Annotated in this window: 62 protein-coding genes and 2 pseudogenes (1 of these 64 running past the window's edge); 21 read left to right on the top strand and 43 right to left on the bottom strand. The window is 56.7% G+C overall.

Annotated features, from left to right (window positions below; genetic code table 11):
* Positions 1–606 (top strand): Crp/Fnr family transcriptional regulator (locus N7578_RS00490; RefSeq protein ID WP_311108370.1); only part of this gene is annotated, 606 nt, incomplete at its 5' end.
* A gap of 90 nt (positions 607–696) precedes the next feature.
* On the opposite strand, the gene N7578_RS00495 is transcribed toward N7578_RS00490, so the two are convergent.
* The gene (locus N7578_RS00495; protein WP_311108371.1) at positions 697–1,278 is read right to left on the bottom strand and encodes a TetR/AcrR family transcriptional regulator; all 582 of its coding nucleotides are present in this window, start codon (positions 1,276–1,278) and stop codon (positions 697–699) included.
* A gap of 140 nt (positions 1,279–1,418) precedes the next feature.
* On the opposite strand from N7578_RS00495, the gene N7578_RS00500 reads away from it, so the two are divergent.
* From N7578_RS00500 to N7578_RS00520, 5 genes are all read left to right on the top strand, one after another.
* The gene (locus N7578_RS00500; protein WP_311108372.1) at positions 1,419–2,180 is read left to right on the top strand and encodes an SDR family oxidoreductase; all 762 of its coding nucleotides are present in this window, start codon (positions 1,419–1,421) and stop codon (positions 2,178–2,180) included.
* A gap of 202 nt (positions 2,181–2,382) precedes the next feature.
* The gene (locus N7578_RS00505) at positions 2,383–2,538 is read left to right on the top strand and encodes a hypothetical protein (protein ID WP_311108373.1); all 156 of its coding nucleotides are present in this window, start codon (positions 2,383–2,385) and stop codon (positions 2,536–2,538) included.
* 459 nt (positions 2,539–2,997) lie between these two features.
* Positions 2,998–3,792, top strand: coding sequence for a helix-turn-helix domain-containing protein (locus tag N7578_RS00510; protein ID WP_311108374.1), 795 nt, complete (start codon positions 2,998–3,000; stop codon positions 3,790–3,792).
* The gene (locus N7578_RS00515) at positions 3,767–5,302 is read left to right on the top strand and encodes a GNAT family N-acetyltransferase (protein WP_311108375.1); all 1,536 of its coding nucleotides are present in this window, start codon (positions 3,767–3,769) and stop codon (positions 5,300–5,302) included. The genes N7578_RS00510 and N7578_RS00515 overlap by 26 nt, the downstream gene beginning before the upstream one ends.
* Entirely contained in the window at positions 5,299–5,844 is a 546-nt protein-coding gene (locus tag N7578_RS00520; RefSeq protein WP_311108376.1) for an AAA family ATPase, read from the top strand. Before N7578_RS00515 ends, N7578_RS00520 begins: the two co-directional genes overlap by 4 nt.
* A 27-nt stretch (positions 5,845–5,871) precedes the next feature.
* On the opposite strand, the gene N7578_RS00525 is transcribed toward N7578_RS00520, so the two are convergent.
* The 5 genes and pseudogenes from N7578_RS00525 to N7578_RS00540 form a co-directional block, all read right to left on the bottom strand.
* On the bottom strand, positions 5,872–6,321 hold the full coding sequence (locus N7578_RS00525) for a hypothetical protein (RefSeq protein ID WP_311108377.1): 450 nt from the start codon (positions 6,319–6,321) through the stop codon (positions 5,872–5,874).
* A 204-nt stretch (positions 6,322–6,525) separates the two neighbouring features.
* Positions 6,526–6,672, bottom strand: a pseudogene (locus N7578_RS23730) (HNH endonuclease); the annotation flags it as partial.
* A gap of 59 nt (positions 6,673–6,731) precedes the next feature.
* Positions 6,732–7,064, bottom strand: a complete 333-nt coding sequence (locus N7578_RS00530; RefSeq protein WP_311108378.1) for a hypothetical protein — start codon at positions 7,062–7,064, stop codon at positions 6,732–6,734.
* A gap of 116 nt (positions 7,065–7,180) precedes the next feature.
* The gene (locus N7578_RS00535; protein WP_311108379.1) at positions 7,181–8,059 is read right to left on the bottom strand and encodes a hypothetical protein; all 879 of its coding nucleotides are present in this window, start codon (positions 8,057–8,059) and stop codon (positions 7,181–7,183) included.
* Between the two features lie 503 nt (positions 8,060–8,562).
* Positions 8,563–9,477, bottom strand: a complete 915-nt coding sequence (locus N7578_RS00540; protein WP_311108380.1) for a LysR family transcriptional regulator — start codon at positions 9,475–9,477, stop codon at positions 8,563–8,565.
* Between the two features lie 100 nt (positions 9,478–9,577).
* Between N7578_RS00540 and N7578_RS00545 the strand changes: the two genes are divergently transcribed.
* The 5 genes from N7578_RS00545 (at position 9,578) to N7578_RS00565 (ending at position 13,257) form a co-directional block, all read left to right on the top strand.
* Positions 9,578–10,474: a pirin family protein gene (locus N7578_RS00545; RefSeq protein ID WP_311108381.1), complete on the top strand. Its 897-nt coding sequence runs from the start codon at positions 9,578–9,580 to the stop codon at positions 10,472–10,474.
* Positions 10,475–10,501: 27 nt separating this feature from the next.
* Positions 10,502–11,098 (top strand): NADPH-dependent F420 reductase, encoded by a 597-nt coding sequence (locus N7578_RS00550; protein WP_311108382.1) that lies wholly within the window; start codon positions 10,502–10,504, stop codon positions 11,096–11,098.
* A gap of 425 nt (positions 11,099–11,523) precedes the next feature.
* The gene (locus N7578_RS00555) at positions 11,524–12,423 is read left to right on the top strand and encodes an AraC family transcriptional regulator (protein WP_311108383.1); all 900 of its coding nucleotides are present in this window, start codon (positions 11,524–11,526) and stop codon (positions 12,421–12,423) included.
* 158 nt (positions 12,424–12,581) lie between these two features.
* Entirely contained in the window at positions 12,582–12,896 is a 315-nt protein-coding gene (locus N7578_RS00560) for a putative quinol monooxygenase (protein ID WP_311108384.1), read from the top strand.
* 103 nt (positions 12,897–12,999) lie between these two features.
* A complete protein-coding gene (locus N7578_RS00565; RefSeq protein ID WP_311108385.1) occupies positions 13,000–13,257 on the top strand; it encodes an Atu4866 domain-containing protein in 258 nt (85 codons plus the stop codon).
* A 42-nt stretch (positions 13,258–13,299) separates the two neighbouring features.
* Here the strand turns inward: N7578_RS00565 and N7578_RS00570 are convergent, their stop codons facing one another.
* Positions 13,300–14,037 (bottom strand): alpha/beta hydrolase, encoded by a 738-nt coding sequence (locus N7578_RS00570; protein WP_311108386.1) that lies wholly within the window; start codon positions 14,035–14,037, stop codon positions 13,300–13,302.
* 108 nt (positions 14,038–14,145) lie between these two features.
* Between N7578_RS00570 and N7578_RS00575 the strand changes: the two genes are divergently transcribed.
* Positions 14,146–15,072, top strand: a complete 927-nt coding sequence (locus N7578_RS00575; protein ID WP_311108387.1) for a LysR family transcriptional regulator — start codon at positions 14,146–14,148, stop codon at positions 15,070–15,072.
* Here the strand turns inward: N7578_RS00575 and N7578_RS00580 are convergent.
* The 8 genes from N7578_RS00580 to N7578_RS00615 all read right to left on the bottom strand — a co-directional run bounded on the left by N7578_RS00580 (position 15,042) and on the right by N7578_RS00615 (position 24,861).
* A complete protein-coding gene (locus N7578_RS00580) occupies positions 15,042–15,941 on the bottom strand; it encodes an AraC family transcriptional regulator (protein WP_311108388.1) in 900 nt (299 codons plus the stop codon). The genes N7578_RS00575 and N7578_RS00580 overlap by 31 nt on opposite strands.
* Before the next feature lie 54 nt (positions 15,942–15,995).
* Complete coding sequence (locus N7578_RS00585; RefSeq protein ID WP_311108389.1) at positions 15,996–16,832, bottom strand: oxidoreductase; 837 nt, start codon at positions 16,830–16,832, stop codon at positions 15,996–15,998.
* A gap of 291 nt (positions 16,833–17,123) precedes the next feature.
* Complete coding sequence (locus N7578_RS00590; RefSeq protein WP_311108390.1) at positions 17,124–18,173, bottom strand: LLM class flavin-dependent oxidoreductase; 1,050 nt, start codon at positions 18,171–18,173, stop codon at positions 17,124–17,126.
* 242 nt (positions 18,174–18,415) lie between these two features.
* Positions 18,416–19,441 (bottom strand): histone deacetylase family protein, encoded by a 1,026-nt coding sequence (locus N7578_RS00595; protein WP_311108391.1) that lies wholly within the window; start codon positions 19,439–19,441, stop codon positions 18,416–18,418.
* Between the two features lies 1 nt (position 19,442).
* On the bottom strand, positions 19,443–20,924 hold the full coding sequence (locus N7578_RS00600; protein ID WP_311108392.1) for an NAD-dependent succinate-semialdehyde dehydrogenase: 1,482 nt from the start codon (positions 20,922–20,924) through the stop codon (positions 19,443–19,445).
* A gap of 18 nt (positions 20,925–20,942) precedes the next feature.
* Positions 20,943–22,025, bottom strand: a complete 1,083-nt coding sequence (locus N7578_RS00605; protein WP_311110014.1) for an ABC transporter ATP-binding protein — start codon at positions 22,023–22,025, stop codon at positions 20,943–20,945.
* Positions 22,026–22,050: 25 nt separating this feature from the next.
* Positions 22,051–23,487: an amidase gene (locus N7578_RS00610; RefSeq protein ID WP_311108393.1), complete on the bottom strand. Its 1,437-nt coding sequence runs from the start codon at positions 23,485–23,487 to the stop codon at positions 22,051–22,053.
* Positions 23,488–23,496: 9 nt separating this feature from the next.
* Positions 23,497–24,861, bottom strand: a complete 1,365-nt coding sequence (locus N7578_RS00615) for an aminotransferase (RefSeq protein ID WP_311108394.1) — start codon at positions 24,859–24,861, stop codon at positions 23,497–23,499.
* Positions 24,862–25,045: 184 nt separating this feature from the next.
* Between N7578_RS00615 and N7578_RS00620 the strand changes: the two genes are divergently transcribed.
* Positions 25,046–25,723: a GntR family transcriptional regulator gene (locus N7578_RS00620; protein WP_311108395.1), complete on the top strand. Its 678-nt coding sequence runs from the start codon at positions 25,046–25,048 to the stop codon at positions 25,721–25,723.
* An 18-nt stretch (positions 25,724–25,741) separates the two neighbouring features.
* On the opposite strand, the gene N7578_RS00625 is transcribed toward N7578_RS00620, so the two are convergent.
* From N7578_RS00625 to N7578_RS00660, 8 genes are read right to left on the bottom strand one after another with little or no spacing between them, the layout of a single operon-like run.
* Positions 25,742–26,491, bottom strand: a complete 750-nt coding sequence (locus N7578_RS00625) for an SDR family oxidoreductase (protein ID WP_311108396.1) — start codon at positions 26,489–26,491, stop codon at positions 25,742–25,744.
* Between the two features lie 7 nt (positions 26,492–26,498).
* Positions 26,499–27,308, bottom strand: coding sequence for an ABC transporter permease (locus tag N7578_RS00630; protein WP_311108397.1), 810 nt, complete (start codon positions 27,306–27,308; stop codon positions 26,499–26,501).
* A 3-nt stretch (positions 27,309–27,311) separates the two neighbouring features.
* Positions 27,312–28,586, bottom strand: a complete 1,275-nt coding sequence (locus N7578_RS00635) for an ABC transporter permease (RefSeq protein ID WP_311108398.1) — start codon at positions 28,584–28,586, stop codon at positions 27,312–27,314.
* Positions 28,583–29,629 carry an ABC transporter substrate-binding protein gene (locus tag N7578_RS00640; protein ID WP_311108399.1) on the bottom strand — a complete coding sequence of 349 codons (1,047 nt, stop codon included), beginning with the start codon at positions 29,627–29,629 and terminating at the stop codon, positions 28,583–28,585. The genes N7578_RS00635 and N7578_RS00640 overlap by 4 nt, the downstream gene beginning before the upstream one ends.
* Before the next feature lie 14 nt (positions 29,630–29,643).
* Complete coding sequence (locus N7578_RS00645) at positions 29,644–30,675, bottom strand: ABC transporter substrate-binding protein (RefSeq protein ID WP_311108400.1); 1,032 nt, start codon at positions 30,673–30,675, stop codon at positions 29,644–29,646.
* A 32-nt stretch (positions 30,676–30,707) separates the two neighbouring features.
* Positions 30,708–32,009, bottom strand: a complete 1,302-nt coding sequence (locus tag N7578_RS00650; RefSeq protein ID WP_311108401.1) for an aspartate aminotransferase family protein — start codon at positions 32,007–32,009, stop codon at positions 30,708–30,710.
* Positions 32,009–32,995 carry a transketolase C-terminal domain-containing protein gene (locus tag N7578_RS00655; protein WP_311108402.1) on the bottom strand — a complete coding sequence of 329 codons (987 nt, stop codon included), beginning with the start codon at positions 32,993–32,995 and terminating at the stop codon, positions 32,009–32,011. The genes N7578_RS00650 and N7578_RS00655 overlap by 1 nt, the downstream gene beginning before the upstream one ends.
* Complete coding sequence (locus N7578_RS00660; RefSeq protein ID WP_311110015.1) at positions 32,995–33,855, bottom strand: transketolase; 861 nt, start codon at positions 33,853–33,855, stop codon at positions 32,995–32,997. The genes N7578_RS00655 and N7578_RS00660 overlap by 1 nt, the downstream gene beginning before the upstream one ends.
* Before the next feature lie 231 nt (positions 33,856–34,086).
* On the opposite strand from N7578_RS00660, the gene wrbA reads away from it, so the two are divergent.
* From wrbA to N7578_RS00685, 5 genes are all read left to right on the top strand, one after another.
* Positions 34,087–34,695: an NAD(P)H:quinone oxidoreductase gene (wrbA, locus tag N7578_RS00665; RefSeq protein ID WP_112682974.1), complete on the top strand. Its 609-nt coding sequence runs from the start codon at positions 34,087–34,089 to the stop codon at positions 34,693–34,695.
* Positions 34,696–34,768: 73 nt separating this feature from the next.
* Positions 34,769–35,542 (top strand): SDR family NAD(P)-dependent oxidoreductase, encoded by a 774-nt coding sequence (locus tag N7578_RS00670; protein WP_311108403.1) that lies wholly within the window; start codon positions 34,769–34,771, stop codon positions 35,540–35,542.
* A 25-nt stretch (positions 35,543–35,567) separates the two neighbouring features.
* The gene (locus N7578_RS00675) at positions 35,568–36,014 is read left to right on the top strand and encodes an ester cyclase (RefSeq protein WP_311108404.1); all 447 of its coding nucleotides are present in this window, start codon (positions 35,568–35,570) and stop codon (positions 36,012–36,014) included.
* A gap of 11 nt (positions 36,015–36,025) precedes the next feature.
* Positions 36,026–36,802 (top strand): SDR family oxidoreductase, encoded by a 777-nt coding sequence (locus N7578_RS00680; protein WP_311108405.1) that lies wholly within the window; start codon positions 36,026–36,028, stop codon positions 36,800–36,802.
* Between the two features lie 182 nt (positions 36,803–36,984).
* Positions 36,985–37,419, top strand: a complete 435-nt coding sequence (locus tag N7578_RS00685) for a DoxX family protein (protein ID WP_311108406.1) — start codon at positions 36,985–36,987, stop codon at positions 37,417–37,419.
* A gap of 55 nt (positions 37,420–37,474) precedes the next feature.
* Here the strand turns inward: N7578_RS00685 and N7578_RS00690 are convergent, their stop codons facing one another.
* From N7578_RS00690 to N7578_RS00740, 11 genes are all read right to left on the bottom strand, one after another.
* Positions 37,475–38,245 (bottom strand): SDR family oxidoreductase, encoded by a 771-nt coding sequence (locus tag N7578_RS00690; protein ID WP_311108407.1) that lies wholly within the window; start codon positions 38,243–38,245, stop codon positions 37,475–37,477.
* A gap of 73 nt (positions 38,246–38,318) precedes the next feature.
* Entirely contained in the window at positions 38,319–39,158 is an 840-nt protein-coding gene (locus N7578_RS00695) for an oxidoreductase (RefSeq protein ID WP_311108408.1), read from the bottom strand.
* A gap of 20 nt (positions 39,159–39,178) precedes the next feature.
* The gene (locus tag N7578_RS00700) at positions 39,179–39,481 is read right to left on the bottom strand and encodes a putative quinol monooxygenase (protein WP_311108409.1); all 303 of its coding nucleotides are present in this window, start codon (positions 39,479–39,481) and stop codon (positions 39,179–39,181) included.
* 100 nt (positions 39,482–39,581) lie between these two features.
* The gene (locus N7578_RS00705) at positions 39,582–39,866 is read right to left on the bottom strand and encodes a DUF1330 domain-containing protein (RefSeq protein ID WP_311108410.1); all 285 of its coding nucleotides are present in this window, start codon (positions 39,864–39,866) and stop codon (positions 39,582–39,584) included.
* Between the two features lie 50 nt (positions 39,867–39,916).
* Positions 39,917–40,465 (bottom strand): flavin reductase family protein, encoded by a 549-nt coding sequence (locus N7578_RS00710; protein ID WP_311108411.1) that lies wholly within the window; start codon positions 40,463–40,465, stop codon positions 39,917–39,919.
* Positions 40,466–40,522: 57 nt separating this feature from the next.
* The gene (locus tag N7578_RS00715; protein ID WP_311108412.1) at positions 40,523–41,272 is read right to left on the bottom strand and encodes an SDR family oxidoreductase; all 750 of its coding nucleotides are present in this window, start codon (positions 41,270–41,272) and stop codon (positions 40,523–40,525) included.
* 404 nt (positions 41,273–41,676) lie between these two features.
* Entirely contained in the window at positions 41,677–42,897 is a 1,221-nt protein-coding gene (locus tag N7578_RS00720) for an adenylate/guanylate cyclase domain-containing protein (RefSeq protein ID WP_311108413.1), read from the bottom strand.
* Between the two features lie 188 nt (positions 42,898–43,085).
* A complete protein-coding gene (locus N7578_RS00725; RefSeq protein ID WP_311108414.1) occupies positions 43,086–44,090 on the bottom strand; it encodes an AraC family transcriptional regulator in 1,005 nt (334 codons plus the stop codon).
* A gap of 592 nt (positions 44,091–44,682) precedes the next feature.
* Entirely contained in the window at positions 44,683–45,009 is a 327-nt protein-coding gene (locus N7578_RS00730; protein ID WP_311108415.1) for a carboxymuconolactone decarboxylase family protein, read from the bottom strand.
* Between the two features lie 102 nt (positions 45,010–45,111).
* Entirely contained in the window at positions 45,112–45,363 is a 252-nt protein-coding gene (locus N7578_RS00735) for an Atu4866 domain-containing protein (RefSeq protein WP_220335996.1), read from the bottom strand.
* Positions 45,360–45,926, bottom strand: coding sequence for a hypothetical protein (locus tag N7578_RS00740; protein ID WP_311108416.1), 567 nt, complete (start codon positions 45,924–45,926; stop codon positions 45,360–45,362). Before N7578_RS00740 ends, N7578_RS00735 begins: the two co-directional genes overlap by 4 nt.
* A gap of 142 nt (positions 45,927–46,068) precedes the next feature.
* On the opposite strand from N7578_RS00740, the gene N7578_RS00745 reads away from it, so the two are divergent.
* On the top strand, positions 46,069–46,968 hold the full coding sequence (locus tag N7578_RS00745; RefSeq protein ID WP_311108417.1) for a LysR family transcriptional regulator: 900 nt from the start codon (positions 46,069–46,071) through the stop codon (positions 46,966–46,968).
* Between the two features lie 197 nt (positions 46,969–47,165).
* On the opposite strand, the gene N7578_RS00750 is transcribed toward N7578_RS00745, so the two are convergent.
* Positions 47,166–48,125, bottom strand: coding sequence for an MBL fold metallo-hydrolase (locus tag N7578_RS00750; RefSeq protein ID WP_311108418.1), 960 nt, complete (start codon positions 48,123–48,125; stop codon positions 47,166–47,168).
* 93 nt (positions 48,126–48,218) lie between these two features.
* Here N7578_RS00750 and N7578_RS00755 point away from each other — a divergent pair, with 93 nt between their 5' ends.
* Entirely contained in the window at positions 48,219–49,172 is a 954-nt protein-coding gene (locus N7578_RS00755; RefSeq protein WP_311108419.1) for a LysR family transcriptional regulator, read from the top strand.
* A gap of 265 nt (positions 49,173–49,437) precedes the next feature.
* On the opposite strand, the gene N7578_RS00760 is transcribed toward N7578_RS00755, so the two are convergent.
* From N7578_RS00760 to N7578_RS00795, 8 genes and pseudogenes are all read right to left on the bottom strand, one after another.
* Positions 49,438–50,235 carry a hypothetical protein gene (locus N7578_RS00760; RefSeq protein WP_311108420.1) on the bottom strand — a complete coding sequence of 266 codons (798 nt, stop codon included), beginning with the start codon at positions 50,233–50,235 and terminating at the stop codon, positions 49,438–49,440.
* Positions 50,236–50,289: 54 nt separating this feature from the next.
* Positions 50,290–51,198, bottom strand: a complete 909-nt coding sequence (locus tag N7578_RS00765) for an ATP-binding protein (RefSeq protein ID WP_311108421.1) — start codon at positions 51,196–51,198, stop codon at positions 50,290–50,292.
* 598 nt (positions 51,199–51,796) lie between these two features.
* The gene (locus tag N7578_RS00770; protein ID WP_311108422.1) at positions 51,797–52,003 is read right to left on the bottom strand and encodes a CsbD family protein; all 207 of its coding nucleotides are present in this window, start codon (positions 52,001–52,003) and stop codon (positions 51,797–51,799) included.
* A gap of 368 nt (positions 52,004–52,371) precedes the next feature.
* Entirely contained in the window at positions 52,372–52,905 is a 534-nt protein-coding gene (locus N7578_RS00775; protein ID WP_311108423.1) for an exopolysaccharide biosynthesis protein, read from the bottom strand.
* 2 nt (positions 52,906–52,907) lie between these two features.
* The gene (locus N7578_RS00780; protein WP_311108424.1) at positions 52,908–53,219 is read right to left on the bottom strand and encodes a hypothetical protein; all 312 of its coding nucleotides are present in this window, start codon (positions 53,217–53,219) and stop codon (positions 52,908–52,910) included.
* A 185-nt stretch (positions 53,220–53,404) separates the two neighbouring features.
* A pseudogene (locus N7578_RS00785) lies at positions 53,405–53,979 on the bottom strand (exodeoxyribonuclease III); the annotation flags it as partial.
* A gap of 92 nt (positions 53,980–54,071) precedes the next feature.
* On the bottom strand, positions 54,072–54,455 hold the full coding sequence (locus tag N7578_RS00790) for a hypothetical protein (protein WP_311108425.1): 384 nt from the start codon (positions 54,453–54,455) through the stop codon (positions 54,072–54,074).
* 73 nt (positions 54,456–54,528) lie between these two features.
* Positions 54,529–54,696 carry a hypothetical protein gene (locus N7578_RS00795; protein WP_311108426.1) on the bottom strand — a complete coding sequence of 56 codons (168 nt, stop codon included), beginning with the start codon at positions 54,694–54,696 and terminating at the stop codon, positions 54,529–54,531.
* A 583-nt stretch (positions 54,697–55,279) separates the two neighbouring features.
* On the opposite strand from N7578_RS00795, the gene N7578_RS00800 reads away from it, so the two are divergent.
* Positions 55,280–55,671, top strand: the 5' end (the start) of a protein-coding gene (locus N7578_RS00800; RefSeq protein ID WP_311108427.1) for a PAS domain S-box protein. Its footprint extends 1,423 nt past the window's final position; 392 of the gene's 1,815 nt are visible here — the first part of the coding sequence; the start codon lies at positions 55,280–55,282; its stop codon lies off the right edge, out of view.

A 55,671-nucleotide genomic window follows, 5' to 3' on the forward strand; every position in this document is an offset into this window, starting at 1 on the left:
CATCTCTGTTTCATCGAGAGCGGTCTCGCGTCCACGGTCATTCATGACGATAGCGGCAAAAGCATCGAAACCGCACTCGTCGGCCGGGAGAGTATTACCGGCTGGCCCGCTCTTTTGGGTGCGGAAACCGCACCGGATGAAACCATCATGTGTGTTGGCGGGCGTGGCTTTCTGATCCCCGCCGTCGAACTGCGACACGAAATGGAGAACGATGCGCGGCTGCGGGCGCTCCTACTGGGCTACGTCAATATTTGCCTGCTTCAGATCGGCCAGCTTGCTCTGGCAAACGGCCAGTACAGCCTGCGCGAACGGCTCGCGCGCTGGCTGCTGATGTGCCATGATCGGCTCGATACCGATGATCTGCCGATCACCCATGAGTTTCTTTCCACCGTTCTTGGTGTGCGCCGCCCTGGCATCACCAACGAACTTCACATTCTTGAAGGAATCCATGCAATCCGAGCCAGCCGCGGAAACGTCCGGATCGTCAATCGCAGCATATTGCAAGACCTCGCCGACACAACGTACGGCATCCCGGAAAATGAATATGAAAAACTGGTCGCCCGCATCCGGAAGGATGTTGCAACGCCATCAGTCACGTCCATCTAGCGTGTCGGGGAAGCGGTAAACTCTCAGTGCTTCTTCATGTCTGTTCCTGAGATGATGCCAGGATGTCGTGCCCTTGCAGGATTGCCTCAGTTATCTCGGCCATCCCGCCAGGGCCTGCTGTACGACCTTGCGAAGTAACTCCGGATCCGCTCCCGCCTTCGCCTGAACGGCAATCCCATGGGCAATGGTGAGGACGAATGTTGCAAGCGCGTCAGGGTCAGCCGTTTTTGGCAAGTCTCCCTCCGATCTGGCACGTTCGAACCGCTCGCGAAAACGCCTCTGCCCTTCGGCGCGGAATTCAATCAATGCTCTGCGGACTGGCTCCGCATCTTCCGATCCGGCCAAAACGCCGTTGACCCCCAGGCAGCCTGTGTGTTCGGAATAGCGGGTGTTGAGATCTACCGTTTCGTGCAGGAAATGCACAGCCGCTTCGCGGGCAGTGGGAAGGCCAAGCGCAACAGGGATATGGCCCATATATCGTTGTGAATAGAGTTCCAGGGCCTTTCGAAACATGCTCTCCTTGTTTCCAAAGGCTGAATAGAGTGCTGGACGCTCAACGCCCGCAGCTTCAACGAGGTCGGAGTATGATGCGCCCTCATAGCCCTTGCGCCAGAAGACACAAAGTACTCCCTCCAGCACTTTGTCGATATCGAATTCCCGATGGCGGCCCAACAATCATCTCCTTTTGAATTCTAACGGGATTATTAAATCACTTGACAGTAGCGGTCCACAATCAATAACGATCATTATCGTAATGATCGTTATTGATTGTGCCCGCCAGTAGCGGAATAAGCCAGACAAGGAAACACTTGATGTCGAAAGCACTGATTGGAAGAGTAGCGCTTGTAACAGGAGGATCACGCGGGTTGGGGGCAGCGACTGCTGAGGCCTTGGCGGACAACGGCGCAGACGTTGCCATCACCTACCTAGCATCTGCCGATAAGGCACACGCAGTCGTGGAGAGACTTCATGCCAAGGGTGTGAGGGCCATCGCGATCCAGAGCGATCAGGCAGATATGTCCGCAGCACAACCGCTGATCGACAAGGTCGTCGGGCACTTCGGAAAGTTGGATATCCTCGTCAACAATGCAGCTGTCGTCGCCAAGGGTCAAAAGGTTGACGATCCCCAACTCGACGCAGCCGCGCTGGATCGCCAGTGGCAGATCAACGTTATGGGTACGGTAGCAACCACCCGAGCCGCGGCCCGGCAGCTTTCTGATGGCGGCCGGATCATCTTCATAGGTTCGCTCAATGGCACCATCGCATTGATACCCGGCGTCGCTGACTATTCTGGAACCAAGGCTGCGATCAACGGCTACGCCCGGGGCGTAGCTCGAGATCTCGGTTCGCGCAACATCACCGTGAATGTCATCCAACCGGGCGCAATGCCGACCGATATGATGGTAGAAGCGTTGGGAAGCACGACTGCACCCGACGCTTTCCTCGACATGCACGCGATCCGGCGAATTGCCACGCTGGAAGAAGTATCCGAGATGGTTTGCTTTCTTGCCGGTCCTCATGCCGGTTACATCACGGGCAGTATGATCGACATGGCGGGCGGACTTTCTAGCTGAGGTATGGGCAATACGGCGTCGTTCCAAAGCCTGCGGCCGCTCTGGGACGGTTGCTGTAGAGAAGGCCGGCCGCGTCTGCCCGCCTACGACGACATGCTCGATCAACTCGAGGAGCGCCGAGCCGGGCTCGAGAGCCGTCTGAAGCAAGCACCAAAGGAGGAGAATTTCGGGGAGAAGACGAGGAAGCTGAAGGCAAAAGGTCGTGATCGGCAAGCCGCCGGGGCACCAGCTGGCATGCCTCGGGGTCCCCGGCCGGATCGCCTCGATCCTGGCTGCGATGCAAGCGGCAACGATCCTGGAGAAACAGTTCGAGGCGCTGAAGCAGCACGACTACCTGGAGCGGCTTCGCGCCGGTTAACTTGACACTGCGCAGGAACGCCAAAAGCTCCTCGACGCGTATGCGGAGGAGCTTTCAGTTAAAGTCTTGATGGTCTTGATCTGGTTGCGGGGGCCTGACTGCACGGAGACTTGTAAATTCTCCGCCTCAATCCGGCTTTACTGCAACAAATTCCGCTTGGCGTCAGAAGCCTCTCTTGCCTACTCATTTTTGGAGTATCTCGTTTGGGGCCGATTGCGGACCGGTAGCTTTGTGCCGAAACCATTGGAAAGCAGCCATGCCTAGCCTCCTCGCGGAAGCTGTGAATAGCATTCAGACATCAAAATAAACGGGTGGCTGTTCTCCAAACTGGCCACTCGACTGACGCTATCTAGCGGGGAATCCGTTCGCGACTTCAGCAGTTGTACGGGACATCCGAGCGGTGCTATTCCTTAAAAGGAATATCTAGGAATATGATTCGGAGAGCAATGGTGTCGAAGAATGCCGGTTAAGCGCGAATTTGTTGACGCCGTCCGGGTTGGCGATGGCGATGCGGGACGCGTAGTGGGTCAATCTCTCAGGGCGTTGAGGCAGGCTGCGGGCTTTACCCAACTTGAGATGGCCAAGCGTTTGGGCGTCGGCCAAGCGGCGATCTCAAAGATCGAACAACGAGGCGATGTCCAGATCTCCTCGTTGCAGCGCTATGTCGAGGCTCTCGGTGCCGGCTTGCGCATCGATGCAGCATTTCCAGTTTATTCGGAGTTCGGAGTGCGGATCCAGGCCGAGTTTGGCGGAGCCGTTGCCGACGACGATCAGTATGTCCTTCCGATTTTTGGCGATCGCGACGATGCCCGCCCTGCAAAACGGGACATCGTTATCAGCATAAAGCCGAACTATTCGGGCAAGATATTTGATGGCGTTAAGACCATCGAGCTGAGAAGGCGTTTCCCGCTGTCGGTAGCTCCCGGCGCTACTGCCTATATTTATTCTACGTCGCCAGAGATGGCTTTGGTGGGCGCTATTAAAATTGAGAATGTTGAACGCCTTGAACTCTCTGTCCTTTGGAAAAAGCACGGCCGATCTGCATCGATCAAGAAAGCCGATTTTGACGAATACTTTAGTGGCCTGGAGGAAGGCTTTGCACTAAAACTGTCGACGCCGCGCCGATTTGCGAGGCCGTTGACCTTGCATGAATTGAAGGAGCGATTTGGATTTAAGGCTCCGCAGTCTTTCCTTTACGCGAAGCCCGACCTTCAAAAGGCGCTCCTGAATGAGCACACAAACATACCTGATTGATACAAATGTAATTATTCATCTGGAAGACAATAAAACCGTAGAGCCGGCCTTTTCCGCACTTACAAGCCTCGCCGCCAAGCACAAGGTCGATATTTTCGTGCACGAGGCGGCGCGCGATGATGTTGGCCGCGACAAGGATACCGCGCGCCGAGCGATATCTCTGAGTAAACTCGGCAAATTTCAAACCCTGTCAAAAGTCCGCGGCTTGACCGCCGCAGAGCTTTCGAAAGCGTTCGGGCCTCTTCCGAAACACAACGACATAGTCGACGCGACCCTACTGCATGCTCTTCACATCGGTGCCGTGGACTTTCTTGTCAGCCAGGACAGAGGCCTCCACGAGCGGGCCAGGCGCCATTCTCCAGAACTCGGTCGCCGGGTGCTCTATGTAGCAGACGCTGTTCAGCTCCTTCGAACGACCTTTGAGCCGATCGAAGCGCCGGTGCGTTTCATCGATGAGGTCGTCGCTCACGCGATACCTCTGACGGATACTATCTTTGACAGTCTCCGCGAGGACTATCCCGGTTTCGATAAATGGTGGACGGAAAAATGCGTAAAGCAGCGGCGCCTCTGCTGGATCATCGAAGACGACGGAATTGCCGGCCTTCTCGTCAGAAAGGATGAGACAGGCTCGGACACCGACGCCACGGAAAAAGCCAACAAGATACTGAAGATTTGCACGTTCAAGGTTCGGCCGGAAAGACGCGGTCTTAAGCTCGGGGAGCTGCTTTTGAAGAAGGTCTTCTGGTTCGCCCAAAAGAACAAATATGACCTAGTCTATGTAACCACATATGAGGGACAGACCTCCCTCATTGATCTTCTTGAGTATTTCGGGTTCACCCATACTGCGACAAAAGAGGACGATGAGAGGATCTATGAAAAACGTATGGGCACGCGTGCACCCACGCCAACAAAAGGCGACAATCACTTTGATGTCCATCGGTTGAATTATCCGCGCTTCGCCATCGTGCCGGACACCGCAGCGTTCGGTATCCCGATCAAAGAGGGCTATCACGATATCCTCTATCCGGATCTCAAGCAGCAGAACCAGTTGGATCTCTTCGGAGCGCTTGGGTTGGGAGGAGGTCCGCGGCGACCGGGCAACACAATTCGAAAGGTGTATCTGTGCCGGGCACCATCCAATTTGGGCCCGCCCGGTTCAATCCTGTTCTTCTACAAGGGCAAATCGTCGTCTTCACCGTCGCAGGCTATGTCGGCAATCGGAATACTCGAGGACGTTCGTTTTGCGCGATCCACTCGGGAGTTGCTCCAGATGACAGGTGGACGATCAGTATATAGTGAAAAAGACCTTGAGGGCTGGCAGGCATCTGCCGAATCGCCCGTCAAAGTCATCAACTATCTGCTTGCCGCCTATATTGATCCGGCTATCGGGCTGAAGCAGCTTCAAGCGAGCAAGGTTATTGCGGAGCATCCGCCTCAATCGATCTTTCGCATACCACGTCCTCGTCTGGATAATCTGCTCTCGCAAATCGACCTTGGATTTCAAGCATGAGCATGCGGAAGGTTATTGCCTTGGCGGGTTTGTCAGGCGTCGGGAAGTCGACACTTCTCGACAATGCGCGACGAACGCTTGTTTTCGAGCACTTGCAGGCCAGCGATCTCATTAAGGCGGAGAGGCAGGAGCGCCAAGGTAAGCCTGTCGCCCACGATCTTCTGCGCGAGGGAAATATCGACGACAACCAAGCCCTTCTGATATCCGGCTTCATGAGACGCGCGCCGGAAGAAGGATTGATCGTTCTCGACGGTCACACCATCATAGACACCCCTGATGGCCTGGTGGAAATTTTGCCTTCGGTTTTTTCGGCGATTGATGTTTCCCGCTTCGTTGTCCTGGTCGATGACGTTGAAAAGATCGCGTTGCGACGTTTATCGGATACTCGGAGAACGAGACCCGTCCGATCACACGAGGAGCTCGCTGAACATCAGGAACGGTCGGTACTTGCGGCCTATCGTGCGGCGCTCGCCCTCAGTGTCCCTCTGTTCGTTGTCCCCTTGAACGAACATCCGGATATCGCAAGGTTTCTCGATCGGTAGTTCGGTCCACCAACGGAGGTGGCGTTGCTATTTGGGCATCGTTGCAACGCCGCCATGCCTGTCGGTGTACAGTGGACTAAGGCCACCGGTTTGCTCAAGCCAACGCCGATAGCCGGAAATTTCGGGTCCTCCCAGGTTGATCGCGAACTCCACCCCGAATATCGCGAGGACAAAGAACCACTCGCTTTGATCAGTCACAAGAAAATCGAACTCGTGGACGATCTGCTCTGCATTGCCCGCAGGCCCGAACGTCTTTCCGTCTTGATGGTAAATAGTCCTGATGTGAACAGGCCAAGGGCTGACATAACCCTTCCTGGCATGATCGCGTAGGACGTCAAGCTGCGCCTCGTCACAGAGATAGGCAACACCTTCGGGGAACTCGACAAGACGCAAGGCCATCGCTTCCAGCGCGATCTTCGCTAGGAATCGCGAGACAATTGGCGTATCGGGGAGTTCTCCGGCCAGCGGAAACAGCATCGTTCCTTCCTTAGCCTGGAGAATCCTCGCGAGATCTGGCTCGGACACTTGGACTGACGTGAGATCATACTTCGGATATCGTGTAAGCAGCGCCGGTATGTCCGGTGTTATCAATCCGGTTATCGATGGGATATTGCCGCGCTTGCTTTCAAGATCCTGCTGGAAACGCAACTGCCGAACGGCTGGCAGATCCAGAAACGGCTTTTCGACCTTCCTGGAGAAGTAGTTGTTGCATCCGTCGCAAACGATCCCTCTGGGAAGAACATGTCGTTTGTTCCCCAATGATTCAGGAACAATGTGCTCCACGCTCCTTGAGGACGACGACGGGTTCTTGCAGAATATACAACGCAACTGACCCTCAATTTAATAGTTTTGCTACTTCAGGTGGAGAATGGACGCCCGGGGCATTATTACTCTAAGGCGAGGACGACGGCCAAGCAGTGTTCCATCTCCGCCAGAAGCATCCTTATCTCGTAGTCGCTCGCAGGAAACGCCCCGGCTTCGTGCATGTACCGGTTCCGCGACGCGACGATGGAAGCCTGAAAGCGCTGCCGCATGGCAAAGGCGGAACCCAAGACAGTGGGTGCGGACCGTTCGATGTATCTTAGCGATTTTCCTAGGCTGGTGCTGGGCGAATGGTGCAAACCCAGCACAGCCACAAACGTTTTCAAGGCCACGTCGAGAGCTCTGGTGGCGTGCAGCACGGCCAGCAGGTGACGGCGCCGAACGAGACCAACATGCATGAGGGACTTAACCTCTTCGAGTTCGTCCGATATCGCCGCGAAACTGTGATGGGCGGAGAGGGATGGAGAGCCTGCGATGATCGCACGAATTGTGTCTACCCGAGCTCGATGAAAACTCACGATACCGACCGCCTTTGCTGAAGAGACCAAAGCCGTTCGCGTGTCCTGTCAAACTCGCGCTCCGAGGTCATTATGTAGTGCTCCAGATCGCCGGCAACGGGCGAATCTTTTAGTAGCCAACCCGCGAATGCCGCCGCCCTTAGGGGTTTACCGGGATCCAAGCCGCGCCTCATGTCCGAATCGTGAATGGCCACGTCCAGAGCGTGGCGTTTCAATTCTGGGACGCCGTCCATGAGATCGTAGTTTTCAACGAACGCTTTTCGGACAAAGGTCTGCAGTGATGCAAGCACGGAGCTACGGGACCTACCGCCCAATTCACCTACGCGCGACTCCCCAAACTTGATGGGCGAACGGGAGTGTCGGCCCGTGCGCTTAGAGTCTTGGCTCATGGGAACTGCATCCGCTTCCCACCGGGATGCCTGCATACGGTGTACGTGCAGGATGGCACTGTAGTTGACCATCGCTTGCTGCCTAATCTTTAACAGCCTTGGTGCGCGGGCGAGTGTCCGGCTGGTCCCGTGCATCAACATTTTCGTGCTATCGGCTTCGCGGGGGCTATAAACCTCGTCGAAGCTCCCTTCCGTCAGATCATCCGGCAATGAACCCGCTTCGCCCGACACCAGAATGCACTTCGCATGCGCCGGAAGGGCGAGCCGGACGGCGGTCAATCGAGATAGAAGCGACTTCCACGAAGCGAACTCCCTTGCCTTAGGGAAGAAAGCGGCGACCAAGTTGCCCTCAGAACCGGCGATGATGTCGGGCCCGGCGAATAGCAACGGATGGTCCGGTTGTTCCGCGACGACGGCGGAAGAAGGCAAATCATAGCGCAACGAGCGCGCCAGTTGGCCAATTAATTGATCGCGGTCAGATGCCATGCTCTCGATGTTTCGCCGTCAATATCGTGGGAGAAACTAACGATAACGAGGCAAAGAAAGCAAGTGCAACTTCCAGTTTTGGCGCCGCCTTCGCTGCTAAGTTCAATGGTAGCGAGGGCAGCTAAGGCCGCGTTCAGCAATGGCGGGTCGTAGGAAGTCATTTGGATGACACAAACGTCCGAAACGAAGGCGCGAAGCTGCCATTCGCATCGCCGAGAACTAAGGCTCCGTTGGGCGGTATGCGGAAATAATTTCCGATACCGCGCAATGGTCCCGGGTGCAGGTCTCGGGCCTGAGTCCACAGAGGCCTGTAAAATCCTTGCTCTCGAACGGATGCGAACCTTCGGCCCATGAGACAGATCAACTAAGCGCCTGACAACATACGATAGCCGAGCGGACACGCCACCTCGTGACGGCAACATTTGCATTGCCTTAGGGGTACGGAGTGGTGATCTGTACTGCATCAACACACCAAAACTTGCCGCTCGCGTATTTCCCAAAGTCTAACCAGCCGCTATCGGTTCATCGATATCTTGGCTTTGGAAATGGTCTATCAAAAAGCGGGCGGCCGGTCCTGGAGGCGTGTCCGTTCGGTAAACAGCCTGAAGGCGGTAAGGGCCGCCCTTGCAGTCAGGAAGATCAAGCTGCACCAGACGCCCTGCCTCAATATCGTCTCTTACCATAGGTTCAGGCATGTTGCCCCAGCCAATGCCTTCTTTTAGCAGCATGTGCTTGGCGCCAAGGTCAGCGAGGCGCCACGTATGGTTCCCGACGACAGCAAACTCATGCCCTTGAGTGAGAGGCGATCTGTCGGTCAGGACCAGTTGGATATGTCCTCGCGCCGCGCCCGGTGGATGAGATCCGCCAGCTAACGGATGATCCGGTGAAGCGACGGGGATTAGCTTGACGAAACCAACACCGATACGTTCCAACCCAGCAATCTCCACATCAAGAGGGCCGCTGACGCCTACGGATGCGGTTCGGTTGAGCACGAGCTGCGTCACCGCCCCCAACGCCTCGACATAAAGCCGAAGCGAGACGCTCGGAAATTCGTTCCGAAATGCTTTTAGAGCATCCATCACGCGGGCCGCCGGCAGCATGACGTCGAGCGCAAGGTGTATTTCGGGCTCTACCCCGCGGAGCATGCTTTTGACCTTGGCCCGAAGATTATCGATACCGTGAGCGACGCTTTTTGCCTCGGCAAGCACGGTCCTGCCCTCTAGCGTCAGCTGCGGCTTCTTTGTCGAGAGCCGATCGAAGAGCGTGACGCCCAGCTGCGCCTCGAGATTGGCAATCGTATAGCTGATGACCGATGTCGCTCGATTGAGCTTTCGAGAGGCCGCTGCGAAACTGCCCGTTTCGACCACAGTAATGAACACTTTGAGCTGATCCAGCGTCGGCTGGCCGGGATCTGACATTTCGAATTCCTCGATCGTTTCAGCCGAAATTATCTGAGTTTTCCGAAACGTCCAGTGGGAATAGCTTCTTCTCAACGAACTTCAACAGCCGGAGCTGACAATGTCCTATTTGTCTAACGCTGACATCGAACAGGTTATCCTGCCCTCGACCCGTGATCTTGGAGGCTTTTCCGTCCGACGAGCCCTGCCCGCGGACATGCGCCAGATGGTCGGGCCGTTCATATTCCTCGACAGTTTCGGACCCGTGCGGTTTGGTGCTGGGGAAGGGATTGATACCCGCCCTCACCCACATATCGGCCTTTCAACACTCACTTACCTTCTCGAAGGTGAGCTGCTGCATCGCGACAGCGAAAGCTACGTCCAGTCGATCAGCCCCGGGGAAGTCAATCTGATGGTCGCGGGCTCTGGCATTGTCCATTCTGAGCGGACGCCCGACCATATTCGCAAAGAAGGAGGAAAACTCACAGGGCTGCAGAGCTGGATCGCTCTCCCCAAACAATACGAAGAGACTGCACCGCTCTTTCAGCACCTTGGCGCTCATGAGCTGCCGACGATCAATGGCGAGGGCATCGATATGAAGCTTCTCGCCGGCACCCTGCACGGACGGCGCTCACCTACCAGGACCTTCTCTGACCTCTTCTCTGCAGAGATCCAGCTTGAGGCTGGGGCACGCTACAGAATCGACGGTGAGCATATCGAGCGATCAATCTTCGTCGTCACCGGTACAATCGAGATCATTGGGCAAGACGGTACATATGGCCCAGATCGTCTTATCGTGTTTAAGCCCGGCGCAGAGATCGTGGTGAGGGCGAATGAGCCAGCACGGTTTCTCGCCTTCGGAGGCGAGCCGCTTCCTGAAAAACGTTTTATCCGCTGGAATTTCGTGGCCACGGACCAAGAGCGCATTCGCCATGCGGCCAACCTGTGGCGCGAACGGCAATTTCCCGGCGTGCCCGGCGACGACGAGTTTACTCCCCTGCCCGACAACTTCAATTGAAACCCCATCTAATCAAGGAGAACTACCATGACGACCTATGCAATCATCGGTTCTGGCGCGATCGGCTCTGCACTTGCTGAACGTTTTCATGCCGCAGGCGTGGATGCCGTTATCGCCAACACCCGCGGTCCGGCGTCGCTTCAGGCAATCACCCACACGTTTGGCGCTAAAGTGAAGGCGGTCGAGCTCGATCAGGCTCTTCAGTCGGACGTTCTCATCTTGGCCGTTCCTTATGACGCCGTGCCGGAAGTCGCCAGCAAAAAGGCAGCCTGGGATGGCCGCACTATCGTCGATGCGACAAATGCCATCGACTTTCCTGCTTTTAAGCCGCGTGATCTTGGGGGCCGGCTGTCTTCGGAAATCGTCTCCGATCTCTTTCCAGGCGCTCAACTTGTGAAAGCGTTCAACACCCTCCCGGCCGCTGTCTTGGCTGCCGATCCAGTGAAAGCAAGCGGAAAGCGCGTTCTCTTTCTATCAGGGAACTTTCCGGAGGCCAGCAATAAGGTGGCAGACCTGATCGCTCGTCTGGGCTTTGCGCCGTCCGACCTTGGTAGTTTCAAAGCCTCCGGCTCGCTTCAGCATTTCGGGCAGCCGCTGGTGGCGCTCAATCTGCTGAAGGACTGAATCTCCGCATAGATCGAACTACCTTTCAGGTTTGTAGGATCGTGCAATTCCTTTAGGCCATCTTGATACCGCATCTCCCAAAGCTTGTGAGATTACTGAACCATCGAACGACCCTAGTGGAGAGAGAGAGATGGAATTCTTTGCCAACCTGATCCGGACCTGTCGCATGAACAGGATGAAGAAGGAGCTTGACCGCCTCCCCGAGGAGCACCTGGCGGATCTAGGCGTTTCGCGCCTGGGCCCGCTCCCCGGGGATCCGCGATTGGGAACCGAAGTGCCGCATCGGGCTAAGAGTCCACCGGCTCGCAGAACAGGCGGTAACAGGCGCTCATCCTGGGAAATCAAATTAGGATGAAACTGATTGATAGCCGCGAGGTTCGCGGCTATTTTTTGTGTGACATTATCAAACGATTTTAGGAACATAGATGATCGAACGCCTCGCGCGCATTCTTGCTGGCAACAGCCGAAACGACGGTGTCACTGAGACAGATGTTCCGCGGGTCCATATTTTACGTTCAGTCACGCCGACAGAGGCGGTTCCAATCTTGCACAAGCCGGCAGTTTGTTTCGTTGCGCAAGGCCGCAAGCAGACAACGCTGGCCGATCAGGCTTATCTATATGAGCCAATGAAATTTCTCATCGTCAGTGTCGATCTTCCGATCGCGGGTCAGATCCTTGAGGCCTCGCCTGAAACCCCGTACCTCTGCTTGCGGCTCGATCTTGAGCCTGCCGCGATTGCAGATGTCATCATGGCAGCCGTGCCCGGCGCTCTTCGCAACGAGGAGCCACAGCGCGGTATCGCGGTGAGTGACGTACCAACGCAATTGCTTGACGCGGTCGTCAGACTTGCGGAGCTGCTAGAAAGCGGACGTGAAAGCGACCGGGCCGTTCTGGCGCCGCTTGCAGAGCGCGAGATTCTTTACAGGCTGCTCCTTGGCGAGCAGGGCGACCGTCTCCGCCAGATCGCAATGGCCGAGAGCAAGCTTAATCAGATCAACAGGGCCATCACGATCATAAAGAACCAGTATGACAGGGCTCTGAAGATCGAGGACGTCGCCGCTCAGGTTCACATGAGCGTATCGTCTTTCCATCAGCACTTCAAAACCGTTACGGCGATGAGCCCCCTTCAGTATCAGAAGCAGGTCCGACTGCAGGAGGCTCGTCGACTGATGATCGCACAGGCGCTGGATGCGGCATCTGCCGGCTTTTCTGTCGGATATGAAAGCCCTTCTCAGTTCTCGCGCGAATACGCCCGAATGTTCGGTCTCCCGCCGAAGAAGGATGTGGAGAAAATGAAGTCGATGCCACCTACGAGTTGGCAATAGGTTCTCTCACTCCAAAGCCGCCGTCGGGCGGCTTTTTCTATTCGTAGAATCTTGCAAGCGGCGCAGAGAAGCTTTCTACCGTCGTCATGCCGAAACCGAGCATGTTCAGGTCACGGACAGCCGGTTGGCTGCCTCTCAAAATCGACGAGGAGAGACCCATGACAAAACTCACGAACATTGCTTTCATGCGAGCAAAGCAGGGCATGGTCGATGAGCTCGGTGGTTGGCTCAACCGACTAGCCGAGCTAAGCCGCAGCGAGCCAAGATGCATCAATTATGATGTCCATCGTTCGCTCGACGAGCCTGACGTCTGGTGCGTCTACGAGAACTGGCGCAGCAAGCAGGATCTGGACACACATTTCGAAACGCCTCACATGAGAGAGTTCGTGGATGCTGTCCCCACGATGATCCACGGCGTGCTTGATCTCCATTATCTGGCAATGACCACAGAGCAAGCTTATGCGCCGCGATGAACGACGCGCAATGATCGCTGCGTCGATCCTCCTTGGTGCGATCCTGGTCCTCGCAAGTCACCCTGCATTTTCGAACGAAGTTTCAACGTCGGAAAATCAACACATGGAGAACACCGTGAGCAGGAACGAACATCCATACGTCGGCATGTGGGTCACTGAAGACGGTTACATCCACCATGAGCTGCTACCGAATGGCAGATATGATGAAGCGCGTGGAATGAGGAAAAGCGCCTACCAGGGAAGCTACCGCATTTCCGGAAACCACATCGACTATGTCGACGATACGGGTTTCACCGCAGACGGTGATTTCATCGATGACGTTCTCTACCACGCGGGAATGGTATTGAGACGCGAACATTGAAGGCAGAACAGGCGGCCCATCCGGGCCGCCTAGTCTTTCCTGTTAGTTGACGGCTCGCACCGCGTCCATGATCACGTCCGCGACCTGTTTGGGTTGAGACATTTGGACCATATGGCTGGCTTTTACCTCAACCGCCTTTGTGTTGGAGCGAGAGTACATCCAGCGCAACAAGTCCGGGGATAGAGTACGATCTTCAGTGGTTATGATGCCAAATGTCGGCTTGTCCTTCCATGGCGTGTTGTGGAAGCGAACCTTGTAAGGCTCGAACGTCATGGGTTTTGACGAGGCGGAGAGAAAATCGGCCGTTGCTTTCGGTAAATCCGCTCCGATGTCCTCACGATAATGCTGCGGATCCGGAACGAAACTTCTATCGTCCAACATCTTGACGTGGAACTTCATCGGATATCTTGAGGCAAGATCGTTGATGGTCTCGCCCTGATCAGGCTGGAACGCCGCAACGTATACGAGAGCGCCGACATTATCACTGTTGCCCGCTTCCGTAATTACCCCGCCTGCGTAACTATGCCCAACCAGCACGGTTGGTCCGGTTTGCTGCTTCAGAATAAGGCGCGTTGCATCCACATCGTCAGCGAGGCTGGTATGCGGAAGTTGCACGATACTCACATTCAGACCGTACTTGGTTAGCAGCTCGTACACGTCGTGCCACGTTGAGCCATCCATCGTGGCACCGTGGACCAGCACGACGTTGCGGGCGTCTGCAAGCGCGGGCCCGCTCATCTGAGCAATTATGGTGGCCGCAGCTAAGATTTCCCTGATCATATGATGCTCCTGTCCTTCGTTGATATCAGCACTGAAACGAAGGTAGCGAAATAGCTTTGGTTCGATTAGAGCAGGTAATTCGAATAGCGTTATAGAGGCAGCTTATAAATGGATAGAACTGTCCTACGGGATCTGGCCGTGTTCGAAGTCGTAGCCCGCCGACAGAGTTTCACCAAAGCGGCCGCAGAGCTCGGGATATCTCAGGCCGCTTTAAGCTATGCGATTACGCAGCTTGAGCGACGCCTCGGTGTCGCGCTTCTTGCAAGGACAACGCGGAATGTGTCACCCACGGAGGCGGGCACACGGCTTCTGACAGCTCTGCAACCAGCATTGCGCGGCATCGAAGCCGAACTCCAAGGTCTGCAGGATATGCGTTCTCATGTGGCCGGGACAGTCCGGCTGACGACCGTGCAGGTCGCCTATGACATGCTCATACGCCCGAGGCTATCCGGGTTCGTCGCCAGGTATCCCCACGTAAGCATAGAGATCTCCGTCAACGACGGCCTGACCGATGTCATCTCGGCGAGTTTCGACGGCGGCATCCGTTTTGGTTCGCTGGTCGAAAAAGACATGGTAGCGGTTAGCCTGTCTTCAACGTCACCAGCTGCAATTGTATGTAGCCCGGGGTATCTTGCGCGCTTTGAGAGCCTGCCGTTGACGCCAGCAGACCTGCAATCTCATCGCTGCATCAACTACCGGTTTGCCTCCGGCAGACTCTTTCGATGGCCTCTTGAAAAGAACGATACCCGATTTGAGTTTCGAGGAGACGGGCCGCTTGTGCTGGACAGCGGCGAAGCGATCCGTGCAGCGGCTCTGGACGGCCTCGGTCTCGCCTTTTTGTTTGAGTCTCAGGTGGCTGGTGACCTTGCGGCAGGAACCTTGGTTAAAGTGCTGCCAGATTGGGTTCGCCCCCTGCCCGGGTTTAGCCTGTTCTACCCAAGCCGCCAGCAGGTCTCGCCGGCCTTCAGAGCTTGGATCGACTACATGAAGGACAGCAAGTCCGATCACTCTTCTCCGGCGGGTCTTGAGGAGTGACGCCAATGCTCGGCATCTGTAACGGGCGTCGAATGGAACGTTGCGGTGTAGTCCTGTAGAAAGGTAGATGCGTCAGCGTAACCGGTGCTCTTTGCGAGCTTGGTTGGATCCTCAATGCCCAACATCAGCAGTCGCCGAGACTCCTGGAGACGTAGGGTGCGCACATAGCCAAGAACGCTCATGCCTGTCACACTTTTGAAGTCGCGGTGGAGGGTCACGGTCCGAGTGCCAACCCAACTGTCGAGGTCTCTCGGCGTATCGCTTCGGCGGAAATGTCGGCGCAGGTAGCTTACAGCCCGCATAATGTGCTGAAACCGGAGCGTGGGTAGTGACAGTTGGCTAAGGACAGGGCTCGAGCATTCCGACAGCAGATGATAGCTGAGTTCTTTTTCCAACAGGGGCCAGAGCACCCTAGCGTCTTGCGGTTCTGCGAGAAGCTGCAGTGTTCGGACAAGAGCGTCTTGCAGAGAAATTGAGAACGTCACGATACCCATGCCAGGGTGAAGACCGGAAGCACCAGATCGCCTTGCGTTATTTCGGTGAAGTCCAGTGAAGGTTTCCTGCCTCAACTCAATGCGCAAACACAGGAAGGGCTCTAAAGGAGAAGCCTCCAAAACCTGTCCACGGACGGGCAAACCGACGGAAACTGCAAGCGCCGCTCCCGGTTCGTAGGTAAAGTCCAAGGACCCAGCGGACACCTGCTTACGGCCTTGGGCGACGAAACAAAGACTCGGTTCATAGATGGTGTGTACAGGGGCCGTCGGATGTGACGCGCGCAGCAGGAAAACACCGGGCAGGATGGTCGAAAATACGCCATCCGTCCCGGTATTCTGTTCGATCAGCGCTGCGATCTTCTGATTTTTCGTCATCAGTTGAAACCTCAGGAGAGACCGGCGGGAGCGCCGGTCTCTTCGTGACCATCCTTATTCAACGATATCCGTCGACGCGGAGAGGTCCTGCCAACGAGCGATTTCCTGATCGACCTTGCCGATCTTCTCCCTTGCCATGGCGACGGCGTCCGACCCCGTGAGCAGACGCACCGGAGGCTCGTCCTGGTTAGCAAGCGCCACGATTGCGCTGGCCAGTTTCTTGGGATCGCCCGCTTGTTTGTGGCTGTAGCTGTCGTAGGTGGCGCGGATATTGGCGGAGGCTTCGGCATAGTCATCGATCGTCTTATCACCGTAACGAACCGATGAACTGTCGAGAAAGTCCGTACGGACGAAGCCAGGCGCTACGATCGAGACATTGATGCCGAAGTCGGCAACCTCAAGCGCGAGCGATTCAGAGAATCCTTCGACGGCATATTTCGTCGCGCAGTAGACCGTGGAACCCGCAAAGCCGACGGACCCGCCAATCGATGATATATTGAGAATGTGGCCGCTGCGCTGTTTGCGCATGGCCGGCAGCACCGCGCGGGTCACATTGAAGAGACCGAACACGTTGGTGTTGAACTGGCTGACGATTGCAGCGGAACCGATTTCCTCAAATAGTCCGAGTTGGCCGAAACCGGCGTTGTTTAGGAGTACATCGATACGGCCGAAATAAGCGATTGTTTCAGTGATGGCCGTTGCCGCCTGCTCTTCGTCCGATACATCGAGTTGAAGCGCCAGAACATTATCACCGCAGCCGTTGTAGACCTTCGTCAATTGCTCGACATTTCGGCCAGTGACGACAACCTTATCTCCGGCAGCCAAAGCCGCAAGTGCTACTTCCTTGCCGATACCGCGGGCTGCACCAGTGATAAACCAAACCTTCGACATTTTGCTTCCTTTCGCTTGCGCCGATTGCGCTTTGGACACGATAGGAACTTAGCGACTGACCGAACGCGACCGGTAGATTAAGCCTCCACGAAGGTTGCCTTTTTCTCCAGATGATTTGAAAGGTTGATACACCACCTGTCGAAATGCCCGCCATCGCCCTGACGAAGGCAGATGACATTGCCTCAGCGCGGCGGCATAGCGCTTGGTGCCGCTTCAAGGGAGGAACCCGCAATCGTCGTCCGTTCGCTGAGCATGGCTCTTCGCGACAATACTCATGCGGATCCAAGAGAGCTAAGCTACTTTCCGAGCCCCCAGCTCGACCTTAACCGCTGGAACGACTTCCTCGCCAAAAAGCCTGATGCTCTTCATCAGGTTCTGATGCGGCAGAGTTCCTGCGCTGTATTTAAGCTGAAAACGTTGAATGCCTAATTTGGAAATGACAGGAGCGAGCTTTGCCGCGACGGTGTCGGCGGAGCCGACATACAGCGAACCGTTATCGATTTCAGACACGAACTCATCCATGGTGACGGGCCCCCAACCCCGCTCCTTCCCAATCCTGTCGCGCATGACCCGGTAGTGCGGCCAGTATTCTTCGCGAGCTTTTGCATCTGTTCCAGCTACATATCCCGGAGAGTGGACGCCTATCGGCTGCAGTTCTTTGGAGAGCTTGCGTGTTGCCTCCCGGTAGAGGTCGACGTAAGGCTTGAAACGGTAAGGGCTGCCGCCAATGATTGCCAACATCAGGGGTAGCCCGTAATGCGCTGCCCGAATGACCGAGTTCGGACTACCGCCAACTCCGATCCAGGTCTTGAGCTTCCCGTTCTGGACGGGAGGAAATACGTTCTGATCTTTTAGTGGTGGCCGCGTGTCGCCTGACCACGTCACCGGCTTCTGTTCAAGCAGCTTTGAAAACAGGTCTAGCTTTTCCTGGAATAGTCTCTCGTAGTCATCCAGCGAAAACCCGAACAAAGGGAATGACTCGGTAAAAGAGCCCCGTCCCAAAATTGCTTCGGCGCGTCCGTTGGAAACGGCATCCAGTGTCGAAAAGCGTTGAAAGACTCTGATCGGATCGTCCGAACTCAAGACCGTAACTGCGGAGCCAAGCTTGATCCGGGATGTCACTCCCGCAATCGCTGCCAGAACGGTTTCAGGCGAAGACACTGCGAAGTCTTCTCTATGGTGTTCGCCAACGCCGAAGAAGTCGATGCCGAGTTCATCCGCGAGCTTCGCTTCTTCTATAACATTTCGAATTACGGTCGCGTGTGGCTCTGGTCGGCCCATGCTGTTGTAGGTAACATCGCCAAAGGTATCGAGCCCGAATTCTACTGCTGGAGTTAGCATGGTGCATTCCTTCGCTGCCTCCCATCTGTGGAGGCTGGTCGTTTCATGAGGCAACATAGGCGTTCCCCGCCTGCTCTGGGATTTGGATAATTTCGATTGTGTTGTTCGATTTCATCGAATGATCGCGTTGCCTCAGCAAATTAGGCGCCGAAAAGGGGACGTCTGTTTTGCGCGCTGAGCAATATATACGACCGCTACCTTGTCCCCGCCGCCGTTGGCTCCTCAATCAAACGCGACGGCCGCTAACGAGGCGAACAACAGCCATCAAGAAAGCGAGCCGCTACATGCTGCAAACTCTTAAGGTCGTAACCACCCTCCTGCACCAATAGGACGGGCAGCGAGACATCTCCAAACAGCCTACCTACCTTTTCAAATGTTTCTTCGGTCACGCTCAGCCCCTTCGCTGGATCGCTCGCGAGTGCATCAAAACCAAGCGACACAACCACAGCCGTGGGGTTGTGTTCAAGCGCTGCGGTCAAGATGTCCTCGACGCCGACAAGGTACTCCTTGTCGCCCGCGTCTTTGTCTAAGGGGTGGTTCAGGTTGGCACCTTCGGCAGACATACCACCCACCTCTTCACGAAAACCCGTGAAGTGGGGGTAATAGCCTGCCGGGCTGCGGTGGATAGAGGCAAAAAAGATACTCGCATCGTTCCAGAATATGTCCTGCGTGCCGTTCCCATGGTGGACATCCAGATCGATGATGGCAACGCGCATTCCCCCCGCAGCCAGTCGCCGAGCGGCAATTGCGGCGTTGTTCAAATAGGTTGCACCTCCGCCATAGTCTGGCCCGGCGTGGTGACCTGATGGACGGCAAAGAGCGTAGACCTGATGTTCTCCTTTTTTGATGAGATCGGCTGCAGTAACAGCTGTTTGAGCTGCCCAGTAAGCAGCGTCCCAAGTCCCCTCGCCCAAGGGTGTTATTTGATCACGCAGATGATAACCCGCCTTCGCAATGAGCGGCCAGTTCACCCGATAGGCCTCACGTCGCGTCTCAAAGGCTGCGGGCACAACGGAACCAGGCAAGCCATCTCGCTGCCATTCGCTGTGAGCGCTTGCCAGAAAAGACAGGTATTCGATCGAATGGACAGTGGAAAGCACTTCAAGGCCATGGTCAGATGAGTCTACAACTTCAAGGCCCGCTTGCCTGACAGCTCGCAGCAGAGCATCCAGTCGTTCCGGGACGTCGCGGCTTGGACGGCGCACACCGTTCTCGACCACATCCCCTGGGACGTGTGATCTGTGGAGGTCGGAATACACGACCTTCATCTTAGGCGGCCGATCCTATCCCGGCGACGCAAACGTATTTGATCTCGAGGTATTCGTTGATCCCGTACTTCGATCCTTCTCTCCCGAGACCGGACTGCTTCACCCCTCCGAACGGAGCTGCCTCGCTTCCGATGAGCCCGGTGTTGACACCGACCATGCCTGCCTCAAGTGCTTCAGCCACCCTCCATATGCGCGCATAATTCCGGGTGAAGAAATAGGATGCCAGCCCGTATTCCGTGTTGTTGGCCATGGCGATGACCTCGTTCTCGGTGCGAAACGCGATCAGTGGAGCCAGCGGAGCAAATGTCTCTTCCTTCGCCACCTTCATCTCTTGGGTGACGCCCGTCATGACGGTTGGCTCGAAAAAATTACCACCCAGTTCGCTCCTGCGCCCGCCAGCGATGACGGTCGCGCCTCTGGAGACCGCATCCTCGATGTGCTCCTCGATCTTGGCGACAGCCTTCTGGTCAATGAGCGGGCCCTGAGTCGTTTTAGCATCGCTACCATTACCAAGCTTAAGCTGAGCTACCCGTTTCGATAACGCTCTGGAGAATTCAGGGAGGATGCCCTCCTGGACGTATAGCCTGTTAGCGCAGACACATGTCTGGCCGGCATTCCGGAACTTCGAAGCGATCGCGCCTTCCACGGCGACATCTACATCAGCATCATCAAAGACGATGAAAGGCGCATTTCCACCGAGCTCGAGCGATAGACGCTTGATCTGGGCAGCTCCCCGCTCCATCAGCCAGCGCCCCACTTCAGTCGACCCGGTAAAACTGATCTTCGCGATCTTGGGATTGGTGCAAAATTCTTCCCCAATGGCTTTCGCAGGCCCCATCACAACTGAAAACAGACCATCCGGGATCCCGGCCCGCTGCGCGAGGAAGGCGAGCGCCAGGGCTGACAAGGGTGTTTGCGACGCTGGCTTGAGAACCATACTGCAACCCGCTGCAAACGCTGGCCCGGCCTTTCGGGTGATCATGCCGTTGGGAAAATTCCACGGTGTGATGGCGGCGCAGGTGCCCACGGGCTGCTTGAGAACCATCAGGCGCTGGTCCGAAACCGGAGTAGCAATGATATCGCCATCAATTCGTTTGGCCTCCTCCGCGAACCACTCGATGTAGTGGGCGTTGGCGAGGATTTCGCCCTTTGCCTCGCTCAGCGGTTTACCCTGCTCGCGCGTTAGTATGAGTGCGAGATCGTCGCTGTTAGTCACGATCAGATCGTACCACCGTTTGAGCACTACAGCACGCTCTCGAGGAGGACGTGCAGCCCAAGCCTTCTGCGTTTCGTCTGCGATGTCGATCGCATGCCGCACGGCATCCATCCCAAGGCTGGGAAGGTCTGCGATAGCGCTTCCATCAAACGGATCGGTCACGGTAATACGATCAGCCGACTTTGCTTCGACCCAGTTCCCTGCCACGAAGGCTCGATCACGCATCAGTTCAGGGTTGCGAAGGTCGAAGTCTCGGAAGATAGCCATAATAGTCTGTCCTGAAGTTCAAACCGGGATCAGTACCGCGTCGCCGCTGTCCCATCCGAGGGACAACGACTGAGACGGCTTGATGTCGATGTTGGCGCCTGTATTGGGGATCTTTCCAATGAGCGTGGAAGCCTCGCTGACCCTGACGTGCACACGTTTGTGGTCGCCAAGATAAATTACCTCCTCGACGGTTCCGCCAAAGGTGTTCAGGCACGCCTCAGTGGTATCAAGCCGAACCCGCTCGGGCCGCACCGATATCATGACCCGCTGGCGTTCTGAGAAGTCCTTTTGGCTTCGAACGATCATTCTGTGACCGGTCTCTGTCTGGACGGCATATTCATCGCCGTTTCGCCCGGAAATCTCCCCCGAAAGGCGGTTGTTCTCTCCGATGAAGCCTGCAACGAAGGGAGTGGCAGGACGCTCGTAAAGTTCAGCTGGCGGAGCCAGTTGTTCGATCTTCCCGGCGTTGAACACCGCTACACGGTCGGACATCGTCAAGGCCTCCGACTGGTCGTGGGTAACATAGACCACAGTGATCCCGAGACGCTCGTGCAGGTGTTTTATTTCCAGCTGGAGATGCTCGCGCAAGTTCTTGTCCAGGGCACCGAGCGGCTCATCCATAAGGACGACGTCTGGCTCGAAAACGATCGCCCGAGCGAGTGCAATCCGCTGCTGCTGTCCGCCCGAGAGCTGCGCAGGCTTTCGCTCTGCAAAAGCTCCCATCTGCACAACATCCAGGACCTTGCGGACACGATCATTGCGTTCGGCTTTGGCCATCTTGCGGACGCGCAAGGGATAGTCCAGGTTTTCCGCCACGGTCATGTGGGGGAAGAGGGCATAATTCTGGAACACCATCCCGATGTTTCGGCGATGCGGTGGCAGGGATTCCAATGAGCGACCAGCGATGCGGATGTGGCCGCCGCTGGGAGCCTCAAACCCCGCAAGCATCATCAGACTTGTCGTCTTGCCCGAGCCCGATGGTCCCAGCATTGTCAGAAATTCGCCTTGGGAGATGGAGAGGTTGAGGGTGTCCACGACGAGGTTGCGCCCGTCGTAGCTTTTATCGACACTGATGAATTCCACATACTTTGAAGATGACATAGCGGTTCCCCTTTTTTTGATGCGCTTATGCCGTTGCATGGACCAGAGGCCGTCTGCCCGACCACGGGCGAGCCTCCTCAAGCTGAGCGGCAAGTTGAAACAGTGTTTCCTCGTCGTTGAAGCGGCCCGTAAATTGTGTGCCGACCGGGAGTCCAGCCGGTGTCCAATACATGGGCACGCTCATAGACGGCAGACCAGCCATATTGGCGAATGTGGTGAACGATAGGAACTGGAGGAACCGCTCCATGACCTCCTCACCGCCGTGAATGTCCGCATCGAAGTGCCCAAGCAATGGCGGCGGAGAGCCGAGTGTCGGTGTCAGCCAGAGATCGAAGTCGCCGAGGAAGTTCGCGATGGTCCGGCCGACACCATGAAACCAGTTGAGGTCTACCAAATAATCGGCCGCCGTGACCTTCGAGCCAACGCTGTACAGGTACTGGTTGAAGGACTCGACACCTGACGCGAGGCTTTCGGGCCCGACATTCCTGCTTCTGGCCAGAGCCGTGATGGCCCTGGTGGCGGTCATTGCCCAGAACCGCTTGTAGTAGGTGCGGTAGGTATCGCCATCCAGCTGCGGGATGGCTTCGACCACTTCATGTCCCAGGCTTTCGCACAGACGTGCGGTTTCGATCGTCGCCTTTGCGCACTCCGGATCTACATATGTGTCGAGCAGCGAGGTGGTGGTCACTGCAATCCTGAGCCGGCGCGGCTTTGATCGCAACGCGTCGATATAGCTGAGCTGTGGGGCGGGAGCAGTATAGGGATCTCCGGCCAAGGTCCCGCGGGTCGCATCCAGGAGAGCGGCGCTGTCACGGACGCTTATCGATAAAACATGTTCATTCACGATACCGCCTGTACTGTCCCCCAGATCCGGGCCGAGTGTGATCCTTCCTCGCGACGGCTTGAGGCCAAACAAGCCACAGCATGACGCCGGAATTCGAATCGAGCCCGCCCCGTCACCGCCATGGGCTGCCGGGACAATGCCAGCAGCCACGGCAGCGCCAGCGCCACCGCTCGATCCGCCGCTTGACCGCGAAATGTCCCATGGATTGCGGGTGGGCCCGAAGAGTTTCGGCTCTGTGGTCCCGAGGGTACCGAACTCGCAGAGATTGGTCTTGCCGAACGTACTGAGCCCGGCTTTGCGGTACCTGCGCATCAGTTCGCTGTCGTGGTCAGGCACAAAATCCCGTGTGATCTCCGAAGCACCCGTGGTTGGCACACCTGCCATGTGGCAATACAGGTCTTTGACGAGGAAGGGAGCGCCAGCAAAAACGCTGCTCTTATCTGCTCCCCGCGCTTCCCTGCGAGCCTCCTCATGCAGAGGCCGGATGATGGCGTTCAGTTGCGGGTTTGTCTTTTCGGTCCGTCTAATAGCCCCCTCCAGAAGCTCTTCGGCAGTCACCTGCCCTGCCTTGACGAGCGCCGCCTGGGCGCAGAGATCGAGTTTTGCAAGTTCATCCATCGTACACGCTCAATTCTTGAATTTAGAAACAGCGTCTTCGAGCGCCGCGGCAATACCGCCCACAAGCTCGTCGATCTGTGATGTTGTCATGATGAATGGCGGGCAGACGGAAATCACATCGCCCATGTTTCGGATCATGACGCCGTGTGCGCGGCAACGGCGCTCGACAAATGCGCCAACTTTGAGGGCTGGCTCAAACGCGGTCCTCGTCGACTTGTCGGCTACGAGTTCGATCCCGGCGAGAAAGCCTGCGCCGCGAATTTCACCTACAAAGGGGCTACCAGCGATCGCGGTCGGAAGCTTCGCGAAAAGATAACGGCCGAGTTCCCGGGAGCGCGCGGGGATATCCATTTCACGGTACGTACGGAGCACCTCGGCGGCCACAGCCGCCGTTACGGGGTGACCGGAATACGTGAAACCGTGTCCGAAAACCCCAATGCGATCGGCCTCGTCGGCAATTGCCTGATAAACGTGATCTCCGATCACTGCTGCGGCGATAGGGACATAGCCCGAGGACAGGCCCTTCGCGATGGACATCATGTCGGGTACGAAACCGAAGCTCTCGCACCCGAACCAGTTTCCACTGCGTCCGAAGCCGCAGACCACCTCGTCCGAGAGAAGGAGAATGTCATGGCGCTTGAGGACTTCGCTGACGCGCGGAAAATACCCGGGAGGAGGCGTAACGACTCCGCCTGCTCCCATGACCGGTTCAGCGATCATGGCGGCTATGGTTTCGGGTCCCTCTGCGGTAATCAGGCTCTCTAGGTCTACAATCAGGCGATCGCAGTAAGCTTCCTCCGATTCGCCCGGCATACCGTGTTTGTAGAAGTGTGGCTTCTCCGCGTAGATAACGTTCAAACCTGGCAGATTGAAGCTCTCGTGCATGTGCGGCAGGCCGCCGAGTGCTGCTCCCATCACGGTACTGCCGTGGAAAGCGCCCTTTCTGCTGATGATCTTACGTTTGGATGGTTTTCCCCGGGCGATGTTATAGTACCAGGCCAGCTTGACCATCGTGTCATTGGCTTCCGAGCCTGAGTTGACCAGGAATACCCTGCTCCCTGGAATTGGCGAAAGCTCGGCGATCTGCTCAACCACGTCAGCGCAAGGATCATTCGAGCGATGATTGAACGTATGGTAGGTCGCCAGCGTCTTCATCTGTGTGGCCGCCACTTCTGCCAAACGCTCGTTTTCGAAGCCGAGCGATGCACACCAAAGCCCACCCATACCTTCCAGATATCGGTTGCCGAGCTCGTCGACGACATAGCAGCCCTCCCCTTTGCTGATCATCAACGGGCCGTCAATCTCCTGACGACGGGGATTGGTCTGCGAGTGAAAATGGTACGCCATATCGCGTGACCTGAGCGAATTTAGCACGATAGCCTCCAAAGCATTCTTGTTTTTTATAACTTATAAGTTATCAGATGGAGTTGGCAACTGCTGTTGTTGGCTTTGGGATAAAATTCGTAATCTAAGGTACACGGCAGGATTATAAGATATAAGTGGCTAGTCGCAGCGTTCGGTTCAGGAATGCAAGCAGTAGGGATTAGGAGTTGAGACGATGAGTGTTATGGACATGCAGCCGGGGGAGATGGGGAGCCTGTCTGCCAGGATTTATGCCAAGCTGCGTGAGGGTTTGATTGTGGGGAGTTTTGCTCCTGGCGAGCGGCTTTTGATGCAGGAGCTCGCGGAAAGGCTCGGCACAAGTGTCACCCCTGTGCGTGAAGCGTGCTTGCGTCTTGTGAGCGAGCAGGCATTCGAGCTCCGTTCGGGCCGGTTTGTCGTTGTCCCGGAACTCAGTCAAGATCGTTATGTCCAGATAAAAGTGATACGTACTGCGCTTGAGGGCCTTGCTGCTGAACTTGCGGTAGAAAATGTTTCAGCCGCAGACATCGAACAGCTAAAGAACTTCCACGAAGCTTTTGTCGCGAGCGAGAAGTCTGATGACTTCGAGGCTGCAAGATCGGCAAACAGGTCGTTCCATTTCGGTGTCTATCGCCTTTCACAAATGCCGATGCTCATCTCGCAAATCGAGACAATGTGGGTGTCTATGGGACCGATCCTCAATGTCTATTATCGCGAGATCCCACACGATTACGTTGGCGCGGAAGAGCATGAGCACCTCCTGGAAGCTCTTCGGTTGAAGAACAAGAAGAAGGCCAGGGCGGCAATCGAGAATGATATTACGCGGGCATCAACAAGCTTTCTGCGATATTTCCAGGAGCGGGAGCTGGTTTAGCTCCCGTTAACTTGGTCCTCAATTTGCAACTTCAGCAACACGCGGCGTGCGCAAGCCTGCCGTCTCACCGCCATCGACTGTGATGACCGTTCCATTTACGTAGCTTGAGTGGTCAGAGAGAAGCCATGCGACCACATCCGCGACCTCCTCCGGCGTTCCGAAACGGTTCGCTGGAATACGCAGCTCAAGCTGCTTTTTCCTCAGTGGATCAGCGATGATCTTGTTCATCATTCGTGTCGCGATCTGTCCAGGGCACACGGCATTGAAGCGCACTTCTTCCCCGAACTCGAGAGCCAGCGCTTCAGTCATTCCGATGACGGCAGCTTTCGACGCGCAATAGACTGCCAGTCCCTCCTCGCCCGTTTTCCCGGCGATGCTGGCGATGTTGACAACCGAGCCCCTCCCCTTCCTCAAACCCGCTAGAGCGTGGCGCGTGAAGAGGAACGCGCTGCGCGCATTAACCGCAAGAACCTCATCCCAGTCAGCCTGTGTTGCCACAGAAAATGAAATGCGTTTTGACATTCCCGCATTGTTGACAAGACCTGAAAGACTTCCACCACCTAGCTCGAGAGCATACTCGACAACCTTTCTGCAGTCATTTTCCTCACTGACATCACCCGGGACAAAAACGACAGTCGCGTTTGCTTCGGCAAGTTCTGCGCCGGCGACAGCGTCTCTACCGGTTGCAAGTACCTGTCTTCCTGCTGCTGCAAGTGTTTCGACACAAGCCCGTCCAATCCCGTGCGTGGCTCCGGTTACGATGATCATTTACCAATTACTCCGACTTATTCTGCGGGTTCGCATGAGCGGCCGCGCGTTTCCGAACAAGAGCTCCCCCACTCATCAGGATGATCGAGATGATGACGAGCAGCGTCGACATTGCCAGGATGGATGGGTCGATGTTGTCCCTCAGACCGTCAAACATCTGCCGCGGCAGGGTTTTCTGTCCAGGACCACTGATGAAGAGGGCGACTACCACCTCATCGAACGAAAAGACAAAAGCAAACAGCGCACCCGACACGACGCCGGGGGCGATCAGGGGAAGTGTCACAGTACGAAATGCGTAAAAAGGCGATGCACCCAGGCTTGCCGCTGCTCGGACAAGGTTCATATCAAAGTTCTTCAGTGTGGCGGTAACGGTGATCACGACAAAGGGTACCGCAAGCACGGCGTGAGCCAATACAAGGCCCAGGAAAGAAGCGACGAGGCCCAGTTTCGCGAAGAAGAAGTACATTCCGACGCCGCTAATCACGACGGGGACGATCATCGGAGAGATAATGACGGCGAGAATCGTCGATCGGGCGGGAAGATGTCCTCTTGAGAGACCGAGAGCTGCCACAGTGCCGAGGACCGTTGCGACTGCAGTCGCGCCCGCGCCGATGATGAGGCTGTTCAGCAGCGCAGCCATCCATGGCTGCGGCTGCAAGATTTTGTAGTACCACTGCAGCGAGAAGCCGGGTAGCGGATACGAAAGAAAGTTCGCCGAACTGAAAGAGATCGGGATGATTGCGAAGGTCGGCCCAATCAGGAAAACCATCGCGAAAAGACAAAACCCAATCTGTAAGCGTCTGATGTTGGCAGGCATGACTCACTCCATTCCAACGATCCGGTCGATACCGACGATCCTGCCGACTATGATGTACAGCGCCAGAATGCAGCTCAAAAGAAGGACGCCGAGTGCGGCCGACATGCCCCAGTTGATTGTCGTGTTCGCATAGAAGGCGACAAAATAGCTGAGCATTTGGTCCGACGCGCCGCCAACCAGTGTCGGTGTGACATAATATCCTGCTGCGATGATGAATGTCAGGAGACAACCAGCACCGACGCCGGGCAGCGTAAGCGGGAGATATACTCTGAGGAATGTTGTCAACGGCCCTGCCCCCAGAGATGATGATGCGCGCACGAAGGTCGGCGAGATACCCTTCATGACGCTGATAAGCGGTAGCACCATGAACGGCAGCAGGATGTGGACCATTGCAATATAAAGACCGGTTCTGTTGAACACGAGCTCAAGCGGGGCGTCCGTCAAACCAAGTGCCTGTAACACGCGATTGACTATCCCTTCCTTCTGAAGAATGACGATCCAGGCACTCGTTCTCACCAGAAGCGAGGTCCAGAACGGCAACAGAACGCAAGCCAGCAGGATGGCCGAGAATCGTCCCCCCACAGAAACGACTGCATTGGCTATTGGGTAGGCAAGGAGAACGCAGATGAGCGTGACGACGGTGCTAATGACCAGTGTTCTCATCAGCGTGGAAAGGAAGAGCCGCTCTTCCGGAGGAGCGAGCTTGGCACCTCCTTCGTCTCCAGGTCTAAGATCGACAGCAGACAGCAGATAGAATGCCGTCAATGCGGACCCGTTCCGCTTGATTACCCTCCAGTAGGCAGGATCGTTCCATTGTTCGTCGATAGCCGATAAGTGCTGCTGCGCTACTGTTATTTCGGCGTTGCGAACGTTGCGAACTGTCTTGGCAAGGAGACTGCGGAAGCCAGTTATCTCGTAGTTCAGACGACGGCCAGCTTCGGCAAGAACGTTCGGCGGAACATCGGATTTTATGTCAGCAACAAGCGCGTCGAAGGCCGCCGCGGGTGGAGGACCTGATCCATCCCATGTTTTCAATACTTCCAGTGTTTGCGGCAGTGCGTTGCGGACCTCGGGGTTGTTCACCGCATAGAACAGCATGGTTCCCAGCGGTAGAACGAATGCGAAGACGATGAACGCAACGAGCGGTCCGATCAGCATGACCGAGATCAGTCTCTGCCTTTTTCGGTCGGCTCGAAAACCAGCCGCGAGCGCTGACGCGCATGCGGGCTGGGCGGCGGCAGCCCCGGAGGACTGCCGCACTGCCAATTCGGATGTCACTGAGCCCGCCATGTTGCGAACCTCGCCTCAAGAGCTTCACCATTGTCCGCCCAGAACTCGGTGTTGAGGCCGACAGCGGTTTTCAGATTTTCCTCGGTGGTGGGAAGGTCTTTCGCCAGCTCAGGCTTGACGTTCGAGATGGCTTTCTTGTTCGTCACTCCGTAGGTGATATACTGCGGGAAGGCGGATTGCGCGGTGTCGGTGGATGCGAAAGCAATGAACTTTTCAGCGTTTTCCCGGTTGGCGCTTCCCTTCACGATGCCCCAGTAGTCAATGCCGTAAACTTGACCATCCCAGAGAAGGGCAAAGTTTTTGCCCGTTGCGTTCGCGGCCGACACACGGCCGTTGAAGGTTGCTGTTGCCGCAACGTCACCAGACGCCAGACGCTCCAGCGACTCTGCTCCAGACGTCCACCAGATTATGTCCGATTTGATCTCATCGAGCTTGGCGAAGGCACGATCCTGACCGGCTTTGGTCGACAGAACATCGTAAACCTCCCCAGCGGGAACGCCGTCTGCAAGCAGAGCGATCTCAAGCGTCATCTTGGCAGTTTGTCTGAAACCTCGCTTGCCAGGCCACTTTTGAGTATTCCAAAAGTCTGCCCAGTTCTTCGGCCCATCAGCGAGCTTGGACTTGTCATAGCTTGGAACCATGGACCAGACGAAAGCGCCAACTCCGCACTCGCTGTAAGCTTCAGGAATGAAGTCTTCCTGATTACCGATCCTGGTCCAGTCGAGTTTTTCAAACAGGCCTTCAGCGCATCCTGACAGCAGAGTGTTCTGTTCGACCTGCATGACGTCCCAGGAAACGCTTCCACTTGCCACCATTGCACGAACCTTGGCCATCTGACCTGAATACGAGTCTTCGGTGACGGCGACCCCTGAGGACTTGGCGAAGGGCTCGAAGAAAGCCTTCCGCTCCGCGTCCTGGAGAACGCCGCCAGCTCCCACGACCGTCAGATTGCCGGGCTCGGCCAGGCTCATCGACGAGACGCCAAGGCCGGCGAGCAAAACCAGCCCCCCAATGAAATCGCGATAGTGCATGAGACCTCTCCTCCTCATTGTGCCACCCACCTATTGAACCGCTGCTGCAGCTCCTCTTCGTGATCCACCCAGAACGGCGTGCTCAACGCGAGCGCACCGGCCATGTTCTTTTCGGCTGTCGGCAGCTGCGGTGCGATATCTGCGGAAATGCTGGACGTCGCCTTCGCGTTGGTGACGCCGTAGACCATCTTTTCGGCGAAAGCCTTCTGCGGCTCTGGGCTGGTCATATACGCGACAAGGTCGAAAGCCTTGTCACTGTTCCCGCCCTTGGGGATGGCCCAGAAGTCCATCGCGTAAAGCTGGTTGGTCCAGGACATCCTGAAATGCTTGCCCTGCTGGTTGGCGGCGATGACGCGGCCGTTGTAGGCGGAAGTCATCGCGACCTCGCCCGAGGCGAGCCATTCCATCGGCTGCGCGCCGCTCTCCCACCACTGGATGTTGGGCTTCAACTGATCGAGCTTGGCGAATGCCCTGTCCTGCCCTTCCTTCGTCGCCAGGACCTTGTACAGTTCCTCAGGCTTCACCCCGTCGGCGAGCAGCGCGATCTCGATCGTCATGCGAGCCTGTTTGCGCAGTCCGCGCTTGCCCGGCCACTTCTTAACGTCCCAGAAGTCCGCCCAGGATATGACGCCGGTGGTCTTGTCCCCGTCATATGCGAGGATTTTCGACCAGACAAAGGCCCCCACCCCGCAGTCCGACTTGGCCGGACCGATGATGTCTGCTGAATTCGGCAGGCTCTTCCAGTCGAACGTCTCGAGAAGGCCCTGGTCGCACGCCAGGATCATCTCGTTCTCGTCCATCTGCACGACGTCCCACGTCGTCGTGCCGGTCTCCACCATCGCCTTCACCTTGGCGATGCCTCCCGTGTACGACTCCTCGAGAAGAGGCGCGCCGGACTTCTTTTCGTAAGGCTTGAAGAGCGTCTCGCGCATAGCCTCCTGAGTTGCGCCGCCGAAGCCAACGACCGTGAGATCGCGGGCGAGTGTCGGTGTCGCCGCCGCGAGGCAAGCGACCGTGGCCATCAATGTTATAAACCGGTTTCTCATTGGTTCCCCTTTTTTGAGATAAGGTTTTGTCGTTATGCGGCGGCTGACCTCGCAAGATCAGCCATGGTGGCGTCGATGAGCTCGAGGGTGTCGTCCAACACCGTTTGATCGTGACTGAGCGACAGGTAGAGGCGCTTGAGCTGGAGGGGCTGGAAAATCTGCCGGCCCGTGATCAGGGCCCGGCGGAACCGCATGTCGAGCTCGTTGTCGTTCCGTAGGAGGTCGGCATACTCCTTGAACTCGCCCTCGAAGAAGTACACGAGCCAGACGGAACCGAAGCCCGCGGTCTGGGCCCTGATGCCGTGCCGCGCGATGATTTCGTCGATCTGCTTGCGGAGATAGCTGCCACGGTCGAAAAGGCGGTCGTAGACGCCCGGCTTCGACAACTCCTGGACGGTGGCCTTGACGGCGGCCATAGAGGAAGGGGTGCCGTTGAAGGTACCTCCCATGAAGACCGCTCCCTCGCCGGTCCGGCCCACGCGTTCCATGATGTCCCGGCGGCCGGCAACCAACCCGATCGGATAGCCGCTGGTGGCAGCCTTGCCGAAGGTGGCGAGGTCGGGCGTGATGCCGACGATCGACTGGTATCCGCCGAGAGCGTGCCGGAACCCGGTGATCACCTCATCGAAGATCAGGATCACGCCGTTTTCGGAGGTGATCCTCCTCAGATCGCGCAGGAACTGGTTCTGAGCGACGACCGCTCCCATGTTGTGCGCGATCGGCTCGATGATGACAGCGGCCACCTCGCCCGGATTGGCCCGGATGTATTCCTCCACCGCCGTGGCGTCGTTGTAGGGAAGTATCTTGGTGTAACGTGCCGCGTCGTACAAGATACCGTCGGACATGGGGTCGAAAGCGTCGATCATCTGCCGGCTGGACTGCCCGTTCATTGCGACGTAGTCATGCCAGCCGTGGTAGCCGCCCTGGAACTTGATGATCTGCTTGCGCCCGGTATAGGCGCGGGCCAGGCGCAGGGCGTGATACGTGGCTTCCGATCCGCTGCTGCAGAAGGCGACCTGGTCGGCGCATGGAATGGCCTTCACGAGGAGCTCGGCGACCTCGACCTCAAGTTCGAGAACTCCGGCCCCGACCAGATCAAGGCTCTCGCCGACTCTAGCAATGGCCCGGGAGATCGCGGGGTTTCTGTGCCCGAGAACGTTTGCACCGAAGGCGCAGTGGTAGTCGGTGTATCGGGTGCCATCGGCATCGTACAGGTACGGGCCATCGGCCCTGGCAAACGCGATCGGCGATCCGAGGCGTCGGCTGGGGCTGAGAAGACCGCCGGGTATAACCGCCTCGGCGCGGCTTGCGATCAGTTCGTTGTTGCTTGCCATCAAGCCCCTCCCCCGATGTTTTCGAGAACCACCGCGCGGATCCCGTCGGCGTCGAGGCGGTAGTGCCTGTAGAGGTGCGTGGGCGGAGCGATCAGGCTGTACTCGTCCCGGATGCCGTGACGTACGAGGCGGGCCCCTTTCCCCTTCTCTGCGAGAACCTCGGCAACAGCGCCACCCAGACCGCCGAGGATGTTGTGTTCTTCGACAGTGAGGATGATTTTCGAGCGCGCCGATGCCTCTATGATGGCTTCCTCGTCCAGAGGCTTGATCGAGTGCATGTCGATCAGGCCCACGGAATGACCGGCGGCGCTGAGCTCCTCCATCGCCTTTTTCGCACCGTGGACCGGGTAGCCCGCGGCGATAATGGTGACGTCGTCGCCAATCCCGTGAACCACGGCCTTCCCGAGCTGGAAGTCCATGCCGTTTTCGTACACGACAGGATCGTGACCGCGGTGGATGCGGAAGTAAATCGGAAGAGGGTAATCGACCGTTGCCTTGAGGGCGGCCGCCAGTGCGGGTCCGTCCGCCGTGGAAACGACAGCGAGATTGGCGATGCTCCTGGTGATCGCGATGTCTTCGGTCGCGTGATGGGACGTGCCATAGAACCCAAGCGAGATGCCTGTGTGGTGACCGATGAGACGGACAGGCTGCTTGCAGTAGGCGACGTCCATCCGGATTTGCTCGCAGCAGAGAAGAGCCAGGAACGAGGCGAACGTGGCAACGTAGGGAATGACTCCGGTCGTCGCCATTCCGGCGGCTGCCGAGACCATGTTCTGCTCGGAGATGCCGAACTGCACGAACCTCTCGGGAAAACGCCTGGCGAACTCGTTCAGGCCATTCGAGTACTGGAGGTCGGCTGTTCCGGCCATTACCGGATGGCCGGCTTCTGCCAGCTCGATCAGCGCGTTCGACAGCGTCGGCAGCGACGGTGCGCGACGGTTCACTTCGCGGTATTGCCACGAGTCCTTGGAAATCAGCTGGTTCATTAGGAAATCACCGTGTTGAGAATGGTTTCGCGGGCGTTGTCTTCGTCTTCCGCGCCGAGGTACCCTAGGTGCCAACCGGGCTCGGTCTCCATGTAATCGATGCCCTTGCCCTTCACCGTCTGCGCTATGATGCAGCAGGGCCTGGCCCGCCCGGTGTCCGCCTTCACCTGTCGGAGAAGCGTCGTGAGGGCATGGACGTCGTGCCCGTCGACGGTGTGGACCTCCCATCCAAAAGCCCGCCACTTCTCGTCCAGCGGTTCCACGGCGAGGACATCGTCAACTTTTCCATCGAGCTGGTAACCGTTTCGGTCGATGATAGCGACGAGGTTGGAGAGGCCGTGACTGGAAGCGGAAAGCGCGGCCTCCCAGACCTGGCCCTCCTGCATTTCACCGTCCCCTAGAAGTACGAACGCGTTGAAGTCCCGCTTCTGGAAGCGCGCGCCGAGAAGCATTCCGACGCCGTTTGAGAGGGCATGACCGATCGAACCGGAACTGAAGTCCACGCCCGGCACCTTCGTCATGTCAGGGTGATCGCCAAGCGGGCTTCCAAGACGGGTATAGGTGTCCAGCCAGCTCGGATCGAAGAAGCCGAGGTCGGCGAGGATAGGGAACAATCCGACAGCGGCATGACCCTTCCCCATCAGAAACCGGTCACGGTCCGGCCAGGCGGGCTCGCCCTTTCTGATGTTCATCACGTCATAGTAGAGCGCCGCGAATATCTCGGCGCACGAAAACACCGAGGTGTAGTGACCTACCTTGGCGATCGAGATCAGCCGAATCGTCTCAAGCCGGACGAACTGGGCGCGTTCGCGCAAAAGCTCCACCTTGGCTTCAGACAATGGGTCATCGTCGCGGCCCATCGTTGGATGGCCGCCATAAATATTTAACATTGTCACGGATATACTCCCGTTGCTCCCTAACTTATAAGTTATAAGATATAGAGAATCGAGATAAAGGCAACATGGATTTTTTGACAACGTGACAGGTCGATAAAATCGAACGTAACAGATCAAATTATGCAGCTTTTATCGAATGTTGAAAAAGCAGATGTTGTCTCCATCGAATTCAGCCATCCCAATGGAGCAAAGCAAATGACCAAGGTACTCGTCCTCTACTACTCGTCCTACGGCCACATCGAGACGATGGCAGGCTCGATCGCAGAAGGCGCAAGAAGCGCCGGCGCCGAAGTAACAATCAAGCGTGTCCCGGAAACTGTTCCGCTCGAAATCGCCGAAAAGGCTCACTTCAAGATCAACCAGGAAGCCCCCATTGCGACAGTGGCCGAACTGGCGGATTATGATGCAATTATCGTCGGTACCGGCACACGTTTCGGGCGGATGTCGTCGCAGATGGCGGCCTTCCTCGACCAGGCCGGTGGCCTGTGGGCACGGGGTGCTCTCAACGGCAAGGTGGGCGCTGCTTTCGCATCGACCGGCACACAGCACGGCGGCCAGGAAACCACCCTGTTCTCGATCATCACCAACCTCATGCACTTTGGCATGATCATCGTCGGCCTGCCCTATAGCCATCAGGGACAGATGAGCAGTGAAGAAATTGTCGGCGGCGCTCCTTACGGGGCAACGACAGTTGCCGGTGGCGACGGGTCGCGCCAGCCTTCGCAGATCGATCTCGCCGGTGCCTTCCACCAGGGCGAGATCGTCGCCCGCACTGCGGCCGCTCTTGTCGCTGCGCGCAACTAAACCCGCCTAAATCACTCTTAAAATTCAGCTCCAACCAGACCAGCCGATTGCGATCGGCTGGCAAGGAGAAGTCATGTCCTCGCTTTTCTCAAACAAGGTCGTCGCGGTCACCGGTGCAGGCTCTGGGATCGGTCGGGCGATAGCACTTGGGCTCGCTCGCGACGGCGCAACAGTACATCTGGCTGATCGCGATGCCACCGCACTCACCCAAACAGCAGAGCTCATCCGAGCCGAAGATGGCAGGGTGTTCACAACCGAACTCGATGTCGCGAGCGAGCTCCAGGTCGTCGGATGGATCGAGCAGATCGGTTCTACATCCGGCCGTCTCCATGCGGCCTTCAACAATGCGGGTATAACCGGCCCTGCGAAGCGCATCGAAGACTATGCTCTTGAGGATTTTCAACGGGTGATCGCCGTCAATCTGCAGAGTGTTTTTCTCGGGATGAAGTACCAGATCCCGCTGATCAAGCGCAGCGGCGGTGGTTCTATTGTAAACACGGCTTCGGTCGCTGCCTTGACGGGACCAGGAGGCATGAGTGCCTACGCTGCTTCAAAGCATGGCGTGCAAGGGCTGACCCGGGTTGTCGCGATGGAAAATGCAGCTCACGGCATCCGCGTCAATGCGATTGCGCCCGGCTGGACTGAAACGCCGATGGTTGTGGCCAACAGCCAACAAAACCCGGCTTTTGCGACACTGGCTCAGAACGCCATTCCTGCCAAGCGCGGCGGCAAGCCCGAAGAAATCGCGGCCGCAGCAATCTGGCTTGCCTCCGACGCCGCCTCCTATGTCACCGGACACATGCTGACCGTCGATGGTGGCATGACGATTGGTGGCTTCGAACTTTGACGCTCAATCTTGAAAGGAACATCCCATGTCTGACCAAAACGAAGTATTGAAAGCAGTCGTCCGCCGTAACACACTCGAGGTACAGTCCGGCGGTAATTTTGAGCTCTTCGATCAGCTTTTCGCCGAAGACTTTCTGGACCACACACCGCAGCCTGGGGGGACACCAGACAAGGCAGGAGCCCGCCGCCTTTACCATGCTCTGCGCGAAGCCTTCCCGGACTTCCACGCCGAAATTCACTGGCAAGCGGTCGACGACGACATCGTGACGACTTTCAAGACCTATCACGGCACGCATCAGGGCGTCGTCCTTGGGATCGCGCCAACGGGCCGCCAGATCAAGTTCGAAACCGTCGACGCCATGCGCATTCGCAACGGCCAGATCGTCGAACACTGGGGCGTGGCCAACCTCTATTATCTTCTGCAGCAACTCGACGCCCTGCCATCCTCGGCTCCCAAAGTGCCGGAACATTAAGGATCACCACAATGAGCAACAGCAACATTCTCGACGGCAAGGTCGTCATCGTAACCGGCGCATCAAGCGGCATTGGCCGTGCGATCGCCATCCGTGCTGCCGAACATGGCGCCAAAGCAGTTATCGTCTCTGACGTCGTGGAAGCACCGCGCGAAGGCGGTGAACCGACTGCCTCCGAGATCAGAAAACTGGGGGCCAAATCCGTCTTCGTGAAAGCAGACGTAAGTCGCAAGGCTGACAACGACGCCCTCGTTGCGGCGGCAGAAGAATTCGGCGGCGTCGACGTCATGGTCGCAAATGCAGGCATTACGCTGAAGACAGACGGGGTGGAGGTTCCGGAAGACGATTACCGCCGCCTGATGTCTGTCAATCTCGATGGCCCTCTGTTTGGAGCGCAGGCAGCTGCGCTTCAGATGAAAGCACGCAACAAGCAGGGCAGCATTGTCCTCATGGCAAGCATGGGCGGGATCTCTGGCGCCGGCATCACCGTCGCCTACTCGACCAGTAAGGGCGGCGTGGTGCTGATGGCCAAATCATTGGCCGACGCTCTTGGCCCCGACGGAATCCGCGTCAATGCAGTTGCACCCGGCACTATCGACACGGAGCTTCTTCGCACCAGCCCCGGCATCGCACAGGCCTCCGAGGGCTTTCGCCAGAGGACGCCGCTTCGCCGCCTTGGCAAACCGGCAGAAGTCGGAGATGCTGTCGCCTTCCTTGGCTCGGACCTGTCGAGCTACGTGTCGGGCACCGCGCTCCTGGTGGATGGAGGGCTGCTTTCCGTTATCTGATTTCTCGACCCCCCAGTCGGACCCGCGCCCTCAAAAAGCGCGGGTTTTTCTTTGCCTGCATCATTCGATTTTCTCGACGATAATCGGCGATATTATCCAGCTTTTTCGTTCGCTTGGATGATGGCAATTTCTCCTCACGACGCAGCCAAGGTGGCTACGCCCCAAACTTAAGGAGAACGTCCATGTCTTATTCCGATGCAATCGCCCAGCGCGTTGAGACTCTTTCCCAATCTGCAATCATCAGCGGCGTAACGCCTCTCGCCGGCCGTGTACTTCTGGCAGCAATCTTCCTCCTCTCTGGCATCAGCAAGATTTCCGACCCGGCCGGCACCATCGGCTATATCAATATGGTTGGCCTGCCCTTCCCGCCGCTGTCCTTTGGCGCAGCCGTATTGACTGAGCTCCTGGGCAGCATTGCCCTGATCCTCGGTTTCCAGACCCGCATCGTCGCTCTGATCCTTGCCCTGTTTAGCGTTGCCACGGCACTGACGTTCCACAACAACCTTAGCGACCTGAACCAGTTCATCCATTTCTTCAAGAACATCGCGATGGCCGGCGGTCTCCTGCAGGTCGTGGCATTCGGCGCGGGCCGTTTCAGCCTCGACGCCCGCCGCTAAGCGAAGCACCCGATCAAAAGAAAAGCCCGGACGATGGTCCGGGCTTCTCGTGTTTTTACTTGCCCCATTCCGGGCCGCCATCGGTGCAGGTCTGGCCTCCATCGACAGGCAGGACAATTCCGGTGATCCAGGCAGCTTCATCACTGGCAAGAAATGCAACCGCCGAGGCAATCTCTTCAGGTTGGCCTGCCCGTCGCAACGGGATCCGGTCCCACGCCTTTTCGAGGAGCGCGTCATCATCCATGATGGCATCCACCATCCCCGTAACGGTAAGTCCGGGCGCCACTGTATTGGCTCTGACCCCGAACTTGCCGAGGTCGCAGGCTGCTGAGCGGGTCAAATTCGCAACCCCACCCTTTGCAGCATTATAGGCCGCATGGCTCCAGCCGCCACCAAGGGATGAGACGGAGCCGATGTTGACGATCGAACCCTTGGTCTCCTTCAGATGCGGAACCGCCGCGCGGCTCATATAAAAGACGCCGGAAAGGTCCGAGGCAATGCATTCGTCCCAATCCTGATCGCTCGTCTCCTCGATGGTGCCGACAAGGTTCATGCCGGCGGCATTCACGACAGTGTCGATGCGGCCGAACCGTTCGACCGTCGCTGCGACAAGGGCGTCGCAGTCCGGCCGTGAGGAGACATTTGCGACAAAGATGCCACTGCGGTCGGCCGACATCTTCGAGGCAGCTTCCGACAACCGCTTCTCGGTTCTGCCGGAAATCATCACGGACGCTCCTTCCTCAAGAAGCCGGTTGGCAATGGCGGCGCCGATACCGGAACCCCCGCCCGTTACTATTGCAACTTTTCCATCAAATCGCTTTGACATGACACACTCCTTCATTCTCCGTGGCGAAGGCCGCGGCAGTGCTGGTTTCGTGTTTGGGTCTGACTGGATTGGTTCAGTTTGTCGGGAAGTCGGCGGAACGAGACAAAGCTTCCCAGGCAAGCACGTTCGTCTTGAGATCGTCAGCCTTCTTCAGGGCTGCGTCCACGGCGTCATTGCCCAGCGGAAGATGGTGCGGAGGCTGCTCAGCCAGCACGGCTTCCCGGATCGCCTTCGCCGCGCGCGCGGGGTCACCGGCCTGCTTTCCGACCGATGCGTGGTAAGCACGACGTGCCTCGCCCGCTGTCGCCTCATAATCCTCAATGGACGCGGAGACCTCGTTCGACGATCCTGCCCATTCCGTCCGGAAGGCGCTGGGCTCGACGGTCATGACATTGATCCCGAGTGGCGCGACTTCTTTTCGGAGCGTATCCGACAGGCCTTCCACGGCAAATTTGGTCGCGCAGTAGTAGCCCACGCCCGTGTAGCCCACCAGGCCGCCGATTGATGTCAGATTGACGATCGTACCACTGCGGCGGGCTCGCATATGCGGGAGCACCGAATGGATGGTGTTGGCAGTACCGAAGAAATTGACATCAAATAGACGGCGGGCGTCGGCTTCGGCTGTTTCCTCAATAGCGCCAAAGAAACCGATCCCGGCGTTGTTGATCAGAACGTCGATGCGTCCGAAGTGCGCTTCTGCAGCGTCAACAACCTTTTGGCACTGATCCCGATCGATGACGTCGAGCGGGAGGATCAGGGCATCGCCCCTCTGCTCAAGATCCGCGATTTTGTCAGTCTTGCGAGCCGTCACCACGACCTTTTCACCGGCTTCCAGCAGATGTTCCGCGATGTAGCGACCGAAGCCTGTAGAGCATCCGGTGACGAGCCAGACTTTAGGGTTTTGCGTGCTCATTTCATATACTCCTTTCTGTTTCAGGCCTGCGGGGACCGTTGCTGGTAGCCGCAGATTTCCACGTCTTCCACGCACAGGTCCGGGACCTTAGCCATAAACGCTTCGACGTAAGGCGTGCTCATATGCAGTTTGAAGTCGGAGGCGTGTCGCCAGTCTTCGAGCACCATCCACACGTCGGGAACGTCATTAGACTGGTGGATCTCGTAACGGAGGCAGCCTTCCTCATTTCGGGACGGAGCGACGAGCTGAAGCAGTTCGTCACCCAGATCTTCTGAGCGGCCCGGCTTTGCGGTGAAGTAGGCCACATTTGTAAGATCAGCCATTTCAGGTCTCCTCTTAGGTTAGGGCAGCACCCGCATAGTGACGGCATGCCTGGAAAAGATCTGCCGCGTCTTTGCGGGAGCTGTCGTGATCTTGCTCTTTTCAGACGCCGTTGATCGCGATGATGCGCGATGCGGCCGCAGCCTGCCGCTGAGCGGCCAAGGGCGCGTATTCAGGGGATGCAAAGAGCTGGCGGATCGCGTCCTTGTCCGGAAATTCGATGATAAGCATGTTGGTGGCGGTCCAGCCCTCCAGCTCCAGCGGTGTTTCATCGATTGCGATCAGCTTGCCGCCGGCTTTGGCGACAAGCGGCAAGGCCTTCGACCGGTAGTCTTCGATGGACTTCATGTCGTGAATTTCGAGATCGACGATTAGATAAGCAGACATAGGTCTTTTCCTTTCCTGTTGAGTTTGTAGCTTCTGGACTCATGGCACTGTCAGGGGAGATGGCGCCATTTGACCATGCGGTCTTTTAGGTCGAGCGTGCCGCCGTCGACGGTGAACGTGCCGTCGCCGCGGTGATGCATCATTCGACGCTCTTTTCGGGTCTCGTTAATCCAGATCCTCGTCGCTTCAAGGATGAAGAGGTTATAGGGATCCGAAAGCCTGGTATCGACGACCCGACATTCGATGTTGACCAGGCAGTCGGACAAGAGCGGTGCTGCCACGTCCTTGGCAGGTAGCGTCTTGAGGCCGTACCTCTGGAATTTGTTCACCCGATCGCCCGAACAATTGCCGACGTCGACAACCGTTTCGGCGAGATCCAGACCGGGGACTGCGATGACACATTCTCCGGTTTTTCGGAGAGCCTTATAGCTGTGGTCCCACGGCCCGATGACACAACCGATCAGCGGCGGATCATGCTGGATCATCATATGGAAGCCCATTGTCATCACATTGGGCTTGCCGTTATCGCTCGTGGAGACCATGACGATCGGGCCAGGTTCCAGAACGCGATAAGCTTGAGATGCGGGTAATTCCTTCATGACAATCTCCCTTGAGAGGTCCCTGCATCGAGGCAGGGACCCTTCAGGGTCGGTCTGTTACCAACCCTGTTCTACTGGCAGGACGAACAGCTCGGCGACGTCCACATGAGCCGGGGCCTGGGCGGCGAAGACGATGGTGTCGCCGATATCCTCGCCCTGGAGGAAGGTCATTTGGCTCGCCAGCTCGTCCATCTCCTTGCGGTAGCCCGGATCGGTGATGTGGTCGTAGAGCTCGGTGGCAACGGCACCCGGCTGGATGCAGGTTACGCGAATGCCATGCTTCTGGCCGACTTCCATGCGGAGCCCATCAGAGAAGGCTGTGACGGCATGTTTGGTCGCGCAGTAGACCGACAGGCCCTTGAAGACTTTGCGGCCAGCGATCGAGGACATGTTGAAGACATGGCCCGAATGCTGCTTGATCATCTGGGGCAAAACGGCAGCCGTCGTGTTGAGCAGGCCCTTCACGTTCACGTCCACCATTCGCTGCCACTCGTCAACCTTGAACTGGTCGATATCGGAGAGCGGCATCAGGCCGGCATTGTTGACGAGAATGTCAATCGAGCCGTAGGCTTCGATCAGCTTCTTCACGCCCGCATCCACCGAGGCCGTGTCGACCACGTCCATCTCGATGACAAGGGCTTCTCCACCCTTTGCTTCGATCTGTTTCTTGAGATATTCGAGCTTGTCGGTGCGCCGTGCCGCGATACCGACCTTGGCACCGGCTTCAGCAAGCTTTGCAGCGGTAGCAGCCCCAATGCCGCTCGATGCGCCGGTCACCAGGGCGATCTTTCCGTTGAGATTGGTCATTGTCTTCACTCCTTGTCTGAAGCCCACCACCACGGTGGGCATTTCGTTTTGACAAGGAGGAATTTAAGCCGATCATTGGCACCCTTCTCTCGGGACCTTGCTCGACCTGTTGCGATCTTGCTCGAAACGCGAGATGTCAAAAACGAGTTTCTCCCATGGTGAACCGGCGATCCGTTCGAGCCACAAGTTGCGTCGGCGAAGGTGGAGTGAACCAAAATGCAGCCGCATCCAAGCATGTTGCCGCGTTTCGTTGAGGCTGATCAGCCATCTGGAAACGGACGTCCATCGCATGCTTATAGAAACTACCCGGGCGACCAGACGATACAGAACAGGCGGGTCCGTGCGTCGAAGCTGAAGCTACGACTGCAAGCGTGCCACAGCGCTGATGGAGCGGAGACGCCTGTTCAGGCGAGGGCGTGGCGGGGAGTATCGAGCGTATAAAGCATTTGGGCGCCTTGTACGCCCCTTAGTGCGAACCGGCCTACGCACGCGAGACGCTGGCGACTGCGCCCCTCAATACAGTCTGCGAAGTTGGAAGAGGTTAGCAGGGCTACATCCAATGACCGACACAATGAAACGATGCGACTTACTTCGTTTACAGCGGGACCAATCACAGTGAAGTCGAGCCGGTCCTCACTTCCGATATTCCCGTAGAAGACATCACCGATATGTAGCCCGAGACAGACTTCCGTTGTGGGACGGCCTTCCGATGTCCTCCGGCAATTAAGGGATTTCAGCCTCAGACGAAGGAGGTTTTCGGCCTGTAACGCGGCCTCGCAAGCATCGACTTCTCGATCCGCTCTGAATATTGCAAGGACACCATCTCCGATTAATTTCAGGACCGTCCCGCCAGCCTCATGGACTGCCGAGATAACCGCGTCGCTGTAATCATTCAGGAGAGGAATGATCTCTTCAGGCGCGACTGTAGCGGAGATTCTTGTGTAATTTGCGAGGTCCGAGAACCACAGGGCTGCGGATATCCGTTCGGATGCGCCCCGGTTGATTTTGCCCTCCAAAACTCTTCGTGCAGCATCGCGCCCAAGATAGACTTCGGCAATTGTCCTTGCGATGCGCGCGAGCGCGGCGCTTTTAATCGCCAATGCCAGAACAGGCAAAAGCTTGCGAAGGTTCTGAAGATGCACATCAGAAAAGCCACCGGGGTCTCGGGTCACGAAGTGGGACAAAAAGCAGTCCATCTCCCCGATTGTCCCCTGCTTCTCAAACCGATGGATGAAAGCCACGAAGTCCGTGTGGCCAGAGCCACGCATATCGTCAAGCATCGCGAAATCGGCCTGATCGCCAAGTCCGATACGCCGTCGGATCTCGGAGTCCTTGCCGGCCCACAGGTGATAAAAAGCTGAACGTTTCCAGTTTTCCAGCGCGTCTCCGGAACTGCTGGGCCCATACTCGAATTCGGTCTCAACCGCCTGCTGACTGTCCCATCGGAAGGCGCGTCCCTCGTGAACCGGATGAAGCGTGTCAATGAGCGCAAGACTGCGGTCAAGTGGTAAACCGGCGTCGCGACATGCTGCACAAAAGCCACCTAGCACAATCGACTCGCTTGCTCCCCGAAGTCCCTGTTGCGCTAACCAGTCGAAAATCCTCTCAATGTCTTCGTCAGTCATGCCTCTGTAACTTCCGCGCAATGTTGTCAGTGACTTACTCTGCGGGCTGGGCTTTACGAAGACAAGCAATTTAGTATCTGGCTCTACCGAACGACCCTGGTCGATGCCGAAGTCGTCGAATATCGTCCTTGGGGGGCACTCAAACCTTTGCGCCGTCGGTATCTTCCGGAATCTTGACTGTCTTAAATTCAGCCTCGCCGATAGTGGCTCGGCGGCAGACCGGTCTCGCGACGGAAGACCTGGGCGAAATGGCTAGGGCTTGAATAGCCAACAGACATGCCGATCTCGATGATGCTCGCATTTGTCTCCTGCAGGAGAAGCCGCGCGCGGTCTATGCGCTGACGGATAAGGTAGCGCGAAGGCGAGAGACCCGTTGCCTTTTTGAACAGGCGACTGAAATGGAATTCGCTCATTCCCACTGTTTCGGCGACTTGGGCAAGATTGAACGGCTCTGCCAGATTTTCTTCGAGATGAGCGACAGCACGGCGTAGCTTGAAGCCGGGAAGTGCGTTCTGACGATCTTCGGCAACTTCACTGGCAGAATAGTTTCGGATGAGATGCACGGCTAGTGTCTGGGCAAGGCCCTGAATAAACATCTGACTTCCCTTCCCTTCAGACGTGAGCTCCTGGTGGATCACTGAAAGAAGGTGCGACAGCTGAGTGTCCTTACCCCCGGAAATGTCGCGCAGCGCAGGAGGAGCAGCGCAGCCCAGCACTTCGTAGGCGACGCGCTCGAAAAGCGGAACTGAGAGATAAAGATGCATGACCTGAAAGGGCGCTTCTCCGATTGCGCGCCAGCGCATCTCATAGGGCGTGGGGGAGCGGGTGAGAAAGAAATCTCCGACGGTGACGGTGTTTGCCACCCATTCCCCGTCGAGGTCACGCTCCTCAACCACCGCCTCGCCGGACATCACCCAGACGATCAGTGGTTCGGCGACAGCCGGAACGAGAAAGGGCTCCTGTTTGTCGAGACGAGAATACACCTTAACGAACATGTCGTTCCAGGCCGGGCTATCACCGCTGATAAGCGTGCGACCAGCTATGTATTGTTCAAGCCCGAGCGGGGACGTCCGCTCCGGCCTTGCAGTCGTCTCATCCAGTGCAGGCACGAGAGCCGATGGGTAAATGGGTTGTCCGGTAACGGCGGGGATCGGGGGCAGAGTGTTTTCACGGACTGGTTCGATGTTTTCCAATGCGTACCCTCTCTTTAAACGAGCAATGCGTAGCGGATTGCCTCAGACATCAATGAAACATTGTGACGGTACACAGCTTCGCTCTCAAACATAATCAATGATGCAATGCAGCATTTGGTTTCATCCGACATGAGGATGAACCGTTGCCCTTGGTATCTTTGAGGCAGATGAGGTCAGAAACGACATCGCACGTCAGCGCTCAGGGGCCACGTTCGCGCATTCGAACATCACGTCGGCTTTTAGGACGGCGCAAAGCCGCGCCGTTACCTGCGCGGCAAGAATGGACGTAATCGCGTTATCGCTGAACATGTCCCACTCCATAGTTGGTTTGTTTGCGCAAGCACCGCTCAGGGCGACGATAAGCGGTACAATCACAATCCAATGAGACTGCCTGGTCCAACACACCGAATGTTTGGCGCCTGAAGCAAGATCTACGGCCGGGTCGCCGCGTCGCCAAACGCCGGCGATAAATTCAACTCCATCTTTCGTACGGAGCACCTAAGCGCTCTCGATGATCATGACGCGCTGTCAGCAGCCTGCTTTTCGTTGAATAACGCGATACGATCGTCGGCAATCAACAGCGCTTTTTCGATTAATGGATATCCTCGGCAGTTCCACCGGCGTTCAGCAAGTCGTTGAGGTGAAAAGAAAGCTGGGACTGCGCCGATCCATGAGCCAGCAACGTGGCGGCGGTCACAATCTGTCGGGTTCGCAGATCAAGGCCATCGCACGATAGCACATCGCCATAGGCGTATTGAATGGTGAATCGCGCCAGATCTTCTGAAAAGCGCGCCAGCTGACTTACCGGCCCTCCGAAATTCTCGCCACCGATCTGCTTGAGAACGGAAAGACCACGACGGTGTTTTTGGCTGTCGTCTGGCGAAGCCAAATTCTCGAGCTGCTCTTCGATATGGGTCATGATCATCGCTTTCTTTTGATCTGGTTGTCACGGACGCAGATGTTCCTATCAAGCGAGAGAATTGGACCACGCCGGCATTGGGTATTCCAGCGTGGTTCCAGATTATGGCTTGCGATAGAGAACCATGCCCGCGTGGTAGAGGACGCCATCGACGAAATCGCCGTCGGCAGTAAAGCCGGTGTCGTCCCAGTACTCGATATGGTCTCCCGACACTTCGTATCGTCCCTGATAGGCACTTTCGCGTCGGCCACGCGCCTCGTCGTAGCGCCCGTTCGGAAGCAACTGATGACGGATGCGGCCGTCTGCGGTCTCCCACATGCCGACATAGGGGTGTGAAGGCGTTGCGGTGGTCATTGTGCCGCCTCCGTCTTGCCCAGGAAAGACTGAATGGTCTCTGGTTCGACGACCCAGGCGTAGTTCAGTTCGTGCCGAATCTTCCATTTTCCACCAGTGCATTCCCAGCCCAGCTGCGAGCGGCCGTCAAAAGCGATCACCTTGCCATCAAGGCGATCGATACGGCCAACGAAGCCAAGGGTCGTCGAAGCAACTGTGTCGCCGACGATTGCGTCATGGCCCCCGGTCAATCCGTGGCGAACGGATCGGGCGGCATTTTGCAACGCCTCCCAGTTGGCACCGTAGCGAGTGGAGTTATCAAAGAGCTGTGTGCTGCCAGGCGCGAAATTATCGTAGAAAACGCCCTTAGTGTTCTCCAGGTCGTAGTACTTGTTCAGCTTTTCTGCGAACACGAATTTGCCATCGCCTTCATGACGCTCCCAGCCCTTCATGATCCAGTCCGCATGGAGTGCGAGAGGAGCCTCAGTGCCGTCCCGGGGGCACGCGCTATCCTGTGCAGCGACAGGTCCGGCGCAAATTCCAAGCGCCAATGCTGCTGCGAGCGTGATCTTGATGTTCGTCATTTGGATATCTCCTTCGGTGATCGTTGTTATTGCCTGCCGTGCTGTGCGGGATGCGACTGTCGGCCACGGGTAGAAGGTAGACAAATTCGATTGTCGCTTGTATTCCCTTTTCGCTAACGAGATTGGTTAGCAGGATGCGACAATGATAATCGACCTTAACCTTGTTCCAGTGTTTCTGGCCGTCGCCGAAGAGGGCAATTTTAGGGCCGCAGCTGACCGATTGGGGGTTACGCGCTCCGCCGTAAGCCAAGGCATACGTCGGCTCGAGGATATCTGTGGCATCGCGCTTGTCAGCCGCACAACCCGTAGCGTGCGGCTCACAGAAGCCGGCAACCGCTTCCGCGAAACCTTGTCGCAACCGATGGCCGAGGTCAGATCTGCGTTCGAGAACGTGGCGGGGGATGCCAGACCAAGTGGCCTGCTGCGGATCGCGGTCACATCGATTGCGGAACAATTCCTGTCAGGCCCACTGATCGCGTCCTTCGCTGAGGCCCATCCCGGCATCACGATCGACGTCACTGTCACGGACGACGTCTTCGACATCGTAGCGGCGGGCTTTGATGCGGGGGTTCGGCTGGGTGAGGTGATCGAGCAGGATATGGTCGCTGTCCCACTGACCAGAGAAGAAAAAGAAGTGGTCGTCGCGACGCCGCGATATTTCGAGGTCCACGGAATGCCTCGCCATCCTCGGGACCTCGTACGTCATCGCTGTATCGGTTGGCGACCGTCTCCGAGTGTTGCGCCGTACCGGTGGGAGTTCGAAGAGGATGGCATACCTCTCGACGTCGCCGTTGACCCGCAAATCACCACAAACGATCTGTACCTGATGATACGGACTGCGCTTGCTGGCGGTGGCATTACGTTTGCTTTGGAAGAGACGTTTCGTTCCCACATCGAACGAGGCGAGCTGATCACAGCGCTAGAGGACTATTTGCCCCCGTTTCCAGGGTTTTTCCTTTACTTCCCCAACCGCCGCAATATGGCGCCCAAGCTGCGCGCACTCATTGACCACGTTCGTGCGTACAAGCTGGCGTCGTCCTAGCAGTCACCCGCGGGGTACCCTGGCCCTTGTGCGAGGGGTTGGGAGCGGTCAGTGCCCAGCTCTATTCGCGCATACGGCCTCCCGAACTGGGCCACGCCGGCGCGGCGAAATCGACGTTCGTCGTTTTGGAAGAAGAGGCTGGTGGAAGCCTCTTCTCGTATTCGCCTGTTGCGCGGATGACAGCCGGTGCTAGACCCTTAAACGTAGTTGATTGGTAGCCAGTCGTAATTCGTGCTGTCCTTGCGGACATGGCCGATGCCCGGAAAGGCGATATGCGCGCCGGCCACCAGATATTTGCCCTCTACCGCCTGCTTGAACGCAGCGTCGCGCGCAAGCACAGCGGCTTTCTGGTCGATATCGAATTCAATCGCGACTCCGGGTTCATCGAACTGCAGGATATCACCGTGGGTGATGTCACCCCAGAATACGATCTTCTGGCCTTCGCTCTCCAGTGTGATGGCACTGTGGCCCGGCGTATGTCCCGCATAAAGAATGGAACCAAGACCGGGAACAGGCGCTGCGTTATCCGCGAAGGTTTCGAATTTTCCGGCTTCCACGTATGGCGTCACGCACTGATCCGCCTCGCCGAAATGCTGCTTGACGATGCCTGTCGCCGCCTTGGCGTTTGCCGCATTCAGCCAGAATTTTGCCTCTCGTTCATTAACCCGCAAGGTGGCGTTCGAGAAGGTGCGTTTGCCTTTGCTCGTCAACCCGCCGGAGTGATCGGTATGAATATGGGTGAGAATGACGTCGTCGATCTCATCCAACTTGTAACCGGATGCCTCGATGTTCGAAGCGAGCCTGCCGAGTGAGGGGCCCAGATAGGTACCGGTGCCTGCGTCAATCAGCACCAGTCTTTCGCCGGTGTTGACCAGGAACGCGTTGACGGAAGTTGGTACCAGTTCGGGCAGAAAGGCATCATTCAAAGCGTCCTGCGCGTGGTGTTCGCTCGTGTTGGTGTAGAGCTTGGCGAGCGGCAGGGCGATGGTGCCGTCCGACAGAGCAGTGACCTCTACGGAGCCGATCATAAGCCGGTAGAAACCCGGTGCCTGAGCAGCGGCATAAGGTGCCTTGGCGAAGACGATTGATGGTGAGACGAAGGGTGCTGTGACGAGGCCGGTCAGAGCGCTTTTGAGAATGGAACGACGGGATGGCATGGATTTGCTCCTTACGTGAGTGTGCGGAACGGCTTGCAAGTTCCTGCCCATCAGCTAAGGATGCTTCGGTCAGCAATCAAATCGATACCACTCATGCAAGTCATCGATCATTTCAATCTTCGTTCCTTTGATCTCAATCTTCTCATCGCTTTCGATGCGATGATGGAAGAGATGAGCGTCACCCGGGCAGCCCAGCGGCTGAAAATTCAGCAGCCTGCGATGAGCCACAATATAGCGACCCTGCGCACGCTGTTTCAGGACGAGCTTTTCATCCGTGTTGGTCAGGTGATGAAGCCAACCGCACGGGCGCTCAATTTGTCCGGCCCGGTACGGCAGGCTCTGCGGCAGGCGCAGGCGGCCGTTTTGATGGCGGACGAATTCAATCCGGCCACCGAGCAACGCACATTTCGGCTGGGACTTTCCAGCGAGGTGGAACTGCTATTACTGCCCGATCTGACCGCACGGCTGCGGAATATCGCGCCGGGTATCCGCATTCTCGCCCGCGGTGGTGATGCGCAGGAAGTGGAATCGATGCTAGATGCGGGTGTCATCGATTTGTCTGTAGGATGCAGTTATCTGCCGGACTCACGGCACCATAGCGAGCCCTTGTATCAGTCCAGCTTATTGTGCTGTTTCAACCCGCAGCTAATGAACCTTTCCAGCCCAGTGAGCCGCAATGACTATATGGCCGCACAGCACGCGGTGATCTCACAAACAGACAGCCTTCATGGTTGCGTTAAGGATGCGCTGGAACATGCAGGTGCAGACTTGGAGGTCGTGGCGGCAGCTCCCGATTTCATGTCGATATTGGCCACCGCGCGTTCATCTGCAGTGATTGCCACCGTATCTTCTCGTATCGCGCTTCGTTATGGGCCGCTATTGGGGCTCGAGGTCAGTCCAGTGCCACTGGCGCTTTCGTTCCCACCGGTGGCTATGGTTTGGCCGCTCCACATGCACACCGATCTGGGCTGCGCATGGTTGCGGCAGCAAATCCGTGAGGCGATGCTGGGGACGAACAAGAGCAACGTCGCGGATATTGCAGCGTGATTCCATAAAGATCAGCGTGCCTTTAATGGCCACGCCTTGAAGCGATATGAACCTCCGGCCCTGTTATTCAAGAACTAGCGCGCTGAAACTGGTCAGCGGAAAACGTCCGTTTGTCATATGGAGAACGGCCGAACGGGGCCTGGAGCGGACAGACTCGTCCAGGGCTGTAACTTCAAAATGCTGCCGTGTGCCAAGTCCTCCAGATAACAGTCCCAAGCCCCGGCCGCGACGATAGCGCGGATTTCCTTTGTGACATCGACAATTCCTATTCGAAGGTTAGGGATGAAATCAGCCAGTTGAGTTCCGTACGAGCGGACGAAAGCACGCTTGCGTAAGAACTAACCGTCGTCATGTCAGTCCCATATCTCTTGTCCATAGAGGCTGCAGAGCCCTTACCGATCATCAAGAACCTCAACGGACTGCTTGAGGTGATGGTCCCTGACAAGTCATCACGATATTGCTCCGCCTGAGCGATGTCTTCCCGAGAAATTGGATGGTTGGGGCGTTTGAACTCAATAAGTAAATAACTGTCAGCTAGATCCTGCGACAACAAAAGATCAGGCCGTTTCGAGGCCCGCTCGCCCGTAAATTTCTTATCACTATAGTTCGCGATGACCCGTTTCAGTGTCGTGTTCGATGACATCAGAGCGTATTGGCGGCCAAGAAGCCACAAATTCGTCTCGAAGGCCTTATGGACATCCTTTTCAAGAGTCGCTTCGTTATCGATAAGCTCCTCGAGGTAATCCAAAAATCTCACTCGTCTGGTCGCTTGAGCAGCGATCCCAGAAAGTTCAACCATACCAAAATCTTCAAGCGCCGCTGCGAAGGAACTGACATCTGTACGGTCGGTGGCATTTATCCGCTCAAGTACCGCCCAGTAGGCGTCATGCTCCATGGCATCGAGCGCAACCTCTGCGATCGTCGCAATGCGGTCTTCGCTTTCCCGATAGAATCTCTGTAGAATCCGATGAAGGGCTTCCTCAGCGTAGCGTCGGCGATGTTCTGGGAGGTCTTTCAGCCTAGCGTCCAACTGTTTCTTCAAACGGGCTAGCTGAAGGCTCATATCGCGAGAGTGGCTCTCCCTAAGCCCTTCTTTGACGATCGATTTTACATAGGATTAGATTTCCTGAAACGCCTTGCTATTCTCAACCACCCCACTCCAATCGGCGGTGACGAAGTGGTCGTTACCCTCGAGTTCCACCTCTCCGTAGACTCGTTTCGACAGCTTGAAGGGAATTTCCTCGTCTTCGTCTAGGCCAAACATCATTGGCTTCCCGACGACCTTCCCGTCCACCTTCAGCACTATGCCTGGAGCCTTTGGGGCCTTTTTCCCGTCCGCGATTGTGAACTTCAATCGAACTGAGCCGCTCTCCGTAAGCATCTGCTCAACTTCCCGCGACACACCAGGAACATCGTCGACGCATAGCTGCGCCTCGTTCACAAATACTTTGAAAGAATCCTCCCGGCCGTACTCATGCACGAGGATTTCTCGAAATCTGTCCGGCATTGGGAAATTCAAACGGCTATCAAGACCGGACAGAATGATTGTAGTGCCTGCAGGCGCTTCGCCTCCATCCTCCTCGGTGAATGGTAGCGGCACGGCCTCCAAGTCGTTCTCGTTCTCGGCCAGTACGAGTTTGTCGATGGTCAGGCTGCATTTCCGACCTCGCGCGACCGCTGAAACATCCATCCGACTTGCCAATGACAGGCCAGCGAACTTACCGATGCCCTTGCGACCCTTGACCTTCCGCTTGAGAAGAGGCGTCCGTTCGCCTGTACGTGCCCGCTTATCGCTGGCGATGTTCAGGTATTCGCTCCTCATTTCCAGAGATGTCATTCCCGAACCGTCGTCGCGGACGATAATCGGATCAGACGACATAGGCGCCGGCAATGTGATCCAAACATTTTTGGCGTCAGCGTCCCATGCGTTGTCAACCAATTCCTTTAGGGCTGCTTCACTCGATCGATAGGTTTCACCCAAAAGTCTTGTCAGTCGTGTATTAACCGAAAAATGTACGTCGTTCATAAAACGAGTTCCCCAACCCTTATGTAAAATCAGAGGTAGCAGAAGAAATAAGTCTCTGTAACCTTCATCGATGAGCTCCCACAGGAAACAACGCGGCGCGGCTTAGCCGCGCAAGTAAATTGACCCTTGAGGTCGACTGCAATCTCGCACTGGACTGGACGTCGCGTTTTTTTTGCTGAAGGAGCATGGCGCGTGTCCTAACCTCCCGACCTATTGCGGCAGAGCTGATCTTATCTTTGACCAGATCGCTTATCATGACTTCGTGCGGCTCGCGCGCCTTCAATAACGCTGCCATGACGGCGGCCCCTACACCCCTTATAGCCCGAACGATTCAAGACATCAGGATTTCAGCACTGCCGCCTCATCCATTGCTTGGGCATCGAACAGCGCCTTTGCGAGGGCATGAAAGGTTGGCCTGCGCCTCCTGAGGATCGTTGCTGCCCGCTCGAGTGCCGCTACCAGCCTGGCATGAACGCGAGCGGCCAGTTCGGTATCTCAAGGTATCCGTGACACGGGTCGAGGGAAGACGCCGATTGATTGCGCGATGCGGGCAGATTGAGAAAAAGAAAATGACCCGCCTGAGCGGGTCATTCTGAAGTCAGTTGAAGGTCTGACGGTCGTACCAATCATTGATATCCTTATTCGCCCGGTCTTTTTCGTACCCGTAACGTTCCTGGATTTTGCCTTCAAGCTGCTCACGCTTGCCATCGATGACATCAAGGTCGTCATCGGTAAGCTTGCCCCATTGTTCCTTGATCTTGCCCTTCATTTGCTTCCAGTTACCTTCGACACGGTTCCAATCCATCGTCGTTCCTCCTGATTGATGCAGATACATGTAAAACGGTTTTCCGCATTGAAGAGTTCCTCTCAAACTATCGAAGAGCGGCGATTCTAACCATCTAAGGTATTTCTGAAACGGCTTCCCGGACTGTCGCTCCGGTAGCCTTGACCGATCTTACGCCCACGCCCCCGTGGTCAACAGCATGAGCAGATGCGGCGTCACGAGCCGAAACACCCGGAACTCACCGACGACTAGAAATCTCTTGTGCCCACCGTTTGTGTTGAAATTGATAGGCGGTCCAGGTGTGGCGGGCCTCGTCAATGACCCTGCGTACGACGTACCTGATGAAGTTGCCATCATTCCGTGTTATCAATAGCGTGGTAGTTACTTGATCAGAACCATGGAACAACGCTGGCAGCCATGGAGAGCAGCGTGACCGTTACACTAACAGCGATCAACGTCATACCGAGGCCAAGCAAAACCACGAGACCATCCCTCTCGATCAGGCCGATCGCGATCACAAAAAGCGCTGCAACGGGGGTGATGTTGCCGAAGGGAATAGGTAAGGCTACGGCCACCGCAAGGCAAAAAACGGGCAGTGCAAGCATGTAGGACACTCGCGGAGCGGCGAATGCCTTCGCGGAAATGCGGCGATTGCCGATGAAAGATGGCAGCCACAGTGACTTCAACCCAAACGCCAGTTGAAGAGATACTATCGCAAGGGCTGACCCGAACACCATTCCAAAAGGTCCCGGAATTGAGATCACCGCCGGCAGAGCCAAAAGCAGGATGACGAAACCGAACGCGGATTCCCCCATCAGGCGCAGCGTTTCCGTGATCGTAAGGCCGTCCTGCAACTGAGCCTCGGCCACGAGACGGCACAAGGTGGTGGATGCTGTGCTGGTTCCATAGTGACACGTCGCCAAGGTCAACCTTCAGCTTCGCGGTTGTTTTCGGAATTGATCAGTCCACGCAGCGCAGTACATGTCGGATCGTTGACGTCGAACAGGCGATCCGGAGATGTCCATCCCGTCGAGATGCCGACGGCCGTCGCTATTGCCCAGCCCGGCTCATTACCAGCTCTCTCGATGAGACGGGGTACCTGGTTCGCCAGGCACTGCTGTGACTGTTGCACTGCTTGGATGGAGACATTGCCGCGATCAAGGTGTTGCCGCATCTCAGCCTGGAGCGGATCCACAACAAAGACGGCGAACAACCATCCAGCGATATCTGCAATCATAATCATCCTCGTGGTGCGGCCTAAGTGTCGGTGTAAGGTCCGACATCGTGAAAGCGCCGGGACTTTCACCAGAGGGGCCCGGACCAGCGGGTTGATCCTCATTTGGGAAACAGGAGTGCCTCGTTCAAGGCGTAACGACATCATTCCCCGCATGACAAAGCCAAACGGCACAAAATACTCGATGGTCAACGTTTAGGAGGCTCTTCGGGAACAGCGATCTCAATCATGACGGGAGCGTGATCGCTTGTATTGTCCCAGCCCCGGGGCTTGCGGCGGACATTCGCAGACTTCAGCCATGGAGCAGCGATGGGGCTGAGGAGGAGGTGATCGATCCTGAGGCCGGCATCGCGCTCGAAAGAGTGTCGCCAATACTTCCAGAATGTGTAGATTTTGTCGTCAGGATGCAAACGCCTTATGGCGTCGGTCCACCCCTGTGCAAGAAGACCGGCATAGGCCTTGCGAACTTCCGGACGGAATAGAGCGTCGTCACGCCAACGCGCGGGGTCGTAGACATCGCGTTCACTCGCAATGACATTGAAATCCCCGATTAGGATCACAGGGTTTGAAGATCGATAAGTTCCGACGCGTAAAGCCGGAGCCGCTTGAACCAGCGGAGCTTGTAGTCAAACCTGGGACCTGGTGCGGGATTGCCGTTTGGCAGATACAAACTACCGATCAGGATGCCATCGACTGCGGCCTCGATGTATCGGCTTTGATTATCATCTGGATCCCCGGGTAGACCTTTCCGGGTAAGATAAGGATCACGCTCACGAGCATCCCGATCTTCATCATGCCCGCGACGCTGGAGTGGCAAACTGCTAGCCGGCCACCCGTCTGCCGCCCTTTCTAGCCTTACCGAGGCCCCATTACATGTGAGACGGACTGCAAGATGCGGTCACTTGCCTTGGTTGCCAACAACGGCACCGCTACGGCTCCGGCTGCCCCAAGCCTGAGGCCGCTGAAGACACGTCCCAATACAAAGGTGGCGGCGGCGGTGGCAAAGACGCGAAGCCATGGGTGGAATTCCGGGGCAGGATGAGGCTGCCGTGGAGCGTCGAGTTCGTCGACGCGCCTTCGCAGTTCCAAAACGTCCCTCTGAAGTTCCTCAATGTCCGAGCGAAATACGTTTAAGTCCGCGTTCGGCGTATCGTCTGCAGGATACTCTTCGTCGAGTTCGGCTAGATGCTCGCGCAACTGTGCCGGGTCTTTGAACCCGTGCGTTTTGATGTTGGTCATGATTACCTCGTGCGTGGCAGGTTAAAATCTTGGGATTGCTGAGCTGTCTTGCATAGTCGCGATGCCCATAAGCTCACTGGCCATTCTCGTCATCGCGCAGCGGACATCGCTTCATCATCTTGTCGATCAATACCTTGTCTCCGCCGAAACGATCCAAAATCTCCGCCGCTCGTGTGAGCTTCAGCAAATACACCGATTGAAGTTCCTCAATCGTGTACGGTTGCGGATTTGCAGGTTTCATTTTGGCCTCCACAAAAATTACAAATGCTCCGGTATGATGGAGTGTTCCATCTTTTGTGGATATGCATGACGTTTTGCCGGTGATGACGATAATGGCGGCCCGCTCATGGCGCCTACCCAATGCGGCTGGGAGTATCATTTGCGTGGAGGTTATTCGCGGTCCCGACGGCATTGCCGAAAATCTTCGCGTGCGGCGGCCGGTCAATGAGATGCGGGCAGCAACTCCTGCAATTGAGGATACGGAATGATGCTGACCGCGCCATCCCGGAGACGGTCGGCGATGTACGCGGTTAAGGGACTGCCCTCAAGTGCGCGGATGGCGCGGTCTTGGCGTATGTCTATAAACCGTTGGTGCAGACCGATGAGCCGACGCTGCCTCCCTTTACCATGAATGTCGCCTTGCCATCGTCACCAATATGACTTTCTTCTCATGATGTCTTAGGAAATCATACTCTCCGAACTGTGGAAGCGGCCTTGTTTGTACGTTTTTATCGATACGGTTGCCGATATTCCTAGGTGGTGTAATCTTTTGTAACTTATATCAAAAGTTTCATTTTGCAGATTGCGTTAAAGGGGAATCGGCGGTGGCGGAGCAGGTGGAACCAGCTACTACCCTCTGCGTGATCGAGCTGCTGGAGACGATCGATTGGTCTGCAACTCCATTAGGACCACGCTCGTCATGGCCTTCGTGTCTGAATGCAGCAATCAACATAATGGTCGCCTCGCATGCACAGATTGTTATCTTCTGGGGACCCGAGTTTGTTGCTCTTTATAACGACGTGTACGCACCGACGATCGGGGACAAACACCCGAACGCATTCGGCGCTCCGGCGAGAGAGTACTGGCGAGAGCTTTGGGACGACCTTCAACCGCTACTTAAGCGTGTTCTTGAACAAGGGGAAACGGTTGCCGCAAAAGACAGGCCCTTTTACATAGAGCGACACGGATATCCGGAAACGGTCTATTTCGACATCTC

Source organism: Agrobacterium tumefaciens, from assembly GCF_031801495.1.
GTDB lineage: Bacteria > Pseudomonadota > Alphaproteobacteria > Rhizobiales > Rhizobiaceae > Agrobacterium > Agrobacterium tumefaciens_K.

Excerpts from the sequence above, each read along its gene's own strand:
- N7578_RS00500 (WP_311108372.1), top strand. The coding sequence starts at position 1,419 with ATGTCGAAAGCACTGATTGGAAGAGTAGCGCTTGTAACAGGAGGATCA.
- N7578_RS00510 (WP_311108374.1), top strand. The coding sequence starts at position 2,998 with ATGCCGGTTAAGCGCGAATTTGTTGACGCCGTCCGGGTTGGCGATGGC.
- N7578_RS00515 (WP_311108375.1), top strand. The coding sequence starts at position 3,767 with ATGAGCACACAAACATACCTGATTGATACAAATGTAATTATTCATCTG.
- N7578_RS00520 (WP_311108376.1), top strand. The coding sequence starts at position 5,299 with ATGAGCATGCGGAAGGTTATTGCCTTGGCGGGTTTGTCAGGCGTCGGG.
- N7578_RS00525 (WP_311108377.1), bottom strand. The coding sequence starts at position 6,321 with ATGCTGTTTCCGCTGGCCGGAGAACTCCCCGATACGCCAATTGTCTCG.
- N7578_RS00530 (WP_311108378.1), bottom strand. The coding sequence starts at position 7,064 with ATGCATGTTGGTCTCGTTCGGCGCCGTCACCTGCTGGCCGTGCTGCAC.
- N7578_RS00535 (WP_311108379.1), bottom strand. The coding sequence starts at position 8,059 with ATGGCATCTGACCGCGATCAATTAATTGGCCAACTGGCGCGCTCGTTG.
- N7578_RS00540 (WP_311108380.1), bottom strand. The coding sequence starts at position 9,477 with ATGTCAGATCCCGGCCAGCCGACGCTGGATCAGCTCAAAGTGTTCATT.
- N7578_RS00545 (WP_311108381.1), top strand. The coding sequence starts at position 9,578 with ATGTCCTATTTGTCTAACGCTGACATCGAACAGGTTATCCTGCCCTCG.
- N7578_RS00550 (WP_311108382.1), top strand. The coding sequence starts at position 10,502 with ATGACGACCTATGCAATCATCGGTTCTGGCGCGATCGGCTCTGCACTT.
- N7578_RS00555 (WP_311108383.1), top strand. The coding sequence starts at position 11,524 with ATGATCGAACGCCTCGCGCGCATTCTTGCTGGCAACAGCCGAAACGAC.
- N7578_RS00560 (WP_311108384.1), top strand. The coding sequence starts at position 12,582 with ATGACAAAACTCACGAACATTGCTTTCATGCGAGCAAAGCAGGGCATG.
- N7578_RS00565 (WP_311108385.1), top strand. The coding sequence starts at position 13,000 with ATGGAGAACACCGTGAGCAGGAACGAACATCCATACGTCGGCATGTGG.
- N7578_RS00570 (WP_311108386.1), bottom strand. The coding sequence starts at position 14,037 with ATGATCAGGGAAATCTTAGCTGCGGCCACCATAATTGCTCAGATGAGC.
- N7578_RS00575 (WP_311108387.1), top strand. The coding sequence starts at position 14,146 with ATGGATAGAACTGTCCTACGGGATCTGGCCGTGTTCGAAGTCGTAGCC.
- N7578_RS00580 (WP_311108388.1), bottom strand. The coding sequence starts at position 15,941 with ATGACGAAAAATCAGAAGATCGCAGCGCTGATCGAACAGAATACCGGG.
- N7578_RS00585 (WP_311108389.1), bottom strand. The coding sequence starts at position 16,832 with ATGTCGAAGGTTTGGTTTATCACTGGTGCAGCCCGCGGTATCGGCAAG.
- N7578_RS00590 (WP_311108390.1), bottom strand. The coding sequence starts at position 18,173 with ATGCTAACTCCAGCAGTAGAATTCGGGCTCGATACCTTTGGCGATGTT.
- N7578_RS00595 (WP_311108391.1), bottom strand. The coding sequence starts at position 19,441 with ATGAAGGTCGTGTATTCCGACCTCCACAGATCACACGTCCCAGGGGAT.
- N7578_RS00600 (WP_311108392.1), bottom strand. The coding sequence starts at position 20,924 with ATGGCTATCTTCCGAGACTTCGACCTTCGCAACCCTGAACTGATGCGT.
- N7578_RS00605 (WP_311110014.1), bottom strand. The coding sequence starts at position 22,025 with ATGTCATCTTCAAAGTATGTGGAATTCATCAGTGTCGATAAAAGCTAC.
- N7578_RS00610 (WP_311108393.1), bottom strand. The coding sequence starts at position 23,487 with ATGGATGAACTTGCAAAACTCGATCTCTGCGCCCAGGCGGCGCTCGTC.
- N7578_RS00620 (WP_311108395.1), top strand. The coding sequence starts at position 25,046 with ATGAGTGTTATGGACATGCAGCCGGGGGAGATGGGGAGCCTGTCTGCC.
- N7578_RS00625 (WP_311108396.1), bottom strand. The coding sequence starts at position 26,491 with ATGATCATCGTAACCGGAGCCACGCACGGGATTGGACGGGCTTGTGTC.
- N7578_RS00630 (WP_311108397.1), bottom strand. The coding sequence starts at position 27,308 with ATGCCTGCCAACATCAGACGCTTACAGATTGGGTTTTGTCTTTTCGCG.
- N7578_RS00640 (WP_311108399.1), bottom strand. The coding sequence starts at position 29,629 with ATGCACTATCGCGATTTCATTGGGGGGCTGGTTTTGCTCGCCGGCCTT.
- N7578_RS00645 (WP_311108400.1), bottom strand. The coding sequence starts at position 30,675 with ATGAGAAACCGGTTTATAACATTGATGGCCACGGTCGCTTGCCTCGCG.
- N7578_RS00650 (WP_311108401.1), bottom strand. The coding sequence starts at position 32,009 with ATGGCAAGCAACAACGAACTGATCGCAAGCCGCGCCGAGGCGGTTATA.
- N7578_RS00655 (WP_311108402.1), bottom strand. The coding sequence starts at position 32,995 with ATGAACCAGCTGATTTCCAAGGACTCGTGGCAATACCGCGAAGTGAAC.
- N7578_RS00660 (WP_311110015.1), bottom strand. The coding sequence starts at position 33,855 with ATGGGCCGCGACGATGACCCATTGTCTGAAGCCAAGGTGGAGCTTTTG.
- wrbA (WP_112682974.1), top strand. The coding sequence starts at position 34,087 with ATGACCAAGGTACTCGTCCTCTACTACTCGTCCTACGGCCACATCGAG.
- N7578_RS00670 (WP_311108403.1), top strand. The coding sequence starts at position 34,769 with ATGTCCTCGCTTTTCTCAAACAAGGTCGTCGCGGTCACCGGTGCAGGC.
- N7578_RS00675 (WP_311108404.1), top strand. The coding sequence starts at position 35,568 with ATGTCTGACCAAAACGAAGTATTGAAAGCAGTCGTCCGCCGTAACACA.
- N7578_RS00680 (WP_311108405.1), top strand. The coding sequence starts at position 36,026 with ATGAGCAACAGCAACATTCTCGACGGCAAGGTCGTCATCGTAACCGGC.
- N7578_RS00685 (WP_311108406.1), top strand. The coding sequence starts at position 36,985 with ATGTCTTATTCCGATGCAATCGCCCAGCGCGTTGAGACTCTTTCCCAA.
- N7578_RS00690 (WP_311108407.1), bottom strand. The coding sequence starts at position 38,245 with ATGTCAAAGCGATTTGATGGAAAAGTTGCAATAGTAACGGGCGGGGGT.
- N7578_RS00695 (WP_311108408.1), bottom strand. The coding sequence starts at position 39,158 with ATGAGCACGCAAAACCCTAAAGTCTGGCTCGTCACCGGATGCTCTACA.
- N7578_RS00700 (WP_311108409.1), bottom strand. The coding sequence starts at position 39,481 with ATGGCTGATCTTACAAATGTGGCCTACTTCACCGCAAAGCCGGGCCGC.
- N7578_RS00705 (WP_311108410.1), bottom strand. The coding sequence starts at position 39,866 with ATGTCTGCTTATCTAATCGTCGATCTCGAAATTCACGACATGAAGTCC.
- N7578_RS00710 (WP_311108411.1), bottom strand. The coding sequence starts at position 40,465 with ATGAAGGAATTACCCGCATCTCAAGCTTATCGCGTTCTGGAACCTGGC.
- N7578_RS00715 (WP_311108412.1), bottom strand. The coding sequence starts at position 41,272 with ATGACCAATCTCAACGGAAAGATCGCCCTGGTGACCGGCGCATCGAGC.
- N7578_RS00720 (WP_311108413.1), bottom strand. The coding sequence starts at position 42,897 with ATGACTGACGAAGACATTGAGAGGATTTTCGACTGGTTAGCGCAACAG.
- N7578_RS00730 (WP_311108415.1), bottom strand. The coding sequence starts at position 45,009 with ATGACCCATATCGAAGAGCAGCTCGAGAATTTGGCTTCGCCAGACGAC.
- N7578_RS00735 (WP_220335996.1), bottom strand. The coding sequence starts at position 45,363 with ATGACCACCGCAACGCCTTCACACCCCTATGTCGGCATGTGGGAGACC.
- N7578_RS00740 (WP_311108416.1), bottom strand. The coding sequence starts at position 45,926 with ATGACGAACATCAAGATCACGCTCGCAGCAGCATTGGCGCTTGGAATT.
- N7578_RS00745 (WP_311108417.1), top strand. The coding sequence starts at position 46,069 with ATGATAATCGACCTTAACCTTGTTCCAGTGTTTCTGGCCGTCGCCGAA.
- N7578_RS00750 (WP_311108418.1), bottom strand. The coding sequence starts at position 48,125 with ATGCCATCCCGTCGTTCCATTCTCAAAAGCGCTCTGACCGGCCTCGTC.
- N7578_RS00755 (WP_311108419.1), top strand. The coding sequence starts at position 48,219 with ATGCAAGTCATCGATCATTTCAATCTTCGTTCCTTTGATCTCAATCTT.
- N7578_RS00760 (WP_311108420.1), bottom strand. The coding sequence starts at position 50,235 with ATGAGCCTTCAGCTAGCCCGTTTGAAGAAACAGTTGGACGCTAGGCTG.
- N7578_RS00765 (WP_311108421.1), bottom strand. The coding sequence starts at position 51,198 with ATGAACGACGTACATTTTTCGGTTAATACACGACTGACAAGACTTTTG.
- N7578_RS00770 (WP_311108422.1), bottom strand. The coding sequence starts at position 52,003 with ATGGATTGGAACCGTGTCGAAGGTAACTGGAAGCAAATGAAGGGCAAG.
- N7578_RS00780 (WP_311108424.1), bottom strand. The coding sequence starts at position 53,219 with ATGATTGCAGATATCGCTGGATGGTTGTTCGCCGTCTTTGTTGTGGAT.
- N7578_RS00790 (WP_311108425.1), bottom strand. The coding sequence starts at position 54,455 with ATGACCAACATCAAAACGCACGGGTTCAAAGACCCGGCACAGTTGCGC.
- N7578_RS00795 (WP_311108426.1), bottom strand. The coding sequence starts at position 54,696 with ATGAAACCTGCAAATCCGCAACCGTACACGATTGAGGAACTTCAATCG.